This is a genomic window from Mesorhizobium sp. WSM4820, from assembly GCF_055811075.1.
The window spans coordinates 166460-220015 of sequence record NZ_JBVVQN010000010.1 but is presented as its reverse complement, the minus strand read 5'-3'; the positions used below and the strand labels follow the sequence as shown (position 1 = coordinate 220015).

58 protein-coding genes and 3 pseudogenes (2 of these 61 only partly in view) are annotated in these 53556 nt (G+C 63.9%); 25 read left to right on the top strand and 36 right to left on the bottom strand.

Annotated features, from left to right (window positions below; genetic code table 11):
* From AC0L2R_RS18240 to AC0L2R_RS18220, 5 genes are all read right to left on the bottom strand, one after another.
* Positions 1 to 160, bottom strand: partial view of a DUF982 domain-containing protein gene (locus tag AC0L2R_RS18240; protein WP_473510641.1) — the 5' portion only. Its footprint begins 158 nt before the window's first position; 160 of the gene's 318 nt are visible here — the first part of the coding sequence; the start codon lies at positions 158 to 160; its stop codon lies beyond the left edge, outside the window.
* A 62-nt stretch (positions 161 to 222) separates the two neighbouring features.
* On the bottom strand, positions 223 to 438 hold the full coding sequence (locus tag AC0L2R_RS18235) for a hypothetical protein (protein ID WP_473510639.1): 216 nt from the start codon (positions 436 to 438) through the stop codon (positions 223 to 225).
* Between the two features lie 101 nt (positions 439 to 539).
* Complete coding sequence (groL, locus tag AC0L2R_RS18230) at positions 540 to 2168, bottom strand: chaperonin GroEL (protein WP_473492907.1); 1629 nt, start codon at positions 2166 to 2168, stop codon at positions 540 to 542.
* 58 nt (positions 2169 to 2226) lie between these two features.
* A complete protein-coding gene (locus AC0L2R_RS18225; protein WP_473510638.1) occupies positions 2227 to 2544 on the bottom strand; it encodes a co-chaperone GroES in 318 nt (105 codons plus the stop codon).
* A gap of 153 nt (positions 2545 to 2697) precedes the next feature.
* Positions 2698 to 2922: a hypothetical protein gene (locus tag AC0L2R_RS18220; RefSeq protein ID WP_473492906.1), complete on the bottom strand. Its 225-nt coding sequence runs from the start codon at positions 2920 to 2922 to the stop codon at positions 2698 to 2700.
* Between AC0L2R_RS18220 and AC0L2R_RS18215 the strand changes: the two genes are divergently transcribed.
* Positions 2921 to 3208, top strand: coding sequence for an usg protein (locus AC0L2R_RS18215; protein WP_091598882.1), 288 nt, complete (start codon positions 2921 to 2923; stop codon positions 3206 to 3208). The genes AC0L2R_RS18220 and AC0L2R_RS18215 overlap by 2 nt on opposite strands.
* Before the next feature lie 139 nt (positions 3209 to 3347).
* Here AC0L2R_RS18215 and AC0L2R_RS18210 read toward each other — a convergent pair whose 3' ends face one another.
* Together AC0L2R_RS18210 and AC0L2R_RS18205 are read right to left on the bottom strand one after the other, a co-directional pair.
* Positions 3348 to 3596 (bottom strand): DUF982 domain-containing protein, encoded by a 249-nt coding sequence (locus AC0L2R_RS18210; protein ID WP_473510636.1) that lies wholly within the window; start codon positions 3594 to 3596, stop codon positions 3348 to 3350.
* A gap of 130 nt (positions 3597 to 3726) precedes the next feature.
* Positions 3727 to 3945 (bottom strand): hypothetical protein, encoded by a 219-nt coding sequence (locus AC0L2R_RS18205; RefSeq protein ID WP_023799042.1) that lies wholly within the window; start codon positions 3943 to 3945, stop codon positions 3727 to 3729.
* Positions 3946 to 4176: 231 nt separating this feature from the next.
* On the opposite strand from AC0L2R_RS18205, the gene AC0L2R_RS18200 reads away from it, so the two are divergent.
* On the top strand, positions 4177 to 4641 hold the full coding sequence (locus AC0L2R_RS18200; protein WP_473510635.1) for an Hsp20 family protein: 465 nt from the start codon (positions 4177 to 4179) through the stop codon (positions 4639 to 4641).
* 58 nt (positions 4642 to 4699) lie between these two features.
* Entirely contained in the window at positions 4700 to 5236 is a 537-nt protein-coding gene (locus AC0L2R_RS18195; protein WP_473510633.1) for an Hsp20/alpha crystallin family protein, read from the top strand.
* A gap of 312 nt (positions 5237 to 5548) precedes the next feature.
* Here AC0L2R_RS18195 and AC0L2R_RS18190 read toward each other — a convergent pair whose 3' ends face one another.
* The 6 genes from AC0L2R_RS18190 to AC0L2R_RS18165 are packed head-to-tail and all read right to left on the bottom strand — an operon-like array spanning position 5549 to position 12019.
* The gene (locus AC0L2R_RS18190; RefSeq protein ID WP_473510631.1) at positions 5549 to 6439 is read right to left on the bottom strand and encodes a ribokinase; all 891 of its coding nucleotides are present in this window, start codon (positions 6437 to 6439) and stop codon (positions 5549 to 5551) included.
* A 33-nt stretch (positions 6440 to 6472) separates the two neighbouring features.
* Positions 6473 to 7351 carry a MurR/RpiR family transcriptional regulator gene (locus AC0L2R_RS18185; protein WP_473510629.1) on the bottom strand — a complete coding sequence of 293 codons (879 nt, stop codon included), beginning with the start codon at positions 7349 to 7351 and terminating at the stop codon, positions 6473 to 6475.
* A complete protein-coding gene (locus AC0L2R_RS18180; protein ID WP_473510628.1) occupies positions 7348 to 8325 on the bottom strand; it encodes an ABC transporter permease in 978 nt (325 codons plus the stop codon). Before AC0L2R_RS18180 ends, AC0L2R_RS18185 begins: the two co-directional genes overlap by 4 nt.
* Positions 8322 to 9875, bottom strand: a complete 1554-nt coding sequence (locus AC0L2R_RS18175; protein WP_473510626.1) for a sugar ABC transporter ATP-binding protein — start codon at positions 9873 to 9875, stop codon at positions 8322 to 8324. Before AC0L2R_RS18175 ends, AC0L2R_RS18180 begins: the two co-directional genes overlap by 4 nt.
* Before the next feature lie 56 nt (positions 9876 to 9931).
* Positions 9932 to 10990, bottom strand: coding sequence for a sugar ABC transporter substrate-binding protein (locus tag AC0L2R_RS18170; protein WP_473510624.1), 1059 nt, complete (start codon positions 10988 to 10990; stop codon positions 9932 to 9934).
* A gap of 39 nt (positions 10991 to 11029) precedes the next feature.
* Positions 11030 to 12019 (bottom strand): sugar phosphate isomerase/epimerase family protein, encoded by a 990-nt coding sequence (locus AC0L2R_RS18165; protein ID WP_473510623.1) that lies wholly within the window; start codon positions 12017 to 12019, stop codon positions 11030 to 11032.
* A gap of 269 nt (positions 12020 to 12288) precedes the next feature.
* Here AC0L2R_RS18165 and AC0L2R_RS18160 point away from each other — a divergent pair, with 269 nt between their 5' ends.
* From AC0L2R_RS18160 to AC0L2R_RS18130, 7 genes and pseudogenes are all read left to right on the top strand, one after another.
* Complete coding sequence (locus AC0L2R_RS18160) at positions 12289 to 13407, top strand: nucleotidyltransferase family protein (protein ID WP_473492895.1); 1119 nt, start codon at positions 12289 to 12291, stop codon at positions 13405 to 13407.
* Positions 13408 to 13535: 128 nt separating this feature from the next.
* Positions 13536 to 14138 carry a CDP-alcohol phosphatidyltransferase family protein gene (locus AC0L2R_RS18155; protein ID WP_473510622.1) on the top strand — a complete coding sequence of 201 codons (603 nt, stop codon included), beginning with the start codon at positions 13536 to 13538 and terminating at the stop codon, positions 14136 to 14138.
* A 30-nt stretch (positions 14139 to 14168) separates the two neighbouring features.
* On the top strand, positions 14169 to 15950 hold the full coding sequence (locus AC0L2R_RS18150) for a bifunctional alpha/beta hydrolase/class I SAM-dependent methyltransferase (RefSeq protein ID WP_473510620.1): 1782 nt from the start codon (positions 14169 to 14171) through the stop codon (positions 15948 to 15950).
* Positions 15951 to 15952: 2 nt separating this feature from the next.
* A complete protein-coding gene (locus AC0L2R_RS18145; protein ID WP_473510618.1) occupies positions 15953 to 17287 on the top strand; it encodes a phosphatase PAP2/dual specificity phosphatase family protein in 1335 nt (444 codons plus the stop codon).
* Positions 17284 to 17712: a hypothetical protein gene (locus AC0L2R_RS18140; protein ID WP_287322061.1), complete on the top strand. Its 429-nt coding sequence runs from the start codon at positions 17284 to 17286 to the stop codon at positions 17710 to 17712. The genes AC0L2R_RS18145 and AC0L2R_RS18140 overlap by 4 nt, the downstream gene beginning before the upstream one ends.
* Before the next feature lie 8 nt (positions 17713 to 17720).
* Positions 17721 to 18380 (top strand): annotated as a pseudogene (locus AC0L2R_RS18135) (lysophospholipid acyltransferase family protein); the annotation flags it as partial.
* Positions 18381 to 18539: 159 nt separating this feature from the next.
* Complete coding sequence (locus AC0L2R_RS18130; protein ID WP_473510616.1) at positions 18540 to 19469, top strand: phosphatidate cytidylyltransferase; 930 nt, start codon at positions 18540 to 18542, stop codon at positions 19467 to 19469.
* A gap of 257 nt (positions 19470 to 19726) precedes the next feature.
* On the opposite strand, the gene AC0L2R_RS18125 is transcribed toward AC0L2R_RS18130, so the two are convergent.
* Both AC0L2R_RS18125 and AC0L2R_RS18120 read right to left on the bottom strand, forming a co-directional pair.
* Entirely contained in the window at positions 19727 to 21736 is a 2010-nt protein-coding gene (locus tag AC0L2R_RS18125) for an AI-2E family transporter (RefSeq protein WP_473510614.1), read from the bottom strand.
* Positions 21737 to 21946: 210 nt separating this feature from the next.
* On the bottom strand, positions 21947 to 22876 hold the full coding sequence (locus tag AC0L2R_RS18120; RefSeq protein ID WP_473510612.1) for a hypothetical protein: 930 nt from the start codon (positions 22874 to 22876) through the stop codon (positions 21947 to 21949).
* Between the two features lie 289 nt (positions 22877 to 23165).
* Between AC0L2R_RS18120 and AC0L2R_RS18115 the strand changes: the two genes are divergently transcribed.
* The 5 genes from AC0L2R_RS18115 to AC0L2R_RS18095 all read left to right on the top strand — a co-directional run bounded on the left by AC0L2R_RS18115 (position 23166) and on the right by AC0L2R_RS18095 (position 27496).
* Positions 23166 to 23429 carry a hypothetical protein gene (locus AC0L2R_RS18115; protein ID WP_023799059.1) on the top strand — a complete coding sequence of 88 codons (264 nt, stop codon included), beginning with the start codon at positions 23166 to 23168 and terminating at the stop codon, positions 23427 to 23429.
* A 249-nt stretch (positions 23430 to 23678) separates the two neighbouring features.
* The gene (locus tag AC0L2R_RS18110; protein WP_128170714.1) at positions 23679 to 23906 is read left to right on the top strand and encodes a hypothetical protein; all 228 of its coding nucleotides are present in this window, start codon (positions 23679 to 23681) and stop codon (positions 23904 to 23906) included.
* A gap of 356 nt (positions 23907 to 24262) precedes the next feature.
* Positions 24263 to 24484, top strand: a complete 222-nt coding sequence (locus AC0L2R_RS18105) for an alkylphosphonate utilization protein (protein WP_023799061.1) — start codon at positions 24263 to 24265, stop codon at positions 24482 to 24484.
* A 138-nt stretch (positions 24485 to 24622) separates the two neighbouring features.
* Complete coding sequence (locus tag AC0L2R_RS18100) at positions 24623 to 24985, top strand: SPW repeat protein (protein ID WP_473510610.1); 363 nt, start codon at positions 24623 to 24625, stop codon at positions 24983 to 24985.
* A 543-nt stretch (positions 24986 to 25528) separates the two neighbouring features.
* A complete protein-coding gene (locus tag AC0L2R_RS18095) occupies positions 25529 to 27496 on the top strand; it encodes an acyltransferase family protein (RefSeq protein ID WP_473510608.1) in 1968 nt (655 codons plus the stop codon).
* 90 nt (positions 27497 to 27586) lie between these two features.
* Here AC0L2R_RS18095 and AC0L2R_RS18090 read toward each other — a convergent pair whose 3' ends face one another.
* Genes AC0L2R_RS18090 through msuE form a run of 5 tightly spaced genes read right to left on the bottom strand, consistent with a single transcriptional unit; the run spans position 27587 to position 32263 of the window.
* The gene (locus tag AC0L2R_RS18090) at positions 27587 to 28348 is read right to left on the bottom strand and encodes an ABC transporter ATP-binding protein (protein ID WP_473510607.1); all 762 of its coding nucleotides are present in this window, start codon (positions 28346 to 28348) and stop codon (positions 27587 to 27589) included.
* Between the two features lie 13 nt (positions 28349 to 28361).
* Positions 28362 to 29360, bottom strand: coding sequence for an ABC transporter substrate-binding protein (locus tag AC0L2R_RS18085; RefSeq protein ID WP_473510605.1), 999 nt, complete (start codon positions 29358 to 29360; stop codon positions 28362 to 28364).
* A gap of 57 nt (positions 29361 to 29417) precedes the next feature.
* On the bottom strand, positions 29418 to 30266 hold the full coding sequence (locus AC0L2R_RS18080; RefSeq protein ID WP_473510604.1) for an ABC transporter permease: 849 nt from the start codon (positions 30264 to 30266) through the stop codon (positions 29418 to 29420).
* A gap of 26 nt (positions 30267 to 30292) precedes the next feature.
* Positions 30293 to 31657 (bottom strand): LLM class flavin-dependent oxidoreductase, encoded by a 1365-nt coding sequence (locus AC0L2R_RS18075; protein WP_473510602.1) that lies wholly within the window; start codon positions 31655 to 31657, stop codon positions 30293 to 30295.
* A gap of 54 nt (positions 31658 to 31711) precedes the next feature.
* The gene (gene msuE, locus AC0L2R_RS18070) at positions 31712 to 32263 is read right to left on the bottom strand and encodes an FMN reductase (RefSeq protein ID WP_128246992.1); all 552 of its coding nucleotides are present in this window, start codon (positions 32261 to 32263) and stop codon (positions 31712 to 31714) included.
* Between the two features lie 234 nt (positions 32264 to 32497).
* On the opposite strand from msuE, the gene AC0L2R_RS18065 reads away from it, so the two are divergent.
* Entirely contained in the window at positions 32498 to 33118 is a 621-nt protein-coding gene (locus AC0L2R_RS18065) for a DUF922 domain-containing Zn-dependent protease (protein ID WP_473510601.1), read from the top strand.
* A 116-nt stretch (positions 33119 to 33234) separates the two neighbouring features.
* Positions 33235 to 33557 (top strand): annotated as a pseudogene (locus AC0L2R_RS18060) (endonuclease domain-containing protein).
* 3 nt (positions 33558 to 33560) lie between these two features.
* Here AC0L2R_RS18060 and epmA read toward each other — a convergent pair.
* Positions 33561 to 34604 (bottom strand): EF-P lysine aminoacylase EpmA, encoded by a 1044-nt coding sequence (gene epmA, locus AC0L2R_RS18055; protein WP_473510599.1) that lies wholly within the window; start codon positions 34602 to 34604, stop codon positions 33561 to 33563.
* A 129-nt stretch (positions 34605 to 34733) separates the two neighbouring features.
* Between epmA and efp the strand changes: the two genes are divergently transcribed.
* A complete protein-coding gene (gene efp / locus AC0L2R_RS18050; RefSeq protein WP_473510598.1) occupies positions 34734 to 35300 on the top strand; it encodes an elongation factor P in 567 nt (188 codons plus the stop codon).
* 286 nt (positions 35301 to 35586) lie between these two features.
* Here the strand turns inward: efp and AC0L2R_RS18045 are convergent, their stop codons facing one another.
* From AC0L2R_RS18045 to AC0L2R_RS18030, 4 genes are all read right to left on the bottom strand, one after another.
* Positions 35587 to 35859, bottom strand: a complete 273-nt coding sequence (locus tag AC0L2R_RS18045; RefSeq protein WP_473510597.1) for a DUF2285 domain-containing protein — start codon at positions 35857 to 35859, stop codon at positions 35587 to 35589.
* A gap of 118 nt (positions 35860 to 35977) precedes the next feature.
* A complete protein-coding gene (locus AC0L2R_RS18040; RefSeq protein WP_473510595.1) occupies positions 35978 to 36148 on the bottom strand; it encodes a hypothetical protein in 171 nt (56 codons plus the stop codon).
* Between the two features lie 196 nt (positions 36149 to 36344).
* The gene (locus tag AC0L2R_RS18035) at positions 36345 to 36827 is read right to left on the bottom strand and encodes a DUF6456 domain-containing protein (protein ID WP_473510594.1); all 483 of its coding nucleotides are present in this window, start codon (positions 36825 to 36827) and stop codon (positions 36345 to 36347) included.
* 111 nt (positions 36828 to 36938) lie between these two features.
* On the bottom strand, positions 36939 to 37331 hold the full coding sequence (locus AC0L2R_RS18030) for a hypothetical protein (RefSeq protein ID WP_473510593.1): 393 nt from the start codon (positions 37329 to 37331) through the stop codon (positions 36939 to 36941).
* 460 nt (positions 37332 to 37791) lie between these two features.
* On the opposite strand from AC0L2R_RS18030, the gene AC0L2R_RS18025 reads away from it, so the two are divergent.
* The gene (locus AC0L2R_RS18025) at positions 37792 to 38487 is read left to right on the top strand and encodes an XRE family transcriptional regulator (protein WP_023799071.1); all 696 of its coding nucleotides are present in this window, start codon (positions 37792 to 37794) and stop codon (positions 38485 to 38487) included.
* Positions 38488 to 38759: 272 nt separating this feature from the next.
* On the opposite strand, the pseudogene AC0L2R_RS18020 reads toward AC0L2R_RS18025, so the two are convergent.
* A pseudogene (locus tag AC0L2R_RS18020) lies at positions 38760 to 39875 on the bottom strand (IS481 family transposase); the annotation flags it as partial.
* 177 nt (positions 39876 to 40052) lie between these two features.
* Complete coding sequence (locus tag AC0L2R_RS18015) at positions 40053 to 40355, bottom strand: hypothetical protein (RefSeq protein WP_023799072.1); 303 nt, start codon at positions 40353 to 40355, stop codon at positions 40053 to 40055.
* Positions 40356 to 40548: 193 nt separating this feature from the next.
* Here AC0L2R_RS18015 and AC0L2R_RS18010 point away from each other — a divergent pair, with 193 nt between their 5' ends.
* A complete protein-coding gene (locus AC0L2R_RS18010; RefSeq protein ID WP_473510592.1) occupies positions 40549 to 40917 on the top strand; it encodes a hypothetical protein in 369 nt (122 codons plus the stop codon).
* A gap of 31 nt (positions 40918 to 40948) precedes the next feature.
* Here the strand turns inward: AC0L2R_RS18010 and AC0L2R_RS18005 are convergent, their stop codons facing one another.
* Complete coding sequence (locus AC0L2R_RS18005; RefSeq protein ID WP_473510591.1) at positions 40949 to 41476, bottom strand: hypothetical protein; 528 nt, start codon at positions 41474 to 41476, stop codon at positions 40949 to 40951.
* A 206-nt stretch (positions 41477 to 41682) separates the two neighbouring features.
* Between AC0L2R_RS18005 and AC0L2R_RS18000 the strand changes: the two genes are divergently transcribed.
* Both AC0L2R_RS18000 and dinB read left to right on the top strand, forming a co-directional pair.
* Positions 41683 to 42141: a GNAT family N-acetyltransferase gene (locus AC0L2R_RS18000; protein ID WP_091598943.1), complete on the top strand. Its 459-nt coding sequence runs from the start codon at positions 41683 to 41685 to the stop codon at positions 42139 to 42141.
* A 320-nt stretch (positions 42142 to 42461) separates the two neighbouring features.
* Positions 42462 to 43703, top strand: coding sequence for a DNA polymerase IV (dinB, locus tag AC0L2R_RS17995; RefSeq protein ID WP_473510589.1), 1242 nt, complete (start codon positions 42462 to 42464; stop codon positions 43701 to 43703).
* Between the two features lie 131 nt (positions 43704 to 43834).
* Here dinB and AC0L2R_RS17990 read toward each other — a convergent pair whose 3' ends face one another.
* The 3 genes from AC0L2R_RS17990 to AC0L2R_RS17980 all read right to left on the bottom strand — a co-directional run bounded on the left by AC0L2R_RS17990 (position 43835) and on the right by AC0L2R_RS17980 (position 46985).
* Positions 43835 to 45352 carry an FAD-dependent oxidoreductase gene (locus AC0L2R_RS17990; RefSeq protein ID WP_473510587.1) on the bottom strand — a complete coding sequence of 506 codons (1518 nt, stop codon included), beginning with the start codon at positions 45350 to 45352 and terminating at the stop codon, positions 43835 to 43837.
* 92 nt (positions 45353 to 45444) lie between these two features.
* Positions 45445 to 46344 (bottom strand): DUF2182 domain-containing protein, encoded by a 900-nt coding sequence (locus AC0L2R_RS17985; RefSeq protein WP_473510586.1) that lies wholly within the window; start codon positions 46342 to 46344, stop codon positions 45445 to 45447.
* Between the two features lie 8 nt (positions 46345 to 46352).
* Positions 46353 to 46985, bottom strand: a complete 633-nt coding sequence (locus tag AC0L2R_RS17980; RefSeq protein ID WP_473510584.1) for a DUF1326 domain-containing protein — start codon at positions 46983 to 46985, stop codon at positions 46353 to 46355.
* A 254-nt stretch (positions 46986 to 47239) separates the two neighbouring features.
* Here AC0L2R_RS17980 and AC0L2R_RS17975 point away from each other — a divergent pair, with 254 nt between their 5' ends.
* Entirely contained in the window at positions 47240 to 48397 is a 1158-nt protein-coding gene (locus AC0L2R_RS17975; RefSeq protein ID WP_473510583.1) for a sulfite oxidase, read from the top strand.
* Between the two features lie 56 nt (positions 48398 to 48453).
* Here the strand turns inward: AC0L2R_RS17975 and AC0L2R_RS17970 are convergent, their stop codons facing one another.
* A complete protein-coding gene (locus tag AC0L2R_RS17970) occupies positions 48454 to 49566 on the bottom strand; it encodes a DUF1330 domain-containing protein (RefSeq protein ID WP_473510582.1) in 1113 nt (370 codons plus the stop codon).
* A 76-nt stretch (positions 49567 to 49642) separates the two neighbouring features.
* On the opposite strand from AC0L2R_RS17970, the gene AC0L2R_RS17965 reads away from it, so the two are divergent.
* Positions 49643 to 50740: an AraC family transcriptional regulator gene (locus AC0L2R_RS17965; protein WP_473510580.1), complete on the top strand. Its 1098-nt coding sequence runs from the start codon at positions 49643 to 49645 to the stop codon at positions 50738 to 50740.
* Between the two features lie 26 nt (positions 50741 to 50766).
* Here the strand turns inward: AC0L2R_RS17965 and AC0L2R_RS17960 are convergent, their stop codons facing one another.
* Together AC0L2R_RS17960 and AC0L2R_RS17955 are read right to left on the bottom strand one after the other, a co-directional pair.
* Complete coding sequence (locus AC0L2R_RS17960) at positions 50767 to 51657, bottom strand: sigma-70 family RNA polymerase sigma factor (protein ID WP_473510578.1); 891 nt, start codon at positions 51655 to 51657, stop codon at positions 50767 to 50769.
* Positions 51658 to 51667: 10 nt separating this feature from the next.
* The gene (locus AC0L2R_RS17955) at positions 51668 to 51979 is read right to left on the bottom strand and encodes a hypothetical protein (protein WP_023799082.1); all 312 of its coding nucleotides are present in this window, start codon (positions 51977 to 51979) and stop codon (positions 51668 to 51670) included.
* A gap of 148 nt (positions 51980 to 52127) precedes the next feature.
* Here AC0L2R_RS17955 and AC0L2R_RS17950 point away from each other — a divergent pair, with 148 nt between their 5' ends.
* Positions 52128 to 52493, top strand: coding sequence for a VOC family protein (locus AC0L2R_RS17950; RefSeq protein WP_473510576.1), 366 nt, complete (start codon positions 52128 to 52130; stop codon positions 52491 to 52493).
* Between the two features lie 25 nt (positions 52494 to 52518).
* Here AC0L2R_RS17950 and AC0L2R_RS17945 read toward each other — a convergent pair whose 3' ends face one another.
* Positions 52519 to 52857 carry a VOC family protein gene (locus tag AC0L2R_RS17945; RefSeq protein ID WP_473510575.1) on the bottom strand — a complete coding sequence of 113 codons (339 nt, stop codon included), beginning with the start codon at positions 52855 to 52857 and terminating at the stop codon, positions 52519 to 52521.
* A gap of 246 nt (positions 52858 to 53103) precedes the next feature.
* Positions 53104 to 53556 carry the 3' portion of a cation:proton antiporter domain-containing protein gene (locus AC0L2R_RS17940; RefSeq protein WP_473510573.1) on the bottom strand. The gene runs 1317 nt beyond the window's last position, so the window shows 453 of its 1770 coding nt (coding positions 1318–1770); its start codon lies off the right edge, out of view — the gene reads right to left on this strand; the stop codon is at positions 53104 to 53106.

Below are 53556 nucleotides of genomic sequence, written 5' to 3'. Positions count from 1 at the left end.
CCGCCCGGCAGGCTTTGGCGGCGATGTCGTGCGCGGCCGTCCGGCTCGCCCGCGGCCAGTCGGCAAGCAGCGCATAGGCCTCAGCCGCGCTTTCTATCCTGGTCGGCGTGCCGAGGCCGGTCAGGATGGTGACCGGTTTTTCAAAAGAAGAACGGTCCATGACACTCTCCTTTCCGGTTCAACTGTCTCCAACAGGCGCAGGCATGCGCGCCCGCGCGGCCATCATTTACGCTCCTCCTGGCCGGCCCCGACGCGTTGGGCCGACAGGAACATCAGCGTATAGGCCGCCTTGCGGCGATCCCAGCCGGCCTGCTCGGCCATGTCCAGCAAGCCGTCGACCAAGGGCGCCAGCGCCGCCCTGCAATCGGTTTCATAGTTGAAATCATTCTTCGGGCGGGTCGGCGCCGCGATCTTTCCAAAACTTTCCAACATATCCATGGCAACACCTGCTCCGCATTGGTCCGGACCGGCAAGACCGTGCCCGCTTTGGCGGACACGGTCCATCTGCCGTTCAGAAGCCTCGCTTTGGAGGCCTGACCTTAGTAGTCCATGCCACCGCCGGGCATTGCCGGTGCGGCAGCTTCCTTCTTCGGCTTCTCGGCCACCATCGCCTCGGTGGTCACCAGCAGGCCGGCGACCGACGCGGCGTCCTGGAGAGCGGCGCGCACCACCTTGGCCGGGTCGATCACGCCCTGGGCGTAGAGATCGCCGAACTCGTTGGTCTGGGCGTTCCAGCCATAGCCGAATTCGGTCTTCTCGCGCAGCTTGCCGACGATGATCGAACCTTCCGCACCAGCATTCTCGGCGATCTGGCGCACCGGCTGCTCGATGGCCCGACGCACGATCTCGACGCCGGTCCTCTGGTCGGGATTGTCGACGGCGACATTGTCGAGCGCCTTCGCTGCCCTGAGCAGCGCCACGCCGCCGCCGGGCAGTATGCCTTCCTCGACCGCAGCGCGGGTGGCGTGCATGGCGTCGTCGACGCGGTCCTTGCGCTCCTTGACCTCGACCTCGGTCGAGCCGCCGACGCGGATGACGGCGACGCCGCCGGCGAGCTTGGCCAGCCGCTCCTGCAGCTTCTCGCGGTCATAGTCGGAGGTGGTCTCCTCGATCTGCGCCTTGATCTGGCTGATGCGTGCCTGGATCTCGTCCTTGCGGCCGGCACCGTCGACGATCGTGGTGTTCTCCTTCTCGATCAGCACCTTCTTGGCGCGGCCGAGCATCTCCAGCGTGACGTTTTCGAGCTTGATGCCGAGATCCTCGCTGATGGCCGTGCCGCCGGTCAGGATGGCAATGTCTTCCAGCATCGCCTTGCGGCGGTCACCAAAACCCGGCGCCTTGACGGCGGCGACCTTCAGTCCACCGCGCAGCTTGTTGACGACCAAGGTCGCCAGCGCCTCGCCTTCGACATCCTCGGCGATGATCAGCAGCGGCTTGCTCGATTGCACTGCGGCTTCGAGCACCGGCAGCATGGCCTGCAGGTTGGACAGCTTCTTCTCGTGGATCAGCACATAGGGCTCTTCGAGCTCGACGCGCATCTTGTCCTGGTTGGTGATGAAATAAGGCGAGAGATAGCCGCGATCGAATTGCATGCCCTCGACCACTTCGAGCTCGGTCTCGGCGGTCTTGGCCTCCTCGACCGTGATGACGCCCTCATTGCCGACCTTTTCCATCGCTTCGGCGAGGAAGCGGCCGATCTCGGCATCGCCATTGGCCGAGATGGCGCCGACCTGGGCGATCTCGTCGTTCCTTGTCACCTTGCGGGCATTGGCCTTGAGTTCGGCGACGATGGCGTCGACCGCCTTGTCGATGCCGCGCTTCAGGTCCATCGGGTTCATGCCGGCGGCAACCGCCTTGGCGCCTTCCTGGACGATCGACTGCGCCAGAACGGTGGCGGTCGTCGTGCCGTCGCCGGCGACGTCGCTGGTCTTCGAGGCGACCTCGCGCACCATCTGCGCACCCATGTTCTCGAACTTGTCCTCAAGTTCGATTTCCTTGGCGACGGTAACGCCGTCCTTGGTGATGCGCGGGGCGCCGAACGACTTGTCGAGGATGACATTGCGGCCCTTTGGACCGAGCGTCACCTTCACCGCGTCGGCGAGGATGTTGACACCGCGCAACATCTTCTCGCGGGCTTCGGTATGGAATTTCACATCCTTGGCAGCCATTGGATAACTCCTTCAAATAGGCAGCTTTTCGTTGACTGATGGCTTGTTCAGGCCCCGCTCAGGCGGCCTGCTTTTTTATCTGGTCGGTCATTTCAATCACGCCCAGCACATCGCTTTCCTTCATGATGAGCAGGTCCTCGCCGTTGAGCTTGATCTCGGTGCCCGACCATTTGCCGAACAGGATGCGATCGCCGACCTTGACGTCGAGCGGCTGCAACTGTCCGCTATCGTCGCGCGCGCCGGGGCCGGCGGCGATGACCTCGCCTTCCTGCGGCTTTTCCTTGGCTGTGTCAGGAATGATGATGCCGCCAGCGGTCTTCTCGTCGACCTCGATGCGGCGGACCAGGATACGGTCATGCAATGGACGGAACGCCATGTCGTTCTCCTCATGGGACAAACAGATTTTCTTGGACCTCCCTTCGCAGCCGACCAGTGGGTCGGTGCGACGGTGCGCGACCCCTGCTCAGGCATCACGCGCCTATCGAATTAGTCTGCCTATCCAGCCTTTCAAGAGGACGCCGAAAAAATTTTAGCACTCGCCGTTGTCGAGTGCCAACGCACCGTAATAACGCACTGTAATAATGGCGCTATTCCAGGATTTGAAACGACGGATGCGACTTGAAACCGGGGCGCAACCTTCCGACATCGTCGTCGATCCCGGCACCGTCTGCCGGCGGCCGGAACCGATGAGGAAGCGGAGGCGTTTTTGCATGCGGAGGATGGACGCCTGATCGTTCGGAAAGGAGACGGCCATGGTCGGCAATGAGTTCCAGGTCAGCAACGAATTCCGGCTCCAGATGCAGGGTTTTGGCCTGACGACGGCAGAGATCCATTATCGTCTTCCCGACTATCGGGACCTGCTGCAGCTCTTCATCTGGCAGCAATACGACATCGCCCCGGATTTCCCGACGCTGAAGCATTTCCTCGAATTTTGGGAACGTGAGATCGAGGGCCCGCTGCATTCTGTGCGCGTCGCCCATCATCGTCTGATCCAGCCCTCCGAATGGCGGGCGGTGGACGGCGTCATTACGCTGCAGTGAAATAGAGAAAAGGTGGCGCTTTTCATGAAAGGCGCCGCCTCTGCAGCACAGCGCGTCCGCCCCGGCTTCAGCTTCCCCGGCTTGAGGTTCCCCCGGCTTCAGGATCATTGGCGTTCAGGTGGATTGATGTTCAGGTGGATTAACGTCCCGTGACCAGCAGTCCGGCGGTGCGTGCCGCCTTGACGAAGGCGGTGCGCGCCTCGCGGGCGGTGCGCCAACCGTCGAGCGCGTCGCGGCAGGCGCGATAGGCTGCGCGCCAGTTGCGGCCGCACGCCCGGTCCGGCCATTGCTGCATGCATTCGATGGCTTCCCAGCTGCTGGCGACCTTGCGCTCTCCGACGGATTGGAGCTTGAGCGTGATCGGCTCGGAAAATGGGACGTCGTTCATCACTTCCTCCTTTTCTTTTTGAGAATAACCAGGAAGGCGGCCCGATCGGCGCCCGACTGACGAGATGGTTCGTATGGCTGCACGCTTCAAGACCTCCCCCGTCTCCCAGTCTGCTTGCCGAAACCCGGCGCTATATGTCGTCGTCCGGCGGTTCGAGAAGCCCGATCAGCGTCGCCACCCTTGCCGACGGCAGCGGGCGGCCCTCGTTGACCAGCGCCTCATCGGCGCCGACCCAGGCAAAGGCCTCGCGCAACTCTTCGATCGTCGCGCCGGTCGAGGCGATGTCGGCGATCACGGCGTCGTCGACCGGGCCCAGCACCGAAATGATGTCGTCGCGTGTCATGGTCATGATGTCCTCCATGCGGCGTGCCGGCGCGACCCTCAAACGACGGTTGAAACCGGCATTACCAGTACAATCCGGCAACAAAAATTGTGGCAGCGGGACAGAATCTGGGTCTTGATTTCGGCCTGACAATAACCAAATGAAAATTGCCGGTTGCCGAATGGGACTGGCAGAACCCAGGGAGCGCCAAGCTCTTTGGCGCCCCTCGTACTATGTTGCTCCACGGAGGATGTAGCTATGAGAACCGCATTCGACTTTTCCCCGCTCTATCGGTCGAGCATCGGTTTCGACCGCATCTTCAACCTGCTGGAAAACGCGCCTCAGGCAGTCGAAACCTGGCCTCCCTATGACATCGAGCGAAGCGACGAGAACACCTATCGGGTGAGGATCGCCGTCGCCGGCTTTTCCGAGAACGATCTCGACATCAGCCACGAGCCGAACCTTCTCATCGTCTCGGGCGAGCGCAAGGAACAGGACGAGGTGGAATATCTCCATCGCGGCCTTCCGGTGCGACCGTTCACACGGCGCTTCGAGCTTGCCGATCACATGACGGTCACCGGCGCCTCGCTCAATAACGGCGTGCTGACGATCGACCTCGTGCGCCAAGTGCCCGAAGAGATGAAGCCGCGTCGCATCACGATCGCCAAGCAAGACGGCGCGCCGAAGGCCGGGCAGGTCGAGAAGCCGAAGCAGGCCGCCTGAGCGAAGTCGATCTCTGGCGTTCGCCTTTGACACAACCAGTCGAGAAAGGAGAACAGCAATGGCTATTCGTGATCTCATTCCCTGGGGCCGGGAGAACAGTCCGGTTCCCAGCTTCTATCGTGACGAGGACCGCGACCCGTTCATGGCGTTGCATCGCGAGATGAACCGACTGATCGACGACGCCTTCCGCGGCTTCGAAACGCGCATGCCGATGCTCAGCGGATTTTCGTCGGCGCGCGGCAGCTGGCCGAGCGTCGAAATCGCCGACGGCGAGAAGGAGATCCGCGTGACCGCGGAAATTCCCGGCATGGACGAAAAGGACGTCGACGTGATGCTCGACGACGGCGTGCTGACACTGCGTGGCGAGAAGCGCTCCGAGACCGAAGACAAGGACAGGCAGTTCTCCGAGCGGTTCTACGGCCGCTTCGAGCGCCGCATCCCGCTCGGCTACGAGGTCGAGGAGGACAAGGTGAACGCCGCCTTCCATAACGGCGTGCTCACCGTGACGCTGCCCAAGACGGAGCGCGCACGGACGAAAGCCAAGCGCATCGCCATCAGTGGCAGTGCCGCCGGCCCCGGCAAGAGCAAGCACTGACGACATCGGCAGCCGGACGCGCCAGCCGCGCCCGGCTGCGCATATCCGCGCTCCCAAAGGCGCGGGCTTCATTTGTTTGGCCGATGCGCCTGACGGCGCGAAGGCCGCATAGTGAGTATCTACGGAGCATTGAGTAGCAGCGTCGCTACCGTGGCGTTCCTGGCGCACAGGCTACGGAGCCCGTCATCCCATGGGGGTGGCGGGCTTTCGTATCAATTGTCGGCTTTACCGGCCTGTCGGAGCCGAGCGAAAAGTCCTCCCCATCCGCTTCTCGTCACCTGTCACGATCGCGGGCGGAGGCAGCCACCCGTCTCAGATCGCCTCGCGCTGCCGTTCCGGCGTGGCGACCAGCAAGGCCGCGGCGGCGTTGGCGGCAGCAAGTGCGGCCTCGACCCGATGCCCGCGGGCAAGGCCTGCCGCGAACGCGCCGACGAACTCGTCGCCGGCGCCATGGGTGCTGACCACCTTCACCGGAAGGGCGGCCCGCTCGAACGCCTGGCCGTCGCGGCCGCAATAGGCAACGCCCTCCCCGCCGGCCGTGACGATCGCCGCCGGGTAGAAATCGATCAGCATGCGTGCCGCCTCGGCAGCACCCTCGAGCGTATCGACGACCGCAACGCCGGCCAAAAATTCCGCCTCGATGGCGTTGACGATGACGATATCGGTGAGTGCGATCAATTCGCCGGACAGTTTTCGCGCGGGGGCGGCGTTGAGCACGACGCGGCCGCCATGCGCCTTCACCGCCCGCGCTGCAGCAATGTTGGCGGCTTCCGGCACCTCGTTCTGCAGCAGCAGCACCGCCGTTTGCGCAACCATCTCGGTCGCGGCCACGATGTCGTTCTCGCCCAAGGTGAGATTGCTGCCCGAGACGATCACCGCGCCATAATCGCCGCCGGCGTCGAAGATCGCCACGCTCATGCCCGAGCCGGCGCCAGGTGCGACCCGCACGAAGCGGCTGTCGACGCCGCGGCGCGCGAGATTGCCGACAACCGCGCGGCCGAAATCGTCATCGCCGACGGCGCCGATCATTGCCGAGCGCACGCCGGCCCGCGCCGCCGAGACCGCCTGGTTGCCGCCCTTGCCGCCGCATTTCGGCTGCCAGGCATGGCCGGTTACGGTTTCGCCCTTGCGCGGGCGGTCAGGCGCTTCGACCATGATGTCGTAATGCAGGCTGCCGAACACGGTGACCAGCGGAGCCGTCATGTGCCCCGATCTTTCATGAGCCGCCCCAATCTTTCATGAACCGCCCTTTTCCCGGCGTTTCGACATCACCGCCGACATCGTGCGGCCGAGATTGCGCTCCGCCGCCTGGTAGTCGCGCTGTGCCACCGCGACGAACAGCGCGTCGAGAATGTTGAGCTGGGCGATGCGCGCCGCCGCGTTCTCGCCCATCAATGGCGAGCCCTGCGCGGTCGAGCACAGCACGATGTCGGCGACGGCGGCCAGCGGCGAGTTGTCGTAATTGGTGATCGCCAGCGTCCGCGCACCGCTCTTGCGGGCGAGATGGATGGCATCGATGACGGCGCTGGTGTTGCCGGAATGCGAGAAGCCGACCGCGATGTCGTCGGCGCCGAGCAGCGAGGCCGACATCAGCATCATGTGCGAATCGTCGTAGACGGATGCGCGGATGCCGATGCGCAGGAATTTGTGCGAGACGTCGCGCGCGATCTGCGCCGAACCGCCGACGCCATAGAAATCGCGGTTCCTGGCGCGGTACAAAAGATCGGCGGCGCGGTCGAAATCGTCCATGTCGAGGATCGCCAGCGTTTCCTCCAGCGCCTGGATCGAAGTGCGGAACACTTTTTGGACGATCTCGGCCGAGCTGTCGTCGACCGACAGTTCCTGGTGCATTTCGGCGGTCGGCAGGCGGCTGTATTCATAAACCGCGGTGCGGAAGTCGCGATAGCCGGAAAAGCCCAGTTTCTTGGCGATCTTCACCACCATCGCCTCCGACACGCCGGCTTCTTCGGCGATCTGCTTGAGCGGAATGGTCTCGTCGAAGCCGCGCCGTCCGAATACGGTTTCCACCACCTTCGCCTCGAGCGGTGTCAAATGCGGCATCATCATGCGGATCCGCGGTCCTACTGCTTTCAGATCCAGGCTGGTCAAGGTCATCCACGTCCCCTCGTCACGCGATCGATGAGCATCGCGGCGAGGATTATAAGGCCAGTTGCCAAGAGCTGATAGAAGGACTGGACATTCATCAGCGTCAGGCCGTTGCGCATGGCGCCGAGGATGACGGCGCCCAGGATGGTGCCGACGACGCTGCCCTTGCCGCCCATCAGCGAGGCGCCGCCGATGGCCGCCGCGGCAATGGCATCGAGCTCCCAGAGGTTGCCGAGAATGGGTTCGGCGGCACCCAGCCGGCCGATCAGGATCTGCGCGGCAAGGGCCGCCAGCAGGCCCGAGATCATGTAGGCGGCGATCTTGGTGCGAGCGATCGGCACGCCGGCTATGTAGGCCGCCTCCTCATTGCCGCCGACGGCGAGCAGATATTCGCCGAAAGGCGTCTTCTTGAGGATGATCCAGGCGATCAGCGCGACCACGGCCACGATGATGACCGCCAGTGGCAATCCGAACAGCGAGCCGTTGAAGATGGCGCGGAAGCCGGCTGGCAGGCCGAGCACCGGATTGCCGCCGGTATAGATCAGCGCCAGCGCCCGGTAGGTGCTGAGCGTTCCCAGTGTGACGATGAAAGGCTGCAGCCCGACATAGGCGACCAGCACGCCATTGAGCAGGCCGCAGACGAGGCCGATGGCGAAGCCGGCGGCGATGGCCAGCGGGAACGGCACGCCGGCAACCAGCATCGAGGCCGAGATGACGGCCGAAAGGGCTGCCGTCGGCCCGACCGACAGATCGATGCCGCCCGAGATGATCACCAGCGTCATGCCCAACGCCAGGCAGGCGTTGATGCTCGACTGCTGCAGGATGTTGATCAAATTGCGCTCGGCAAAGAAGCCCGGGACCAGCGCGCCGAAGACGGCGAGGATCACCACCAGGCCGATCAGCGTGCCGGCGTCGCGCAACGAAAACCGGTGCAGGAATTCAGCCCGTCGGCGCGCTGCTGTGTGTTCGGTTACATCAGTCATCCGCTCGTCCTGTCCGTTATGCCTTGCCGGCCCGATGGCCTTGCGCCTTGCCGGCCTTGCGTCTCCGATTGGGGTATGGCGTGCGCCGCGATCGCCTGTTCGCTGAGATCAGCCCGGTCGAGCTCGGCGGCGACCGTGCCATCGCGCATGACCAGCACGCGGTCGGCGAGCCGGATCACCTCGGGAAGCTCGGACGACACGACGACGACCGAATGGCCTTCGGCGGCAAGCTCCTCGATCAAATGGTAGATCTCCGCCTTGGCGCCGATATCGATGCCGCGCGTCGGCTCATCGAACAAAAGGATGCGCGTTCCCGCCGCCAGCCAGCGGCCGATGATCGCCTTCTGCTGGTTGCCGCCGCTGAACAGCCGGATCGGCCGGTCGAGCAGGAACGGGCGCAAATTGACCCGCTTCATCTTCTCGGCCGCGACCCGTTTCAGCCTGGTGTGATCGATGACGCCGCGCGGTGCGAACACGCCCATCGAGGCCAGCGCCATATTGCTGGAGATCGACCGCAACGGCACGATGCCTTCGCGCTTGCGCTCCTCCGGCACCAGGCCGATGCCGGCGGCGATGGCGTCGCGCGGATTGGCGAGTTTTATGGCCTTGCCGTCGATCTCGACCCTGCCCGACGAGGCGCGGTCGGCGCCGGCCAGCAGCCGCAGCAGTTCGGTGCGGCCCGAGCCGACCAGGCCGGCAATGCCCAGCACCTCGCCGCGGTGCAGGTCGAACGAGACGTTACGGACTTTTGTCGCCGAGGCGAGGCCACGCACGCTCAGCCTGACCTCGCTCGAGATGTGCGAACGGTGCTGTTCCTGGGCAAGCTCGCGGCCGACCATCATCGAAACGACGGCTTTTTCCGACATTTGCGCCAGATCGACGGATCCGACCACGACGCCGTCGCGAATGATTGTGGCGCGCTGGCAGATGCCGAACACCTCGTCCAGCTTGTGCGAGACATAGACGACCGCGACGCCGTCGCGCGCCAGCCCGGCAATGACTTCGGCCAGCCGCTCGAACTCGCTCGGCGTCAGGCTCGATGTCGGCTCGTCCATCGCCACGACGCGTGCCCGATCGAGCAGCGCCCGGGCGATCTCGACGATCTGCCGCTGCGCGACCTTCAGGCTGCCGAGCGGGACTGCCGGATCGATGGTCGGATCGAGGGCGGCAAGGGCTTCCGCAGCGCGGCGCTCCTGCTCGCGCCGGGCGACGAAGATGCCGCCGCGCGTCAGCGGATGACCGAGGAACATGTTCTGGGCGACGCTGAGATGCGGCACCTGCTGCAATTCCTGATGGATCATGGCGACGCCCGCGGCGCGCGCCGCGACCGGATTGTTCAGCGTCACCGGTCTGCCGTCGATCAGCACGCTTCCGGCGGTCGGCCTGTAGACCCCCGACAGGATGCGCAGCAGCGTCGATTTGCCGGCGCCGTTCTCACCGAGCAGGCCATGGATTTCGCCGGCGCCGACGGAAAAGGACACATCGCTCAGCGCTCGCACCGCCGGAAACACCTTGGAAATGCGCTCGAATTGCAGCCGCGGGACAGACATTGGTTCTATTCTCCAGGCAAAGGGCGCCAGCCCGGCCGGCACCCGCAGTCCTGCCCTTAATTGCCCGCCGCCGCGTCCTCGAGCAGCGCCTTGCGCACGGCGTCGCCAGCGCCGGAATAGCGGTCGGCATTGTCCTTGGTGATAAGCGCCTGCGGCGTGGCGACAACGCGCGGCAGCTTCTGCCCGGCCACCAGCCGGAGCGCCGATTCCAGCGCCACCTCGCCGGTCAGCACCGGGAAGCTGTCGACGGTGCCGGTCAGCTCGCCGGCGCGGATCGAGGCATAGGCGTCGGAGATGCCGTCGGTGCCGAAGACGGCGACCTTGTCCTGCAGGCCGGCGGCCTTGACCGCCTCGACGATGCCCAGTGCCATGCCGTCATTGTTGGCATAGAAGCCGATCAGGTCGGGGTGCTGCTGCAGGATGTTGCTGGCAGCGTCGTAGGAGGTCTGGCGATCCCAATTGCCGGGCACGCTGGCGACGACCTCGAACTTGCCGGTCTCGGTGATCGTGGCCTTGAAGCCATCCGTGCGCTGGACTGCGGCATAGACGCCGGCCTGGCCTTCGACGATGGCGACCTTGCCGCCATCCGGCCGGTTCTTGATGAACCATTTGGCGACGCGCACGCCATTGTCGCGCTGGACATTGCCGACATAGTGCTCGGCCTGCGGGATGACCGCGTCATTGACATTGACCACCGGCACGTTGGCGGCCTTGGCCTGTTCCATGATTGGCTGCAGGTTGGAGTCGGTCTGCGGTGAGACGAGCAGCACGTTGTAGCCTTGCGTGACCAGGCCTTCGGCGATTGTCAGCTGGCCGAGCTGGTCGCCCTCGCTCTGCGCCGCCTGGTAGACGACCGGCACGCCGACGCGATCGCCCAACGACTTGTAGCCCTCACCCAGCGAGCGCCAGTATTCGTTGGTCAGCGTCTTGGAGACGGCGCCCGCCCTGGTGCCGTCGGGCAGCTTGGGCAACGCGCCGAACTTGGCCTCGAGTTGCGACCAGTCGATGCGGTCCTTTTCGGTGTCGGAATTGAGCGGCGCGAGGTCGGTGGAATAGGCGGAGCCGATGGACAGCGCCATCAACGCAGCGGTGGCGGTGGCAAGCAGAAATTTCATGGTCTTTCCTCCCTTGTTGAACGATTTTGAGGCCGAGCCTCAGTTCTCCGGCCCGAGCATGGCTTCCTGGATGATGGCTTGCGACGCGACCGCGTCCTGGCGGTCGATGGCGGTGGACAGGCGATTGTCCTTCTCCAGCCGCTCGACGACGCGCAGCATGCGCTTGACGGTGGCGATGTTGACTTCGCATTCGTGGATCGGATCGAGCCCGGTCATGTCGGGAAATGTGTCGAAGTAGATGGCGCCGGCGTAGCCGTCGCGGCGGATCTGCCTAAGCAGCTCGATCGTCTGCAGCGTATGCACCGCTCCGACCATCAGGCCGTCGTCGCGCTTGGCGTAGCCGTCGTTGAGATGCACGCCCAGGAGCTTGCTGTGGCGCGCCACAAGTGCTGCGGCAAAGGCCGGCTGCTCGTCGGCATAGAGCACATGGGCGAAATCGAGCGTCACGCCGAGATTGGGCAGGCCGATCTCGCGGATCGCCAGCAATGTCGTCGCCGCGTCGGGCATCAGGCTGTAGGAACGCGGCTCGTTGGGCTTGTACTCCAGGCTGATCAGGCAGTCGGGATCATGCGCTGACACTTCACGAATACCATCAATTTCGTGTTGCCATAGCGTCGCGTAAACGGCCTGGAAAGCATAGTCGAAGCCATCCTGGCCGAGCCACAGCGTCATCAGATTGGCGCCGGCCTCACGCGCGGCGTCGATGCCGGCCTTGGTCAGGTCGATGGCTTCGCGGCGAACTGCCGGATCCGGATTGGTGAAGGCGCCGAGCTTGAAGGCCGGATTGGAGTAGTAGCGCATGGCGAAACCATTGATGGAAAGCCCGAGATCGCCGAGCTTTCGCGCCATTTCCGCAGGTTTTTCCTCGACATGATCGGGAAAGTTGAGGTCAAGGTCGGTCAGCCCCGCAACTTTCGCCGCACGCGCCGCCATCTGCAGCATGGACGGCTTGCCGACAAGATCCGGCCATTCGGCCTGCGGCCGCGAGGCAAAAGAATTGAGGCGTGTGGCGAAACGATTGACTGTCATGGACGACCTTTCTTGGACATAACTTCACATACTATAGTTTATTTGTAAAGTCGAATGTGCCGTTTGATTCAAGACTGGGCGACGGTACAGCGTACATAGAGAGGAGCAGGCGGCCACGAAGAGACGAACTGCTGACGCACGATTTGATCCGCGTTCATGATGCTTTAAGCGCAGTTGTTACCGTTTTCGCAAAAACGGTAACAACTCAATGATGGCCGTGGCAGCGAAGTTGTGTTATTACCCTTTTCGCAAAAACGGTAACAACGCCCATGCAGCAAATACCCCACACATACCAGACGCTCTATTCCGAGTTGGCGCAGCGGTCGCTGGACGCCGCGTTTTCGACGGAATTCAACATCGGCGGCCGCTTTGTCACAGCCGAGGTGAAAGGCCGCCGCTACTGGTATCTCGACCTACCTAGCCCTGACGGCGGCAAAACACGCAGATATGTCGGCCCCGTCGACGATCCTGAAATCACCAGGAGGGTCGAAAACTTCAAAGACCTGAAAGCCGACATCAAAGAGCGGCGAAAACTGGTTTCGACACTCGTTCGCGAAGCCTACCTGCCACGGCCGGAAAGGAAGACCGGCGACATTGTCCAGGCACTCGCCGAAGCTGGCTTCTTCAGACTTCGTGGCGTCCTGGTCGGTACCGTCGCTTACCAATGCTATCCAGCCGTCCTTGGCGTTCGCCTACCTAGCACGTCAATGGTCACCGGCGATGCCGATTTTGCGCAGTTTCATTCGATCTCGACGGCCGTCGATGACAAAATGCCACCCGTGCTCGATACGCTGAGGCAAGTCGACCCGACATTCCGAGAGATTCCGCACCAGGCTGATGGCCGCTTCACGACGCAATACTCGTCTCGCTCCGGATACAGGGTCGAATTCCTGACTCCGAACACCGGTTCGGCCGACTACGAGGGTCATCCTACAACCATGCCCGCGCTTGGTGGCGCGTCGGCGCAGCCCCTGCGCTTTCTCGATTTCCTGATATACGAACCGATCCGGGCCGTTCTCCTGCACGGCGCCGGCGTGCCGGTGAACGTGCCTTCGCCCGAACGGTACGCGATCCATAAGCTCATCATCGCCAGCCGCCGCCGGACGGACAACGACGGCACCGCCAAGAGCCGCAAGGACAAGATGCAGGCTGCAACCATCATGGAAGCCATGATCGAACAACGGCAGTCGGAAGATCTGGCCGATGCTTTCATGGAGGCATATGGCCGCGGTGCAGCCTGGAAGGAAGCCATACGCCAGACACTGTCCCAGATTGACCACGGCACGCGCGAAACCGTCCTGCCAGCGCTGGCCCGCGCTATTCGAAAGCTGGAAAGAGATCCTAGCGAATTCCACCTTGAAGACGTGGCGGCCGCACCGAAGCCGTAGGGCCTGCGCATAAAGGTTCCGGGCGGGCGCTGCTGATCGTAACCCTGTACAACCGCTGGCCGCCCTTGCGTCTTGCGCGCCAATTGATCATCCTCGCCGCAGTTGCACCGCGGCCGGGGGGTTCGCACATGCCGACGCTTTATGCGCTGAAACCGGCCTTCCAGGCCAGGCTGCGGCCGCTCGCCGACCGGCTGGCCGCGGCCGGCGTCACCGCCAACCAGATCACGCTGCTGGCTGCCGCCCTGTCGGTTGCCACCGGCGTTGTGGTCGCGGCCCTTGCCGGCCATCGCGCGGTCTTGCTGCTGATGCCGGTGGTGCTGTTTGCGCGCATGGCGCTCAACGCCATCGACGGCATGCTTGCGCGCGAACATGGCCAGGCCTCAAAACTCGGCATGTATCTCAACGAACTCTGCGACGCCGTCTCCGACCTGGCGCTGATCCTGGCCTTTGCCGCTCTGTTCCCTGCCTGGGGGGTCGTCGCCTTTGCCGTCACAGCAATGCTTGTGGAGTTCGCCGGCGTGCTCGGCATCGCGGCAGGCACCGGGCGCAATTATGCCGGGCCGTTCGGCAAGAGCGATCGGGCGCTGGCGCTCGGCATCGTCGCCGTCCTCGTCGCCTGCGGCCTATGGGTGAACGCGATCACGCCGTTCGTGTTTCCGGCAATGGCTACACTCTCGCTGGTGACCGCCATCAACCGGATACGCAGCGGCCTTAACGGGAGCGGCGACTGAAATTCCGGTCGCATCCGCCTGGGGAAAAACATGCTTCACGAACCGACGATTGCTGCTTCCGCAGTTGAGCAGCGGGTGGCGCAGGAGCGCAGCTTCCGCAGCCATGACGGCACCGAGATCTTCTACCGCTACTGGCCGGCGGTCGGGCAACCCGCCAGGAGCGCGATTGTGCTGTTCCACCGCGGCCACGAGCATGGCGGCCGCATGGCGCATCTGGTCGACGAACTCGATATGCCCGGCCATGCCTTCTACGCCTGGGACGCGCGCGGCAATGGCCGCTCGGCCGGCGAGCGCGGCTATGCGCCGTCTTTTGCAGCACTTGTGCGCGACATCGATTGTTTGGTGCGTGAGATCGGCAGAGACGGTTTTTCCCAGCGCGACATCGCGCTGATCGCGCAATCATTCGGCGCGGTCCTCGCCGCCGCCTGGGTGCATGATTATGCACCGCAGATTCGCGCGCTGGTGCTGGCCTCGCCGGCCTTCTCGGTCAAGCTCTACGTGCCCTTCGCCAAGCAAGGCATTGCGCTGTGGCAGAAGATCAAGGGCCGCTTCTTCGTCAATTCCTACGTCAGGGCCAAGTTCCTGACGCATGACCCCGAGCGCATCGCCTCCTTCGAGGCCGATCCGCTGATCACGCGGCCGATCGCTTCCAACATCCTGGTCGAGCTCTACGACCACGCCGCCCGCATCGTCTCGGATGCCCGCGCCATCACCGTGCCGACGCAATTGCTGATCTCCGGCAGCGACTGGATTGTGCGGCATGGACCGCAGCACGAATTCTTCGTCAATCTCGCCAGCCCGGCCAAGCAGCGGCATGTGCTGCCGGGTTTCTTCCACGACACGCTGGGCGAACGCGACCGCCGCAAGGCGCTCGACCTGATCAAGCCGTTCCTCGAAAGCCACTTCTCGACGTCGCAGATGCCGGTCGACCTGACCGCGGCCGACCGCGCCGGCTACACACGCGACGAGGCCGACCGGCTGGCCTCGCCGCTCGCTTTGCTGTCACCGAAAGGCCTCTACTGGGCAATGAGCCGCGCCTCGATCCGTATCGGCGCCTGGCTGTCGTCAGGCATGAAGACCGGGATAGCCACCGGCTTCGATTCCGGCTCGACCCTCGACTATGTCTACGAGAACCAGGCGCGGGGCGCCGGTCCGCTCGGCCGCATGATCGATCGCACCTTTCTCGACGCCATCGGCTGGCGCGGCATCCGCCAGCGCAAGCTGCATCTCGAAGAACTGATCGGCAGCGCCACCGGGACGCTGAAGGCCGCCGGCCGCACGGTCCATATCGTCGATATCGCTGCCGGCCACGGCCGCTACGTGCTCGATGCCGTCGCCAAATGCGCCGAGCCGCCGGCCAGCGTGCGGTTGCAGGATTTTTCCGAGCTCAACGTTTCGCTCGGCTGCAAGCTGATCGCCGAGCGGCACCTGCCGACCAATGTCTCGTTCCACCAGGCCGACGCCTTCGACGCTGAGATGCTTGCCGGGCTCGAGCCGGCGCCGGACCTGGCCATCGTCTCCGGGCTTTACGAATTGTTTGCCGACAACGCCATGATCATCCGCTCGCTCGACGGACTGGCCAGGGCGATGCAGCCCGGCGGCCTGCTCGTCTACACCAACCAGCCCTGGCATCCGCAGCTCGAAATGATCGCGCGCAGCCTGACCTCGCATCGCGGCGGCCAAGCCTGGGTGATGCGCCGGCGCACGCAAGGCGAGATGGACCAGCTGGTGGCGGCGGCCGGCTTCGAGAAGCTCGACCAGCGCATCGACCAGTGGGGCATCTTCACCGTATCGGTCGCGCGGCGCGTCTGAGCATGGTCTTGCCTGTCCTTGGTCTTGCCCCTGCCCCTTCCGCCACTGGGCGCGAGCCGTACGCCGCAATCGTGCTGCGCGCGGCGCTGTGGCTCGCATTCCTGGCGCCGTTCTTCTATGCGAGCTACGGCTTCGCCAACTGGCTGGCGTCGCAGCGCGACGATGTCGGCAGCATCGTCTTCACCTGGGAGCGCGACATCCCGTTCATCGCCTGGACGATCGTGCCCTACTGGTCGATCAACCTGTTCTACGGTCTGTCGCTGCTGCTCAACCATACCAGGCGCGGCGTCGATCGGCTTGCCTTCCGCTATCTCACGGCGCAGATCGTCGCCGTCGCCTGTTTCATCCTGTTCCCGCTGACGGCGACCTTTGTGCGGCCGCAGACATCGGGCCTGCCAGGCTTCATGTTCGCGGTGCTCGGCGGCTTCGACAAGCCGTTCAACCAGGCGCCGTCGCTGCACATCGCGCTGCTGGTCATGATCTGGGATCATTGGCGCTATCGGCTGAAAAGCATGGCCGGCGTCGTCTGGCATGCCTGGTGTTTGCTGATCGGCGCCTCGGTGCTGACGACGTGGCAGCACCATGTCATCGATATCCCGACCGGCGCTTTGCTCGGCTTTTTCGCCTTGTGGCTGTTTCCGCGCCACGGCGAATTGCCGTTCGCCGGCTTCCGGCTGACCGCTGACGCCGGCGCGCGGCGGCTGGCGCTGTTCTACGCGCTCGTCGCAGCGCTGGCGCTGGCCGGCGCCGCTGCCGGCGCCTTCGTTTCGGCGCTGTGGCTGATCCTGCTATGGCCGGCGCTGGCGCTGGCAATCGTTGCCTTCGCCTATGCCGGAGCCGGCGCCAAAGTGTTCCAGAAAACGGCCGACGGCAGCGTCTCGCTGGCCAGCCGTGTTTTGCTGCTGCCCCACCGGCTTGGCGCCAGGATCAATGCATGGATATGGACGCGCAAGCTGCCGCCGCATGTCGCCATTGCCGATGGTGTCTTCCTCGGCCGCTTTCCCACCGTCGCCGAGGCTGGCGCCTTCGGCACGGTGATCGACCTTGCCGGCGAGTTGGAGCGGCCGCGCGGCGTCGCCTGCCGCTGGACGGCTGTCGCCATGGTCGATCTTTTGCCGCCCTCGCCCGAGGCGCAGGCGCAAGCGGTGGCGGCAATCGAGGACGCGCGCAGCTACGGCACGGTGCTTGTCTGCTGCGCGCTCGGCTTCCAGCGCAGCGCCGGCGCCGTCGCCGCCTGGCTGGTTGCCACCGGCCGCGCCGACACGCTGGCGCAAGCGCGAACCAAGCTCGCCGCATCGGGCCGGCCGGTGCATCTTCACGTAGACCAGCCGGCATGAGTGCCCATCGAGACAAGGCCGAAGCGTTCGCCGCCGGGCTGATGACGCAGGCGGTGTGGCCGCTGTTTTTTGTGCTGGCCGCGTTGGCGGCCGCGCCGGTCATTGCCGTGGCGGCGCAGCCGCAGGCGACCACGCTGGCGGCAGCGGCCTGGCTGGTTGCGGCAGCGAGCGGCGTGGTCACTCTCGCCGTCTCGGCCCTGCTTGTCTTCGACGCGTTGCTGTTCTGGCTGATGGCGAGCCACATCAGCGAGGCCGCCGGCGGTGCCTCGGTCGACGACGTGCTGGCGCGCATGCGCGTCAAACCGGCCGCAGCCGGCATCCGCTCGCTCGACCGCCGCATCGCGGGCACGCAGCGCCTGCTGATGAAGCAGCGCATCGCGCTCGGCCTGTTCGTCGCGGCGTCGCTCGTCGCCTTGTCTTTCTGAGCCCGACGATGAGCAAGCTCGGCACAAGGAGCTTCACCCTGCTGCAGACCGTGACCTCGGTCGGCCTGTCGGCGCTGGCCTGGGCGGTGACCGGCGTGCGGCCGATCTGGAACGGCAGCCAGCCGTCGAACCGGCAGCGCATCTACTTCGCCAATCATGCCAGCCACGGCGATTTCATCCTGCTGTCGGCCTGCCTCAGCGAGAAGCAGCGCGCCCGCACCCATGCGGTGGCAGCCGCCGACTATTGGGGAAAATCGCGGCTGCGCCGGTTCATCGCGCAGGACATGCTGTCCTCGGTGCTCATCCACCGGCAGTGGACCGATGAGGCGCAGCATCCGATCTCGATCATGCGGTCGGTACTCGACGAGGGTCATTCGCTGATCATCTTCCCCGAGGGCACGCGCAACATGACCGACCAGCCGCTGCTGCCGTTCCGCTCCGGCCTCTACAATCTGTCGATGGCGCGGCCCGACGTCGAACTCATCCCGTGCTGGATCGAGAACATGTCGCGGGTGCTGCCCAAGGGCGAGTTCGTGCCGGTGCCGCTGCTCTGCCGCGTCGTCTTCGGCGCGCCGATCGCCATTGCGCCCGGCGAGGAACGCCGCGCCTTTCTCGAGCGCGCCCGCCAAACACTGCTGGCGCTGAACCCCCGCCCGCCAACGCATGATGCGGAAAAGTGGAATCCGGTTTTCCGAAAAACATCATGCGACCAAAACAGCGTCGAGCCCAAACAGCGTAGAGCCCAAAGAGCTGGAGATCGTGCCGGATCCGGTATCCGGCACGACCCCAGCCACGACGCTCCAAGAGACGACTAGAACAACATGCCAATGCACGAGACCCTTATCATGGTTGTCGGCCTAACTGCGGTGTTGACCACGGCAAGCCTGGTCGCCGGCATCCTGTCGTGGCGCGCGCCGAAGCCGCTGTCCTCGACGCTGGTCAATCTCAACCAGCGCATCAACGCCTGGTGGATGATGGCGGTGGCGATCACCGTTGCCTTCTTCTTTGGCCGCGCCGGCATGACCATCCTGTTCGCGCTGATCTCGTTTGCCGCGTTGCGCGAATTCGTGACGCTGACGCACAGCCGCCGCAGCGACCATTGGGTGCTGCTCGGCATGTTCGGCATCATCATCCCGTTCCAGTACTGGCTGGTGTGGACTGCCTGGTACGGGCTGTTCACCATCTTCATCCCGGTCTACTGTTTCCTGCTGATGCCGGCGATCACCGCGCTGCACGGCGACACCGAGCGGTTTCTCGAGCGCATCTCGGCGCAGCAATGGGCGGTCATGATCTCGGTCTACTGCGTCAGCCACGTGCCGGCGCTGCTGACGCTCGACGTGCCCGGCTTCGAAGGCCGCAACTTGTTGCTGGTCGCTTTCCTGATCATCACCGTGCAAGGCAGCGACGTGCTGCAATACATCTTCGGCAAGCTGTTCGGCAGGCACCTGATGTCGCCGAAGGTTTCGCCGTCGAAGACCTGGGAAGGGCTGGTCGGCGGGCTGGCGACGTCGAGCCTGCTTGGCGCGCTGCTGTCGTTTCTGACGCCGTTTTCGCCGCTCCAGGCGGCGGGTGTCGCCCTCATCGCCTGCCTGATGGGCTTCCTCGGCGGGCTGGTCGCCTCCGCCATCAAGCGCGACCAGGGGGTGAAGGACTGGGGCCATCTGATCGAGGGCCATGGCGGCATGATGGACCGCGCCGACAGCCTGGTCTTCGCCGCCCCGGTTTTCTTTCACACGGTGCGTTATTTCTGGACGTGAGAGCGAGCTACGACCTCAGAGGCTGTTTCGAAAGTCGCTCCGGCGAGTCATATGGAAGTGGTTTCGAGAACCGGAGCGCAGCGGACATTAGAGCGCCGCGCGTCCATTGGACGCGCAAAGGACGCTCTAACACTTTGGTTGGCGCATGATCCTTTCCGGAAACCGCAGGTTTCCGGGGTCATGCGCTGGTCCGTGAGCACCGGAAGCGCAGAAAACGCCATCAGATGGCCGCCGGAGTAGAGTTTCCAAACAGTCTCTCACTTTGCAGCGGCAAGCGGCGCCTTCCTGGCCGGGCGCGGCCGGCGGCGCATGCGGCGCTTGGCAGCGACCTTCAGCGCCACCGGCGGATCGCTCGACAATGCGCCCAGAACGGCTTCGACCATGCCAAACGCCACAAAATCGGCATTGATGTCATTGGCCAATTCGACGGCTGCCTCCTTGTCGTCGCCGTCCTTCGACCAGAACACGATGCCTACCCGCAGCGCCGATCTGGCACGTTTCAGCCGACGAACAAGGAAACGGGCGTGCTTGACGGAGTCACGGTTCAGGAATCCGACCACAACGGTGTCGACCGCGTCGAGCTCGAGCCGGCGAATGCCAGTCGGATCCATATCGGCAAAGCTCGCCTTCGAGACCGTTGCCCCCTGGACTTCGAGCACCTGCGCCAGCATGGCGGCGGCGGCATCGTCGAGTTCGCCGCGGCCGCCGGGACACAGCACCGACATCTCCGTGCCGTCCGGCAGCTCAGTGTCGTCCTCGCCCTCCGCTTGGGCCTGCTTGTCCCTGTCCTTGTCCTTGTACTTGTCCGCCGTGGCAGGCTCGACTGTGGCCGGATCATCGTCCTCCTCTGCTTCCTCCCGTGCGCTGTCGTCGAGGTTCGCCACCAGCATCTGCGCGCTGGCCGCCACCCGCCGTCTTTGCTCATCGCCCATGACGCCGCGCACGCGATCCTGCTCGCCGAGCAGCAGTGCGGGAATGGCGACCTTGTCATAGAATTCGAACAGATATTTTTCCTCCAGCATCTCCTCGGCGTGATCCGTGGCTTCCTCTGGATCGCCGGCCAGCAGCCGTTGGTAGAGCCGGGCGTGGGGTTCGAGCACCGGTTCGTTGCCGAACAGGACGTCGAGGAATTCGAACTGCGGCACGTGCCTGCCGAGCACGACAAGGCAGACCGTGAGCGGCGTCGACAGGACCAGGCCCAGCGGACCCCAGAGCCAGGTCCAGAAGATCGCCGCGACGATGATGGCCAATGGTGACAGCCCCGTTCGTGAACCGTAGAGCCACGGTTCGACGACGTTGCCGGTGATCATTTCCATGGCCACGAACAGCCCGGCGGTCCACAGCACGAGCGACCAGCCGGGCGCCACGGCAAGCGCCAGGAACAGCGGCAGCAGTGCACCAATGATCGGGCCGATATAGGGAACAAAGCGCAGCGCCAGCGCCAGCAACCCCCACAGCAGTGCATTGGGTATGCCGAGAACCCAAAGCCCTGCTGTAACCGGTATGGCATAGACGATATTCACGACCAATTGCATGAGCAGATATCGGCCGACCCGCTTGCCCGCTTCCTGGAGCGCCTCGGTGGTCCGATGAAGATCACCATAGCCGACGAGGCGTATGAAACGATCGCGCAGGTCCTCGCGCTCGAGCAGCATGAATATGACGACGACGACGATCAGGCCGGCCGATGCCAGCGGGCTGATCAGCGGGCCGATCAGGTTCTGCAGAACCTGAAGCGGCCTTTCGCGTGCGATGATCTCGACAGGCACCGGCTCGCGCCGTGGCTGATCCGCGGCGGGCGGCGAGGTTTCCTGCCTGTCGAGTTCCTGGCCAACGCGTTCGATCGCCTCGCTCAGCCTGGCGATGACGCCGCCGCCGACGCCGGTCTCCTTCAGGGATCGGACTTTGGTCAGGATATTCGACTGGTAAAGCGGGATGTTCTGCGCCAGTTCGCTGACCTGCGTGGCGACAATGAAGGAGAACAGCGCAAGCACCGTGAATGCGCCCAGCACACTGGCGATGACCGCAGGAAGACGGGGAATGCCGACCCGTTTGAGTGCCGAAACCAAGGGTGCAAGCGCAAAGGTCAGCAGCAGTGCGATTGCGATCGGCAGGAAAACCTCGCGCCCGAAATACAGGGCCGCAACCGCCGCCACGACGGTCGCGACGGTGGGCAGCGACATCCGCGGCAGGGCCATGGCAGCGGAAACAACGCCCACCAGCCCGGGCTCCGACGGATGCATGCCGTTTCGCCGATTGGCCGCCACTTGATGCCTCCACCCCGCCATGGCCATGATCAGGCATATTGAGCCGGCATGCAACGTCCCCACCTTCGTGCCAGCGAGCCCGACCACTCCAGCGACAAGGGTCTTCCCCTCAGCCCGGTGCCGGACGGCCCGATGCCAGACGGCCCGGTATCAGGCGACCCGGTGTCAGGCGACCCGGTGTCAGGCGGCCCGGTGTCAGGCGGCCCGGTTTCAGACGGAATGGCTCAGCCAATGACGGTCGAACACGTCGACGATGGCACGGAACTCGGCCGGTGGGATCTGGCTGGCGCCGCCGTCGCTGTCTCCGACGAGGAATTGCGCCAGCTGCCGGTCAACCGCTTCCGTCTGCTCGACGGACAGGCCAAGCGATGCCAGATCGGCGGCGATCGATCCGTCGGGCGGCAGATACCCGCCCCAACCCTGGGGCGCCGGATTGCGCAAGCGGACCATCAGGATCCGGGTCAGCGACGGCTGCGGCTCCGGGCCGATGATGGTGGTGCCGCACAAATAGCCGCCTAGCACGCTTCCCGGCCGCGAGTGCGGAAACAGGCACAAGAAGAATTGCGCCTCGCCGCTGGCTTCCTTCAGATGCGCATAAAGCCCGCGTTTTGCCGACGTCATCTGCCCACCGAGCAGCAGCTGCCCGGTCGGCAAGGCCTCGCGATAGGCGGCGGTCAGGCCGTGCGCCCCCGGCCCGGCCTCAATCGACAGGCTGCCCCTGATCAGCTGGCCGCGATAATAGGGCGACAAGGCGCGCGAATAACAGGCGTAGGTTCCGACAAGGGCCAATCCAGGGCTTCGCTCTTCATGCCCGGCAGCGGTCTCGAAATGCGCACCGGCGCGGCGCTCCAGTTCGGCCCTGTCGATGCCGTGGCGGGCACAGATCGCCGCGGTAAAACCTTGCAGGTCGCTCTCGGCGATCCAGGCGCCGGTCTGCTCCAGCTTGAGCAGCTTCGTCCAGTCGTCGTAGACGCTGAGCTCGCGTGGCTGGGCGCGCCCCTGCAGCCATTTGTCGGCGCGGCCGAGATCGAACGCCGTCTTCGGGTTGACGCCCCGGAACGCCGCCGCAAGGTCCTTGCGGGTGACGGTTCCCAGCACGGCCGCAGTCAGCCGCAATTTTTGCGCGATATGCTGTGCCACCCTACCCGCCCCTTTATGCCACTGCGAGGATAGCACGCGCAGGCTATACTTTTCCACAAGCTAATATTCCAGAAATTCCGGAGAATTCCACGCCCCTCCACGCGCCTGCGCTTTTCGCCCCGCCGGGCGGCGCTAAGGTCGCGCAGGGCAGGGGCAAGTTATGAAACTCACGCTATTTAGGCCTGAATACCAACACCCTTCCTCAGTCATTTGAACGACGGCGAAGCCGAGCTCTCGGCACCGGCACAAACCAGCGTAGATGCCGCCTCAACAAGGAAGGAATAATTCGATGTCCTGGATTGCCTCCCCCAAAATCCCTTTCACCGCGGTTGCGGCTGGATCCGCTGCACTGCTGCTGCTGACCTTCGGGCCGGATGGACCGTCGCGTGCCGCTGCCGGCTCGCGCGCGGCAGCGACATATGGCAAGGCGGCTCCTGCGGCGCCGGTCATCGATCCGACGCGCATCGAAGTCGACGGCGGCGCGCACGTGATACGCTTTTTCATCGACGGCAAGCAGGTCGCCCTGCTCGACTCAAACGGCTTCAGGGATTGATCTTAACACCAGCGTTGGCCGCGACATTGAGCGGCCAAGCGCAACTGGATGTCTGGGTTCTGTCGCGGCCGCTCCAAGCTTCGGCCTGATGCGGCTGCAAGCCTACACGTGCCGGCACCTGCTCACATTGTACTTTTCCACAAGCTAATATTCCAGAAATTCCGGAGAATTCCACGTCCTTCCACACAGCGGCCGTGTTCGGGCCGGCGGCCGCGGTTAACCTTACGTTAACCATGGAGGGACCTCGTCATGAAACTTGCCCTGTCTGCTCTTCTCGCGGTGCTCGCACTTTCGCAAGCCGTGGAGGCCAAGACGAAAGCCGTTGCCACCGATGCCAAAGCGTCCTCAGCCGAGAAAAACCGGCCGCCGCTCGACAACAAGTCCACCAGCGGGATCACGTCGTCTGATGCGACGGCGGCGCCAGCCGACAACAATGGATCCAGTCTGTATCCGCCGGCGATCTATTTCAATTTCTAGAGTCCCTCCATCCGTTGTGGGGCTCAATCTTTAACCGGCCGTACGCCGCTTGCGGTGTCCGCGATCGACGGGTCCGCATTTCGACAGGTCACCTGTTCGACAAGTCACTTGTTCGACAGGCCACCTGATCGACAGGCTTAGGCGGCGGCGCGCCAGGCTGTGATCCTCCACCTTCCGGTGAAATCGGCTTCAACCACGAGGCATCGCCGACTTCGACGGGCGATACGGCCTCCTGACATGAGCAACAAGGATGCCCTGCCCGCTTCACGCGCCAGCGATGGCACAGTTGCCACCACGCTTGACCTTGCCGCCATCCGCCGGATAGTCCGCTATCCCCTTCGATGAAAGACCCTGATATGACAGACGCGATCGCAAGAGACAGCAACGGCGCCCAGTTGAACGAGGGCGATTCCGTCACCCTGATCAAGGATTTGAAGGTCAAGGGCACGTCGGAGACGATCAAGCGCGGCACACTGGTGAAGAACATCCGCCTCACCGCCAATCCCGGCGAGATCGAGTGCAGCACCAAGCAGGTCAAGGGCCTGGTGCTGAAGACCGAGTTCCTGAAAAAGGCGTGATCGCGCCCGGCACTCAGTGCATAACCGGCCGCCCCGGAACCACTCCTTGAAAGCCGCCGAAAGTGCGATATATCAATGACTAAGCGTGCGTTGCACGCGACGTAGTGCTTTGGTCAAGCTTCATCTGTGGAGGTTGTCATGGCAAACAATCTGATGGAAGGAAAGAAGCCTCAGGATTGGATCAACCTGATCCTAGCGGCATGCCTGTTCATCTCACCCTGGGTTGTCGGCTTCGCTGCTGAAACCACTGCTGCCTGGAACGCTTGGATTGCCGCGATCTTGCTCGGCGCCCTGGCTCTCGCGGCGCTTTCAGTATTCGCCGAATGGGAAGAGTGGGTGAACCTTGTCGTCGGGCTCTGGCTGATCGCCTCGCCCTGGCTGCTCGGCTTCGTGGCAAACGCCAACGCAATGGCGACCCACGTTGTCCTCGGCTTGCTGGTGGTTGCGGCATCGGCCTGGGCAGTCTGGGACTCCCGTCATCATCCGCCAGCGCATGCGTGATCGGTGACGACTGATGCATGTCGCCCAAAAGCATGCCCTCGGGCCTGACCGAGGGCGCGCAGCGGTTTTGGGGTAACGACAGGCACAGAAACAAAGACCTGAAGCGCGTCGATTTCCTTTCGAACGCGAGGCGCTTTAAGGGGAGGAGTCTGGCGCGCGAGCTGCGGGCTCCTTCTAAAGCCTGAGACCGGGTCCGCTAGAGTATTTTTGCAGCCAGGCAGAATCGCTTCACGTTGCAGAAATGCGGCTAAAACGAACAGACAGAGCAGGCGCCAGTCAAATTCGCACGCCTCCCGCCCGCCGTATTCCCGGCCAAATTGTCTTTTTGTACTCCAAAATCCCGCCGCCCAAAATCCGCCGCCGCGGATGCGGATGGCAGCGCTGGCACGGCGTTCGCTGAGGACGCGCCGACGAGCATGCCGCACTGCACCCGGCAAACTTCCACTTATGTTGCACTGCGTTAGATTTGTTGCATTGCAATATCAATGCATTGCGTCGAGTCTTCGCACGGGTGGCTTTTCAACGACTTCGCGAGGTTTTGCCGTGTCAGCATCGTTTCGGCCTGATATCGAAGGGCTGCGTGCGTTGGCGGTGTCCGGCGTCGTCGCGTTCCATTTTGGTCTGTCGGACCTGCCCGGCGGCTTCACTGGCGTCGACATCTTCTTCGTCATCTCCGGCTACCTGATCACCGGCCAGTTGCTGCGGGAAATCGCCGAGGACGGCAGGCTGGACCTGTGGCGGTTCTATGCTAGGCGCGCCCGGCGCCTGCTGCCGGCCTCGCTGTTCGTTATCTTCGCCACGCTGGTCGCCGGCTACTTCATCCTGTCGCCGGACGAACAGTCGCTCTATTCGAAAGGCGCCATGTTCGCCTCGGCCTATGCGATCAATTTCTGGCTGATACGCTGGTCGTTCGACTATTTCGCCCCCGACGCGGCGAACAACCCCTTCATCCACTTCTGGTCGCTCTCGGTCGAGGAGCAGTTCTATTTCGTATGGCCGGGGCTGCTTCTGCTGGCGGCATGGCTGCGCCCGGGCAAGCGCACGGCGATCCTGGTGATCGGCCTCACCGGCGCGGTGTCGTTCGCCGTCTGCGCCTGGCTCACCACCGTGGCGCAGCCCTGGGCCTTCTATTTCTCGCCGCTCAGGGCCTGGGAGTTCGCCGCCGGCGGCCTGGCGACAATGGTGCCGGCACAATTCTGGCGAGAGCGCCCGCAACTGGGCGCAGCACTGGCATGGCTTGGCCTGGCGCTGATCGCCGTTGCCTATCTGACCTTCAGCGAGCAGGATACCCCCTTCCCCGGCTTCGCGGCGGTGGTGCCGGTGGCCGGCACCGTGCTGCTTTTGCTCAGCGGCTCCGGCAATGTCCAAAGAGGGCCGAGCGCCATGCTGGCGCTGCCGCCCCTGCAATGGGTGGGGAAACTTTCCTACTCGCTCTATCTCTGGCACTGGCCGGTCATCGTCTATGCGACGATGATGGTGCCCGACCTGTCCTGGCCGGGGCGGCTTGCCTGCGCGGCATTGACGCTGGCGCTGTCGCTCTTCACCTATAATTTCATCGAAAACCCGATCCGTCGCAATGGCTGGCTGATGGCGAACGCGGCGCGCGCGCTAATCCCCGCCGCAATGCTGACCGGCGCCGGCGTCGTGGCGACTTACGCCAATGCGCGCCTTGCCGTGGACGGCCTCGACCCCTCGCAACGCATCATTGCCGAAACTGCCGCGCAGCCCTCCACCGCGCGCGCCAAGGTAGGCTGCGTTGTCGACTACGAGACCGTGACGCCGAAGGCCTGCGAGTTCGGCGCCAAGAATGCCGAGCGCTCGATCGCGCTGTTCGGCGATTCGCATGCCGATCACTGGTCGACGCCGCTGATCGAGGCGGCGAAGAGAAACGACTACAAGGTCGTCACCTGGCTCAAAGCCGCCTGCCGGGCGTCGCGGCTGACGGTCTGGAGCTCGAAGCTGAAGCGCGACTACACCGAGTGCGATCAATGGCGCGAGCAATCGATCAAGGAGATCATCGCCCTGCGCCCGAGCCTGGTGGTGATTTCGGAGATCTCGCTGACCAGTTCGCGCAAACTGTCGCCCGACGCCCGGCAATCCGAAAGCCTCGATCAGGACTGGCAGGGCGGCCTGCGCGCAACGCTGGAGGCGTTCAGCCAGGCCGGGCTGAAAGTCGCCTTCATCCGCGATGTGCCGTTCAACACCCTTTTTGTCGACACCTGCGTGGCCCGCGCGCTGTGGCGTGGACAGACGCCATCGGTATGTGACGCGCCGCGAACCGACGCCGCCAACGACGCCATGGCCGCGGTGGAGCGTGACATCGTGCGCGCCGTCCCCAACGCGACCTACATCGACATGACCGACCGGTTCTGCGACGCCAAGATCTGCCATGTCTTCATCGACGGCAAGCTGGCCTATCGCGACCGTCACCACATGGCGACGCCCTTTGCGCAAACGCTGGAGCCGACGGTCGAGCGCGCGCTGTTCTCGACCGGGGCGGCCGGGAAGTAAGGCGCGCAAGACGCGCCTTTCACCAGCGTCTCGGTGCCCCCGGTCTCAGTGCTCGCAGTCTCAGTGCCCCCGGTCTCAGTGCCCCCAGTCTCAGTGCAAGCCAAACTCGCGCAGCAGTTCTTCGCGGTAGCGCACGAACCGGCTCTCGCTGCGATCGCGGGGGCGCGGCAGTTCAACCTCGACCAGCCGTGCTGTGCCGCCCTTCTCCCTGGGCAGGATCAGCACCCTGTCGGCAAGATAGATCGCTTCTTCCAGATCATGGGTGACCATGACCATGGTGACGTTCTCCTCGCTCCAGATGCGCGCCAGTTCCTCCTGCATGCCGATCTTGGTCATGGCGTCGAGCGCGCCTAGCGGCTCGTCGAGCAGCAGGATTTCAGGTTGCACGGTCAAGGCCCGGGCAATGCCGACGCGCTGTGCCATGCCGCCCGAAAGCTGCCTGGGATAGGCATCGCTGAATTCGGCCAGGCCGACGAGCGCGGTATAGAAGCGGGCCTTGTCCTCGGCCTCCGCCTTGGGCACGCCCCGCACTTCGAGGCCAAAAGCGACGTTGCCGAGCACCGTCAGCCAGGGCAGCAGGCGCGGTTCCTGGAAGATGACCGCGCGCTCGGCGCCGACGCCATGGACCGGCCTGCCGTCGATCGCGACACCGCCGCTGTCGGCAGCCTCAAGACCGGCAAGGATGCGCAGCAGCGTGGTCTTGCCCGATCCGCTGGCGCCGACGATGACGAGACATTCGCCGGAGCGGATATCGAGGTTGAGCGCCCTCAGCACGGCAAGCGGGCGAACGCCGAGGGTGAAGGATTTGCAGAGGTCGCGTATCGTGACCTCGCCGCCGCTTGTGCTGGCCATGGCCGTCTCCCGATCAATTGGTTTTCGTTTCGCCGCGCCCGTAAAGAATATCCGCGGCTTTCAGCCTGCCCTTGGGCAGCCGGCCGTCGCGCTCGAGCACGCCGACCCAGAAGTCTATGTCGCGGTCGTCAGCCTTCGTCCCTTCGCGCAGGCCGAAGCCGGTCCAGTAGCGCGCCAGCTCGCCATTTTCGCCGCGTTTATCGAAAATCTCCGCAAGCACCTTGCGCGCCTCGTTCGGGTTCTGGCGCGACCAGTCGGCGGCGCGGGTCGACTGTTCGACGAAATTGCGGGCGCCGTCCGGATGCGCCGCGATGAAGTCGCGGCGCAGGACAATGAAGCCGCCGGCCAGTTCGCCCAGCACGTCGGTGTCGTTGAACACGCCGCGCACACCGCCCTTGTCGACCAGCGCGCCGGCAAACGTCGCCTGCCAGTAGCCCAGTGCCGCGATATCGACCTGGTGTGACCGCAAGGTCTGTTCAAGCTGCGGCCCGGGCACGACGACGAGGTTGGCGGCATCAGGCGGCAGGCCGACGCCGTGCAGCGCCTCGCGGACGGTATAGTCGAGATGGGCGCCGAGCGTGTTGACCGCAATGGTCTTGCCGGCGATGTCGGCAATCGATTTGATCGGGCTGTCTTCCAGCACGTAGAAGACGCTGCGCACTTGGCCGTTGATGCCGTTGCTTGGATAGGCAGCGACGAAGTCGTTGCCGCCGGAGATCGAATTGATCACCGCAGCGGTTGCGGCCGAGCCGAGATCGACGCTGCCGGAGGCGAGCGCGAACAGCGATTCCGGGCCGCCGCTGGAGTAGCCGACATTCTCAAGCTTGACGCCGACGTCCTTGAAATAGCCGAGCGCGTCCGCCAGCTCATGCGGCGAGATGCTGCCACGGCTGGCGAGGTAGCGCAACGTGACCGGCGCGGCTTGCGCAACGGCGAAGCGAGGCAGGCCGGTGGCGATGATGCCGGCGGCAAAGGGAGCGCCAGCAAGCAGGAAACGGCGAGTGATTGGCATGGTCCGGACTTTCGTGTTGGAGGATGGGGCCTGTTCGAGAGGATGGTTGAAAGCTGGTCAGTCGATGGGATTGCTCCAGCGGCAGAGCCGCCGCTGCAGGCGGACCAGCGCCTGGTTGGCGATCAGGCCGAGGCCGGCAAGAATGACGATCGCTGCAAACATCAGCGGGATCTGGAAGTTGTACTGCGCGTTCATCACCTGGAAGCCGATGCCCTTGTTGGCGCCGATCATTTCGGATGCGATCAGCAGCAAGAGCGCCGTGGTCGCACTCAGCCTCAAGCCGACGAAGATCGAAGGGACGGCCCCCGGAAGCACGACCCGGCGAAACGCGGTGAGCCGCGTGGCGCCATAGACCCGGGCCATCTCGAGCAGTTTCGGATCCACTTGCTTGACGCCGCTGATGGTGTTGAGCAGCAGCGGAAACAGCGTCGCCCAGAAGATGACGAAGACCTTTGATGCCTCCCCCAGCCCGAGCAGCAGGATGAACACCGGATAGAGCGCAAGCGCCGAGGTCTGCCGGAAAACCTGCAGGATCGGGTCAAGCGCGGTTTCGACGGCGCGCACCTGGCCCATGAACAGACCAAGCGGGATGGCAACCGCCACCGCCGCCGCGAAGGCGAGGCCGGCGCGCTGCAGGCTGATGGCGATGTCGCCAAGCAAGGTGCCGCCGGCCAGACCATTCCACAGTGCGGAGACGATGGTGTCGACCGGCGGCAGCACCGCGGCGTTGACCCATCCCGCGCTGCTCGACACCTGCCAGATCGCGAGGAAGCCGATCAGGATGCCGTAGCGGGACAGGAAGCGGATGACAGTGCGGTTGGCCAGGCGCGGGAAATTGGCGCCAAGGCCAGTTCTGCCGTCATGTGCATCGATCGTCACCCGCTGCTCGATGTGTTGCAAACTCATCGTCTTACCCTTTGCTTCAAGAGAATCTATTCGGCGGCCAGCACCTTGGAGCGGGCGGCGGTCCAGGGGTTTTCCGGCCGCCTGAGGCCGAGATTCTCGCGCAGCGTCCTGCCTTCGTAGGCGGTGCGGAACAGGCCGCGACGCTGCAGCTCGGGGATCACCAGCTCGACGAAATCGTCGAGCGCGCCGGGCAGCCACGGCGGCAGGATGTTGAAGCCGTCGGCGGCGTCGTTGCCGAACCATTCCTCCAGCTGATCGGCGACCTGCGCCGCGCTGCCGATCACGGTGTAGTGGCCGCGGGCCGTCGCCACCCACTGGTAGAGCTCGCGGATGGTGAAGTTGTGCTCGTCGGCAATCTGGCGGATCAGCGCCTGGCGGCTCTTCATGCCTTCGGTTTCCCGGCTCGGCGGCAACGGTCCGTCGAGCGGGTAACCCCGGATGTCGAGCGTCTGGCCGACCAGCCCATTGAGCAGGGCCACGCCATCCTCGGGCAGGATCAGCTCGTTCAGCTGCTGGTACTTGGCGCGGGCTTCCTCTTCGGTGCGGCCGACGAAGGGGGCTACGCCCGGCATGATCAGCACCTGCCGGGGATCGCGGCCGACTGCCGCCACGCGCGCCTTGATATCGCGGTAGAATTCTTGCGCCGAGGCCAGGTTCTGATGGGCGGTGAAGATGACCTCAGCCGACTGGGCGGCGAGCTTGCGTCCGTCCTCCGACTGCCCGGCCTGCACCACCACCGGGTGGCCCTGAACCGGGCGCGGCACATTGAGCGGGCCTTTGACGCTGAAATGCCGGCCCTTGTGGTCGATGTCGTGAAGCTTGTCCTTGTCGTAGAAGCGCCCCGACTTCTTGTCGCGGATGAAGGCATCGTCTTCCCAGCTGTCCCACAGCGCCTTGACCGTCTCGACATGTTCATGCGCGCGGGCATAACGCTCGGCGTGGGCAGGCTGCGTCTCGCGATTGAAATTGCGCGCGGTCTCGTCACCCGCCGAGGTCACGACATTCCAGCCGGCCCGGCCGTTCGACAGCAGGTCGAGCGAGGCGAACTTGCGGGCGAGCGTATAGGGCTCCTCATAGGTGGTGGAGGCGGTGGCGATGAAGGCCAGATGCGTGGTGAGCGGCGCCAATGCGGCAAACAGCGTCACCGGCTCGAACCCGGCGACCTTGGCATTGCCGCCTTCGCGGGCGCCGAGGCCGACGGTCAGATTGTCGGCGAGGAAATAGGCGTCGAACAGGCCGCGCTCGGCGGTCAGCGCGAGCTGCCTGTGGAACTCGAAATTCGTCGCGCCGTCGGCCGGCGCGTCAGGATGGCGCCAGGCTGCGATATGCTGTCCGCCACCGGGCAGGAAAGCACCAAGCTTGATCTGCCTCGACTTGCTGGGTCTGGTCATTGCGGGCTCCTTCTGAGCTGTGCGGGAAGCGAATTGAGGGCACGGGGCCGGTATTCAGGCGGCAAGACCGACGCTGCGTGGCACCGCACGGCATGCTTCGGCGACCGCTTGGCTGGCGCGAGCATGGATGGCTTCGGACACCAGCACGCCGTTGGCGAAGTCCTTGTCGGAGGCGTAGATCGCGGTCGGCAGGGTCAAAGCCTCGAAGAAGCCGAACAGCGGCCGCAGCTGATGTTCGACCACCAGCGAATGACGATCGCCGCCGCCGGTTGCAGCAAGGATCACCGGCTTTCCCCGCAGGGATGACGGGTCGAGCAGGTCGAAGAAATGCTTGAAAAGCCCGGTGTAGCTGCCTTTGAAAGTCGGCGAGCCAACCACCAGGACGTCGGCGCCCAGCAATCGCTCGACGATGTTCCTGGCCGATGGATCCAGATCGCCAATGCGCCTGGCCAGCGGAAAGGACCGACCGAGATCCTCGATGTCGAAAACGGTCGAGGCTGCACCGGTGCTGCTCGCCACCTCCGCAACGATGTGGCTGATGAACGCCTTGGTCTTCGACGGACGGGTCAGGTTGCCCGACAGCCCCACCACCAGATTTTTCGACATTTGGGCTCCTCGCAAAACGCCTGTGTGCGTTAACTATACTAAGTTTATAGAGTTTAGTGAGAAAGAAGATTTCAAAACGAACCCGCCAAGCGGATTGTGTTTGCGGCACATCGCCGTTGATTGGTTCTTTCGACGCGAAATGCGAACGGCGAGTTTGGCAACGGCGCCTTGACCGCAGTCCGGCCATGCGTTGATGATCTCAGCACACCAAAGGCATCGCCCCGGAGGATTCGCATGAAAACAGCCGTTCTGAAGTATCTGCTCCTGGCCTGTTTGCTGGCATCGCCGGGGCAGGCGCAGATGGGGGCGCAGTCGAAGTCGCAGTGGAAGCCGGTCGAGAAGGTCGAAACCTACGCCATTTCAGGGCAGACCGGGCCGGAACTCCATGCCTCGATGGGCGAGCAGGGGCCAACCATCGGCAAAAGCAAGCGCCGCGTCATGGCATACACCGATTACAAGCTGACCTGGGTCAGAAACTACCAGCCGCAAGGCGATGCCTGCGTGCTAATGTCGGCACGGCCGAAGCTCATCATCACCTACATCTTGCCCAAGCCATCCGGGTCGCTACCGGACGCCGTTCAAAAAAGCTGGGAGGTTTTTGCTGCTGGCCTTGCCGCCCATGAAAAGGTGCATGGCGAGATGTATACGGACATGGCGCGCAAGATCGAGGCGGCCACCATCGGCTTGTCCGTCCCCGACGATCCCGGCTGCAAAAAGATCAGGACCGAAATGGCCAGGCGGCTTGCCGAACTCTCCCAGGCTCGGCAGAAGGCAAGCCGCGATTTCGACCGGGTAGAATTCGCCCCGCGCGGCAATCTGCAGCAGCTCATCGTTAATTTGCTGATGGGGCGGTAGGGGGATGGAAACCGCAGCAAGGCTGGCGAAGGTGTTGATGACGGCCAATCTCCCCCGCAGGGGGGGAGATCGGCCGTCATCCATGACGTCGCTAATCTCCAAAGCGAGGGTGTCTGATGGGTCACGATCTCGTTCCGCCGCATCAGCGCAAGAACGCAAAATCGATGCGTCGTGTGATGACCGACGCCGAGTTGAAACTATGGAACGAGCTTCGCGCCCATCGATTGATGGGGCTGAGCTTTCGCCGGCAAGTGCCAATCGGACCCTACATTGTTGACTTTGCCTGTCCGACACACACGCGCAGCGCGATGCAGCACGCAGCGCTTATTTGAAGAGCAGCGGCTGGACCATCCTGCGCTTCTGGAACGACGACGTCATTCGCGATATCGACAATGTCTGCCAGCACATAATCATCGAGGCCGATGCGGACAGGCGCTGACTTTCACCCCGCCACCGGCGTCCACATCACATCCTCGACCCTGCCCGCCCCCGTCGCCAGCATCACCAGCCGGTCGAAGCCGAGTGCGGCGCCGCTTGCCTGCGGCATGATGGCCAGTGCGGCGAGGAAATCCTCGTCGATCGGATAGCGTTCGCCGTAGATGCGCTGCTTCTCGTCCATTTCGAGGATGAAGCGCCGGCGCTGCTCGTCGGCGTCGGTCAGTTCGCCGAACGCATTGGCCAGCTCGACGCCGCAGCAATAGAGTTCGAAGCGCTCGGCGGTCCTCGGGTCATCGGCGCCCGGCCGGGCAAGGGCTGCCTCCGAAATCGGATAGCCGTAAAGAATCGTGGCGCGCCCCTGCCCCAGCGCCGGCTCGATCTTTTCCACCATCACCCGGCTGAACAGATCGGCCCAATTGTCGTCGGGCGCGGTGCGCAAGCCCGCCTGGACCAGAGCCGCGTGCAGCGCCTCGCGATCGGTGCTGCCGTCGGCGGCGACCGTGGCCATCAGATCGATGCCGGCATAGCGGATAAAAGCCTCGGCGACGCTCAACCGTTCCGGCTCGGCGAACGGATCGGCCTCGCGGCCGCGAAAGGCGAAGCGTTTCGTGCCGGCGCGCTCGGCGGCCAGCGCAACAAGCCTGGCGCAATCCTGCATCAGGCTGTCGTAGGTGTCATCGGCCCGGTACCATTCGAGCATGGTGAAGGACGGATGGTGCAATGGGCCGCGCTCGCGGTTGCGATAGACCGCACTCAGGCTGAAGATGCGTTTCTCGCTGGCGGCGAGCAGCTTCTTGCAGGCGAATTCCGGCGAGGTGTGCAAATAGAGCGGCTGGTGCTGCCCATCCGGGCCGATCGCCTCGGTGGCGAAGGCCGACAGATGCGCCTCGTTACCGGGCGAGACCTGCAGCGCCGCGGTCTCGACTTCGACGAAGTCGCGGCGGGCAAACCAGTCGCGCACGGCCGCGGTGATGGCGTTGCGCAGGATCAACCGCGGCCGCCGGTCGGCGTGAACATCGGGCGTCCACCAGGGCGAGGCGGCGGTCATGACGACAGGATTTGCATCGAGGACTGGCGATTGCCGCCAAGATGCGCTAGGCCGCACCGAACGGCTCCCGCAGCCGATTTGCGCCATTCGGCGCTCCCAGGCCAGTCAACGCTGTTAGGAATAAAGCCCGTGAAGGTCATCGCCAGTTCCCTACGCAAAGGCAATGTCGTCGAAAAGGACGGCAAGCTCTATGTGATCCTCTTTGCCGAAAACATCCATCCGGGCAAGGGCACGCCGGTGACCCAGCTCGATATGCGCCGCATCTCCGACGGGGTGAAAGTCTCGGAGCGCTACCGCACCACCGAGCAGGTCGAGCGGGCCTATGTCGAGGAGCGCGAGCATACCTTCCTCTACCACGACGCCGAAGGCTATCATTTCATGAATCCGGAAAGCTATGACCAGGTCGCGGTGCCGGAAAGCGTGGTCGGCGAGATGGCGCCCTATTTCAAGGAAGGCATGGCGGTGCAGATTTCGCAGTACAACGGCATCGCCATCTCGCTGGTGCTGCCGCAGCGCGCCACCTTCGAGGTGGTCGAGACCGAGCCGGTGACCAAGGGCCAGACGGCATCCTCGTCCTACAAGCCGGCGACGCTGTCCAACGGCGTGCGGACGCTGGTTCCGCCGCACATCACCGCCGGCACCCGCGTGGTGGTGATGACGGCTGATGGCGCCTATGTGGAGCGCGCCAAGGACTGAGAGGCAGGATCATTTTTGTCGTCGCTGAAGGTGTCGCGCGCGATGAATGCCAAGGCGCAACTCGCGCCGGTGGCGCGATGCGTACCGTCTCCTTTACTGAAACGGTGCAGACTCAGCCAAGGATAAAACCCGCCACCAGAACCGTAAGGATCATCGACAGCGGGACGGCAAGCAGGCAGCAGGCCTCCAACGTGTTGATTTGCCAAGGGTTCATCGGGCGCTTCCCAGTTGGTTTCCTATCTAAACGGGCAGACCGTGATGGCAGTTCCACGAAAAATCTCCACCGTCATTCCATGCCGTCTGTCGTGCCGATCGTCTCTTTGCCGGCCATCCAGCGGGCACGCGCCAGATGCGTCGCCCAAGCCCGGAATGCCCGTTCCGGCTCCTGCACCGGATCAATATGCAGGACGGTGCGGGCGACCTCGCGCCAATCTGCCCCGTCCGCCGAAGCATCGAGCAGCCGGATGTAAGTCAGCATGCAGTGCTCATCATACGCGGTCAGCACCGAAGACGTCGGCGCCGTATCTGCGAAATGAGCGTTTAGCGGCATCTTTGGCATCGTGATCTACCAGCAATGGCGCAGCGTAACAGTCCGTCGGGAAACCCGCGCCCTTCAATTGGAGGACGCTGGCCGATCCAGGTTTGCTGCGCGCCCCGAAAATCAGGATGCGGCTTAGCTACTTTCGCTTCTGGGGCTTTAGATGAGGCCATAGCACTGCGGCGGCAAACAAAAGCGCAAAGACAAGCGAGACATTAAAAATCGGATGGGTGCTGAACACAGCCGCCGTTGCCGCAACAATGCCGACGATCACTAAGATTACCCCCAAAACAACGCCCATGAAACGCATTGCCAACCCTCACATCTCTTGGTCAGGTAGGCAGCCTCTGATGGCATGACAAGTTCGTAGCGCCCGCCCCGTTTGCCCCTTCACCGCGGCCGCCGCATCAGCATCATGCCGTAATGCACCGCCAGCAAGTCCAGCCCGATTTTGAGCAGTTTCGACAGCACATCCCGCGGCTCGCCGGTCTGTTCGGCCAGGCTTTTTACCGTTTCGCCGGCGCAGCAGACTTTTGCACCACGACCGACACCTCCCAATGCGCAAGCGCCCTGGTGGCGTCGGCATAGGCGCGGCCGGCGGACAGGATACGGTCGGCAACGCCGCCGCCGATGCGTCCGCCGTCGACGCGCTCGGTCAGCGCCATCGGCTTGACGCCGTCCTGTGCCGAGACGCGAAAATCCTCGCGGTAGCGCATGCCCGCCTCGCGCTGCTGGCGCGACAGCGAGGTGATGCCGGTCAGCGGGTCGACGTTGCGCACCCGCACAATGCCGCCGGTCGCGGTGTGGCCGCTATTGGACACCTCATAGACGCGCCTCGCCTCCAGCGTGCCGGTCGCCAGCCGCTTGCGGCCAAAGGCATCGTCCTTCAGCGCGAAATCATGACCGACCTGCTTACGGATGCGCACCTGCTCGGCCTCATCAGTGGGTAATTTGGGCGGCTTGGCCTTTTGGGCGGTCTTCTTGCTCATCTGTTGGCTCCTCGTTTCATTGCTGCCTTCGCAGAACCTGGGCTCCTCCGCGCAGCGGGGGCGAGGAACCGGGCCGCCGTGCTTGGCGAGAAGACTCTCGACCGATGCCGCTCACGCTGCGTCCGCGAGAGCCGTACGGCGATGGTCGCAGAACAGCGCCGCGTGATAGGCGCAGTAGCTTTTCAGCGGCCGCGTGCGCAAGCCGCAGCACAGCATCGTCAGTGCCGGCCGGCTGCCGGGCGCGTCGTTTTCGGGATTTTGCTCGAGCGTCAGGTCGAGCGGTGCGCGGCAGCGGTTGAACAGGCAGTCGATGAAGCGCATGGCCGCGACATGCGGCTGGCGCCCGACGGCGGCAGCGGGGCGCGGCGACGGCAGCTTGAGGGCCTCGCCGTCAGGCCCTTGGATCTCGCGCACCAACGGGCGCTGCGGCAGCCAGACCGGCGGCGCCAGCCTGGCCGGCGTGCGGGCGATGCTTTGCAATTTTGTGTCGGTATAGGCGGGCATGATGTTCTTCCATCGAGGTCGAAAGGGTTGCGTAGATGCCGAAGCTGCCCTCTCTCCCCGTTCACGGGGAGAGGATGCCGGCAGGCAGGTGAGGGGCGGCGCGGCGTCGCCGATTACCTCTCCCAGGGGAAACCGCCCTGCCCGTGCGCCGCTCGAAGACGATGACCGTGCCGTCCTCGGTGCGGATGCACGAAAGGTCCGCATTGCACGCGCCGAAATTCGGGGCCGGAGCCGTGAGGAGACGGCTCCGGCCGTTCCGGTCGCCGCCGCTGACGGCAGGGCGACCGGATCCGAGGCGCGAGCCTCGGGCTTCATCCCGGCCGGGGAGGAGGACAGCCGGGACGGATGGGAAAGCGAGATGGAGCGTAGCTTGTGCATGGCTATATATAAGCATAACTCAAAAAATTACGCCAGCTATTCTTTCATGGACGAAACCGATTCTTATGTTTCAGATGGCGCCATGGCGAAAACCTCATTGTCGATCAAGGTCGGGGCGGCGATCCGCAAGGCGCGCAAGCAGCGCGGCCTGGTGATGCGCCATATTGCCGAGCACAACGACACCGACGTCGCCGCTGTCGGCAATTGGGAAACCGGCCGCAACCTGCCGAAAACCGAGAACCTTTTGAAGACCGCCGCCTTCCTGCGCGTCGACCCGGTGGCGCTCGGCAAGGGCGAGGTCGTCTTCCTCGACGACGCCGACAATGTCGCCGACGCCGAGATCGTCACCGACGCCGCCCCCCTGCCCGCCGGCCCGATGGACATCGAGCTTCTGGGTGCCGCGGTCGGCGGGGACGACGGTGACTTCACCTTCAACGGCGAGGTCGCCGGCTATGTCCAGCGCCCGCCCGGCATCGCCCATCTGCGCAAGGTGTTCGCGCTGCACGTGCTCTCCGACTCGATGGTGCCGCGCTACGAGCCCGGTGAGATGCTCTATTGCGGCGGCCGCGACGCCGTGCCCGGCGACCACGTGGTGATCGAGATGTTTCCCGAGGAAAACGAGCGCAACGGCAAGGCCTTCATCAAAAAGCTGGTCAAGCGGACCGCCGCCGAGCTGGTCGTCGAGCAGTACAATCCGCCGAAGTCGCTGACCTTCAACCGCTACGCGATAAAACACGTCTGGCGCGTCATCCCGCTCAAGGAACTGCTGGGTTACTAGGGCGGCGGCGGCGGAGCGCTCCTTCTCCCCGCAACGGCATCGCCGGCAGGGGCAATAGGGACTCTTGTGAAGAGGACCCCCACCCTAACCCTCCCCACAAGGGGGAGGGAATACTGCCGCGCCTTTACTTCCCTTAGCGCCGAGTCAGGCAATCTGCCGAGGTCAGCGCCAACGGAGTCTCCCTCCCCCTTGTGGGTGTTTGGACTGGGGACATCGCGGACAGGTGTGCGAGGACATCGCGAACAGTTTTGCCATCCTATTGCAAGGGCATTGAGGTCGATGGTCTCTATTTTCTGATGTCTGAACCAGGCGTCGAAGACGCCGTCGGCAGCGGTTGGGCGAAAGGCGACGGACTTTCCGGCGAAGGCCCTGCACAGGCGCACGCTGTGGCCGAGAATGGAGACGAAGCCATGCTGCTGAACGCGGCGGATGAGATCGTCCTTGGCATAGTCGAACGGCTCGACGACGGTTTCGCGATACTGGCGCTGCGAGACGCGGTAGCGGTCGAGCGGCACGGCGCCGCCAAGCGCGTCGTGCGGACGCTCGGTGTTGTAGACGTGACGCCAGCGATCGAAGGCGTCCTGGGCCTTGGGGAGATCGGCAAAGGGCGGTCCCTGCAGCGCTTCGGCTTTGAGCGAGCGATGGAAGCGCTCGTCCTTGCCGAGCGTCTGCGGGTGGCAAGGCCTGGAATGGCTGACGGCGACGCCGGCCTCGATCAGCCAGACGGTGAGCAGCGTGAAATTGTTGCGGCCGCCGTCGCCCCACGGCGGGCCGTTGTCGGTGGCGATACGCCACGGCAGGCCGTAGCGGCGGAAGGCGGCGATCAGCCGGGCCTTCACGGTTGCGGTGGTCTGATCGGCGCAGGCCGACAGCGCGATCGAGAAGCGCGAATGGTCGTCGAGCACGGTGAGCGGATGCAGCCGGCCGCCACGCAAGGCGACGTGGCCCTTGAAGTCCATCTGCCACAGATCGTTGGGAGCTTCGTGCTCGAAGCGGATGAAGGGCTGGGCCCCGCCGCCCAGCGCGCCCAGCTCGATGCCGTTGCGGCGCAGGATGCCGGTCACCGTCGAGGCCGCGGGCGTGCCGATGCCGTCGCGGGCGATGACGCGCGCGATCTTGCGTCCACCCCAAGCCGGATGCGCCGCACGCACCGAAAGCGCAGCCGCTTCCACCTCCGGCGCGCACTGCGCCGGGCTCGATCGCGGCCGCCGCGACTGCTCGGCCAGTCCTGCCTCGCCCTCGCTCCGATAGCGCAAAAGCAGCTTGTGGCCGCACGTCCGTCCGATGCCGAAGCGCCGACACAACGCGCTCACATTCGCCCCCTCCGCCGAGGCCAGCCTCACGAACTCCAACTTCTGCTTCATCGCACTTCTGTCCTTGAATGGCATCCCGAACCCCCTCGCGCACAATGCGCAAAACTGTTCGCGATGTCCTCGCACACCTGTTCGCGATGTCTCCGGTCCAAACAGTGGGGAGGGGCTAGGGGTGGGGGGTACATCGTAGAGCGAAAGCCTCGAAGCCTCGGCTTCCCATGCGATAACCCTGCCGGTCAAGGATCGCCGCCATCAAGCCCGCCTGGATCGCTCCAGCGGAACCTCGCGCTCGCCAAGCATCCGCGCCTCGGCGCGGCGCTGCTGCCGCTCGTCGATGAACGCCGCCTGGATCGAGACCGCCGCGCCCGGCAGGCCATCGGCGCGACAGGCCGAGCAGCGAAGCCGCCCCGACAGCGCCGCCAGCGGCGTCTGCGCGGTCACCCCGAAACGCCTCAGCTCGGCCGGCTTCCACCATCTGTTTCGACCGCAATCGATACACTCGACCGCGATCGAGACGACCTCGGCGATCGTTGCTTCCTTGCCCGGCAATGCCATCGTCCCTGATGCCTCAGTTCCTGTTTTGTTCACAACATTAGGGGTTTTTCCCGAAGAGTCGAGTCGGTTCCGCTCAAGCCATGCAAAAGTTTAACTTGTGCGATTTTTTGAGTTATGCTTATATGCGATATCCCAGATGAATCGGCGACGGGACCGGGTCTCCGTCGCGCCGCCGCCAGCCAAGGAGACGAAGATGGACGCCCTCTCCGCCCAGTTCGCCCGCGATTGCGGCTATACCAGCGACAGCCCGGCGATGCTCGCCGCCTTCGCCGCTATCCGCCGCGACGGCATAGGCCGGGCGCGCCTCGGCCATGGCCAGCGCAAGGCGCTGGTCGACCGGCTGAAGCTCGGCGAGGCCTTGTTCCTGGCGGCGATCGGCCCGGCGCAATCGGCTGAAGAGGCGCTCGAGGACGCCGCCCGCTTCATTGCCTGTTATCGCAACATGCCGCGTTGGCGCCAGGAAAGGCGCGGCGCCGATCTCGCCCGCGCCAGGCAGCAGCTTCTGCTGGCGCGCTTCTTCCGCCGCTACGGCCACCGCCTCTGGGCACGGCAGGCGGCGTAGGCTGGAAGTCGGCGAAACCTGCGAATGACAGCTACGGTGCGGATCGCGTTGGCGGAATATATTGGCTATCCGGCACCGGCAGCCGCCCGTCCGTGTTGACCGCCGCAGCCCACATCCGGAAATCGACAACGGCCCTGCAATCTATATTGGCCTGGCCGAAATAAGGAGCCCCATACGAGCATCCCGCACCCGCTATTCTGGTAATGAATTCAGGCGCGCTGCCGACTGGGCCGAAGGCAACGCCATCGACGTCGAGAATGGTTTTGTAGCCTTGCCACAGCCGGGCCGTCGCCTCCTTCGTACGAAAGACCAGCCAGTTCTCACCGTCGGAAAACCTGAAAGTAATTGTCCCATCGGAGAATTTCGTCCGCGTGACCTCACCAGTGCAACCGAGCTTCTCATTGCGGGCGACAAGGCGCTTGCACTCACCTTCGACCGTCCAGGTGCCGGCCTGCCCGTCTTTTGGTTTCAACGATGCACCGGCTGCCGCCGTTGCAGGCATCCCCACTAAAATGGCCGCTGTTAGCACGACGCTGGCGATGACGGATCGATTGACCAAGGCAACCCCATTTGGCGAATGCGTGCAGTCTTCTATGCCTCTTCTTCTTAAGAATCTCGCTCAGAAGCCGTTAGATTTGAAGCGTCGTGTCCGAGAACAGACAGTCTTGCGCAAAGCTCGCCGTCCTCGAGATGGTCATGCGCAAGGACGCCGCCGCTCAACCCGCACTTGCCGTCACCAAGCCCGCGCCGTATGTCTCCCACTCGATGAGCGAGATCAAATTCCGTCGCGCGCAAGCGCCCGACCTGCCGGCGATCGTCGCGCTGCTTGCCGACGATGCGCTTGGCGCTGGTCGCGAAGACGCGTCGACGCCGCTCGCGCCGTCCTATCTCGATGCCTTCAGCGCGATCGATGCCGATCCCAACCAGCTGCTGGCCGTGGCTGTCGAAGCCGGGCAAGTGATTGGAACCCTGCAGCTCAGCTTCATTCCGGGTATATCCAGGAGAGGTGCCTGGCGCGGCCAGATCGAAGGCGTTCGCGTCGCGCGGCAATGGCGCTCTCGCGGCGTCGGCAAGCAGATGATCGAATGGGCGGTTGAAGAATGCCGCTCGCACAACTGCAGCTTCGTTCAGCTCACGACCGACAAGAGCCGACAGAAGGCGCACGCTTTCTACGAGGGCCTCGGTTTCACCGCCAGCCATCTCGGCTACAAGATGGGGTTGTAGGTCGCGGCACCTGCCGTCAGGCCAATCGTTTGAAGTCGGCGCCGCCCCTCGTCCGCCTGCCGGGCTCTCAAAGATTCCGGGGTAGGTGTCGCCGGCGAAGCTGCCGATCTCCCCTGCAAGGGGACAGCAGCCGCTTCAGTTTTCGCCAACCACCAACGCTGGAAAGGTAAGCGGATTGGGCAGCGCAAACCTGAAGCGATTGCCCTCCACCTGCCCCCACGCGCCTTGACAATCCGCCCAATTTGTTCTCTTTATGTTCCATACAAAACCCCACCCTCAGGACAATGCGGCGTTCGAACCGCCGCGGGCGGACGGGCCGGATGGAAGCCAACATCCTCCACGCTGATCTGGACGCTTTCTATGCCTCGGTCGAACAGTTGCTCGACCCCGCCCTGCGCGGCAAGCCGATCGCCGTCGGCGGCGGCGTCGTCTTGGCCGCGTCCTACGAGGCCAAGGCTTTTGGCGTGCGCGGCGGCATGCCGGGGCGGCGCGCGCGTGAACTCTGCCCCGGGCTGATTTTCGTCGGCGGCCATTTCAAGGATTATCAGCGGCTCGGCGATGCGGCTATTCAAGTGCTCGGCGATTTCACCCCGGTGGTCGAGCGGATTTCCATCGATGAGGCCTTTGCCGACGTCGCTGGCTGCACCCATCTGTTCGGCCCGCCGGCCGAGATCGCGACAACCATCCGCCGCCGCGTGCGGGCGGAGCTCGGGCTACCGATCTCGGTCGGCGTGGCCCGCACCAAGCACCTGGCCAAGATCGCCTCGCAGGTGGCCAAGCCCGACGGGCTGGTAGTGGTCGATCCGCGCCACGAGCTGGAGTTTCTTCACGATCTGCCGGTCGAGCTGATGTGGGGCGTCGGTCCGGTCACCAGGGAGCGGCTGGCCGGCATTGGTGTGCGCACCATCGGCGAACTGGCGAAGACCAATGGTGGGTCGCTGGAGCGTCTGCTCGGCCCGGCGGCAGGTGAAAAACTCAACGCGCTGGCCTGGAACCGCGATCCGCGAAAACTCGAGACGCAGCGCCGGGCACGATCGGCCGGCGCGCAATCGGCGCTCGGCAGGAAACCGGCCGAGGCAAAAATCTTCGTGCCCACCCTGCTGCATCTGGCCGACAGGGTCGCCACCAGGCTGCGGGCGAAATCCCGGCCCGGCCGCACGGTGACGGTCCGCGTTCGCTTTGCCGATCTGCGCTCGGTGACGCGTTCGATCACGCTCGACCAGCCGATTTCGGCAACCGCGATGCTGGCCGAGATCGCCGAGGCGCTGGTGCGCAAGGTGCTTGTCGACCATCCGCACGAAAAGACCATTTCGCTGCTGGCGATCGCCGTCTCGCATCTGGAGAAGCAGCCGGCCCTGCAGCTGGAACTGCCGCTCGGCCTCGACGACGACCGCCTCCGCCCCGGCACCAGGAAGGGTGCGGCGCGCTGGACCGCCGACCGCGCCATCGACAAGATCCGCGACCGCTTCGGCTGGGAGGCGGTCGGCTATGCCTCGGTCGCGCTCGGACTGTCGCGGTCGGTCCCCGACGCGTTTCGCGAGCTGGCCGAGAAGGAATTGTAAGTAAGGGAAGGCAGTAGGCAGTAGGGGAGTAGGGGAATGGCCGCTGGAATGGCTTCCTCACCACTGCCCACTGCCCACTGCCCACTGCCCACTGCCCACTGCCTACTGCCTACTGCCTACTGCCTGCTGCCCTACTCGCTTCCCAGCGGCGCCACCGCCGGTCCGTTCAAGGCCGTGCCATCGATTGCAAAATGCGAGCCGTGGCAGGGGCAATCCCAGCAGCGCTCGAGCGAGTTCCAGTGGACATGGCAGCCGATATGCGTGCATGCGGCCGAGCGCTTGTAGAGCGTGCCGTCATCATCGCGAAATGCGGCGATTTTTGTGAGCCCTTCGCGGACGATGGCACCTTCTCCCGATCGCAGCTTGTCGACGGAATCGACTTCGCCGGGCGCGATATATTCGGCAAAACTCTTGATCGCTGTCGCATTCTCCGACAGGTAATCGCCGATCGCGCCTGCCGTCTTGCGCGACGGCTCGTAGAGTTCGCGCCAGGGACTTTCCTCCTTCAGAATCAGGTCTGAAATCAACAGGCCGGCGACAACGCCATGGGTAATGCCCTGGCCGGAATCCCCGGTCGCCACAAAGACGCGGCTGTCGCCAGGATTGCGGCCGATGAACCCCGCATAATCGACGGTCTCCATCACCTGCCCGGACCACCGGTTGATTTCCACGCCGACATCGGGCACCAGCCTTTTGGTCCAGGCCGTCAGGGCCGCGAAACGGTCACCGGCATCATCGGCCTGTCCTGTCTTGTGGTCTTCACCTCCGACGATCAGGAAGTCGGTCCGACCGTCGCCAGGCTGAAGCCGAACGTAGTGATAAGGGTCTTCAGTATCCCAATACAGCGCATCCGGTATGGTATCGCGCGCGATCTCGAACGACATCGCGTAGGTTCGATAGGGCGCTTGCTTGGTGTGAAGCGCGACCCGATCGTTGATCGGCGAGTTGGTGGCGACAACGGCCGATCTGGCAGACACGGTAAAGCCTGAAACCGTGGTTACACGCACGCCGCCATCAGTCTCCTCGACCTTTTCGACGATAGTATCAGCATAAAGCACGCCGCCGCGCGCGCGGATGGCCGCGGCCAGCCCGCGGAGATATTTGAGCGGGTGGAAGGTCGCCTGATTGGCGTATCGAAGGGCCTGCACATCCGAAAAGCCTGCAAATGGCACGCCCCTGGTCTTCTCGACCTCGACACCGATCTTCAGAGCGGCGTCCAGTTCGCGCGTGATATCGGATTCCTGGCTGCCGGAAGCCGGAAAGAGAAAGCCATCAAGGCGCCGGAAATCGCAAGCGATACGCTCGGTCTCCCGGATGGATTGGATATGGTCGATAGCGGCCGATTGGCTTTGGTAAAAAATCCGCGCCAGATCCTCGCCGCGCAATTTGGTCAGCTCCGAAAAATAGTCGTCGCAGACAGATGACAGGTGCGCAGTGGTGCGAGCCGTCATGCCGCTTCCGATCCGGCCGCGATCGAGGACAGCCACCTTTTGCCCGGCGACGGCCAGTTCGTAGGCGACCGACAGTCCGGCAATCCCAGACCCGACGACCACGACATCGACCTGTTCGCTTTTCCCGAGCGGCACCGCATCGGGCACGACTTCGGTCGCCGCCCAGAGCGATACAGTCCTTTCCTGGCTGACATTCATCGGCTGAACCTCCCATCCACGATATTCGGTAAACGGAAGCGAGGATTCAAAGTTCCTCGACGCCTTTGAATGCCGACAGAGGCAGCTTGGCATCAGACCAAAAGCGTTGCGCTGCCCCAGGCGATCAGGGCGATGCCAGCTGCCCGGCCAACCCACGGGCCGGCAGGAAACGCCTTTTCAACCATCACCAGAATGGCGAGCGCGGCAATCCACACCAGGTTCATGATGCCACCCACGAACAAAAGCGCCATCAGCATCCAGCAGCATCCGACACAAAACGCTCCGTGCAATGCGCCCAGACGCAGCGCGCCAAGGGCGTGGGGACGCCAGTGGCGGGCAAGGAACGCCGTCGGTGCCCGGCAATGCGACAGGCAGGCGTTCTTGAAGGGCGAGAGCTGATAGATCCCCGCGCCGATCAGGACGATGGCTGAAAGCCAGCGGCTTTGCGAACTCATCATCGTCGCCGAAACGAAGGCTTCGCGTTCGAGCAGCCAATGCAATGCGGTGGCCGCGACGGAGAACCCCAGCCAGACCAGGAGGTAGCCTGCCATGAACACGCCGGTCGGCGCGAGCTTGTCCTGGATCTGACCCTGTGCCAGCGCATGGCGATGCACGCGCGCATAGAGCAGGATGGTCGGCGCCGCACTCGGCGACATCATGGCGATCATCATGACCCACCACATGGCGATCATCAGCGCCCAGTTCGCGGCCCCCCAGGCCCGCGGCTCCGTCGCCATCGCGCTCATGCCCATGCCGGACATATCCATGCCAGACATGTCCATGCCGGGCATGTCAGAGGTCATATCGGATGTCATGTTCGGAGTTTGCAGGTGCGGGAATAACGCGAGCCTCGACATCTCCCACGCATTCATGCCGAGCCCTGCGCCGGCGGCGATGTAAAGCCAGGCCAGCAGGCACAGCGCCACCACGCCCGCAATCGTGATGACGCGGTCGCGTCTGAGCAGCCGTTCCAGTGGCGACCCGCCGTTCATGCGCCGCGTCAGGCCCGCACCACCCCGTGATTGTTGAGATGCAGCCGCGCGAACTGGCCGTAACTGTCCTTGGTGGTCACCTGAACCGGCCCGCTGGTTGTGCTCGAAGCGCTGCCGATCTCGGCGACCGCATATTCGAAGCCGTTCGGCAACACGATCTGGGCGCGCGAGTCCGCGCCCGTCACCTTGTTGCGGATCGGTTCGCCGACCGTTTCGATGTAGTCCTTGACGAAGATGCGGCCCCTTCGGCCGTCGACATCGAGGTCGAGATCGATCCTGGTGAAGACCGGCTCGTTCATTTTTGTCACGGTCGAGGCGTAGACGGCGAACATCGTCGCGAACGGGTCGGTGTCCTGGCCGGTCATGATGCGCAGCAGCGCGTTACGCTGCCGCTCGGTTGCCTTCTCGTCGACGAAAGCGATGGCTTCGCCGTTGCCCTCGTGGATCGCCCCGGGCCATTTGAAGATCGCGGCGATGCGCAGGCCGTCGAGAACGGTCTCGCCATGATGACCTTCATCGATCTGGATGCCGGCCACGGCATGGCAATGGCCCTTGTCGGGCAGCGCATTGAATTGACAGTTGCAGCCATATTCGCAGGTGCAATTGACAAGTTCGCGTCCCTTGATTTCCCAAGACGTCATACTGTCCTCCCTGATCTCGAAACATTAGACCATCATCATACACCTGGACTCTTCCCTCTCAAAGGCGCACCCTCAAAAAGGCGAAACCCAAGCGAGAGTTTCGTCCAAGGCTTCACATGTTTGAGATGCGCCGCTGATTGTTGACCTGTCCGGATAATCTCCGGGTGGGGCAAACGTTCATTGCGCTTATCCGTGTTCAGGCTGCGGCCTAAGGCACCTGCAGCCTGTTTCCGGATCAACTGGGAGGAAACAACATGCCTGATCTTCAACGCAGAGAACTTCTTGTTCAGGGAAGTGCTGCCCTCGCCGCAATTGCTGCTCTCTATACCTCGCGTCGGGCTTACGCTTTTCCAACACGGCCGAGCGAGGAGGTTGTTCGGTGGCTGGACCAGCCGACCGAAAATCCCGATCCGGTCGGCATCCAGAAGCAGCTTGTCTGGGAGGATCTGGATAGCTGGATAACGCCGAACGACAAGTTCTTCAGCATCTCGCATTTCAATCGACCAACGATCGACGAGAAGACATGGTCGATGGAGATCGGCGGCCTGGTCAAGAAGCCCTTGAAACTGACTCTCGCCGACATCAAGGCGCTGCCGCGCCAGGAGGTCGTTTTCACAGTAGAATGCTCGGGCAACCACGGTTTTCCGTTTTTCACCGGCGGCATCGGCAATGCCCGCTGGGCAGGGACGCCGCTCGCCCCGATCCTCGAGGAAGCCGGCGTTCTGGAAGATGGCATCGAGGTGGTCTTTTTCGGCACTGACACCGGCGAGGTCGCCATCCGCGACGTCAAGATGCAGCAGAACTTCGCGCGCAGCATGTCGCTTGCCGAAGCGACGAACCCAGACAATCTGCTCTGCTATGAAATGAACGGAGCCGCCTTGCCGGCGGCCAATGGTTTTCCGCTGCGGCTGATTGCTCCGGGCTGGTACGGCATCGCCAACGTCAAGTGGCTGGAGCGCATCGAGGTGCGCGACACCCGCTTCATGAGCCTTCTGATGGCCCGTGACTATGTCACCATCCGCGAGGAAGAGCGCAATAGCGAGACCGTGTGGACCGAGGACTCAGTCGGGCGAGCGCTGATCAAGTCCGCGCCCGCGAAGGTCACCCGCAAGGACTCGGACTACCGCATCATTGGAGCAGCCTGGGGGGCACCGATCGATCGGGTCGAAGTGCAAATCGATCAAGCGCCATGGGCACCGGCGACCATCGACCGCAGCGAGGAGGCCGAACACGCCTGGAAGATCTGGTCCCTGGATTGGCCAAATCCGTCGCCTGGAGAACACACGGTGACCTCGCGCGCGGTCAGCACCACGGGACAGGTTCAACCGGCAATGGACGATCCCTTGATTGCCAAGAAACACACATACTGGGAAAGCAATGGCCAGGTGACGCGCCGCGTGCGTGTCGTTTGATAAACTTTGCGGGAAGGTGAAGCAGGCAGCGCCTGATCGCAGACTGGTCGCCAGCGTCAGTCCTTGGATGCCGTGATGACGAGCGCCGGCATGTCGAAAGCGACGGCGCCGGCTGCTGTCACGTAAGGCATAAGTGCCCGCTCGGCCTCCTCCAGGAGCCGCTTGAACTGCTCGTTGTCCAAAAGCCCGCCCAACGTCCAGATGCAGGCTCTTTCAGTCGAGATCAGCGACTCGATCGAGGCAAAACGGACCGTTCCGCGGTGTCGCTTCACCTCGGCACGCTCTATGCCTGCCTTCGCGCAGAGCGAGCGCAGTAACTCCGCATCGCCGAGCACAAAGGGCGCGCGGAACGCGTTCGCAACGTCGGCTCCAAACAGCCGTTCAAGCATATCCGCCACTGCGGCGTAGCCGGGCGACTGGTCGAGCGGTCCGCAGACCGCGACGGCGAGCCGGCCGCCGGACTTAAGCACGCGCATCATTTCCCTCAGTCCGGCTGCTCGATCGTCGAAGAACATCAGGCCGAACTGGCTGACCGCGACGTCGAAGCTTTCATCCGGGAAAGGGATCTGCTCGGCGCGCCCTTCTCGCCAATCGATGCGAGTGCTTTTGCGGCGGGCAACGCAAAGCATATCGGGATTGGGATCAAGCCCGACCACCTTGCCCTCCGCGCCAACGCGGTCGAGGGCCGCGAGCGCCAGCACACCCGTACCGCAGGCAATGTCGATGACGCAGTCGCCCCTCCCTATTCGAGCCTCGGCGGCGACGATAGGCCCCCATTGTCGGAACAGCGCTGGAACGAACAGTGAGTCGTAGATTTCAGCCGGAGTTTTCGATGTCTTGCCCCGGCGGGTCTGGGCCGCCGCTTGCTCCAATCCCGGCGTTGCACCTTCAAGGAACACCGCGTTGGATCGGGTTCCGGCGACGCGTAGCGCCTTCAGCGGCTCGTATTCGGGCGATGAATACCAGCGCCGGGCATGCTCGCCGTCGGCAAATTCGACGATGACCGGATAGACCGGCTGCCAGTCTCCTTCGACAAGGTCGGATTTCCCTCCCAGCACCAGATAGCGCCCTCCATACTGTTCAACCGTTGCAAAGACCCCTGCCAGATACTGCTCGACCTTGGCCTGGTCGGTGATTTCACGCACGTCGAAGAAGCAATAGGTAGACATGGCCGACCTCCGTTGATCGCATGGACTCCACGGGATGCGCGGTGGATATACTGTTCGGCGCATAGTAGACTTTGCCATGGGCACGCTCCATGACCCAGCGTCTCAATCGCTTGCTGCAGCGTCCGTTCTGGCGCGATCGCCTGGGCGGCCACCGGAAGAGATCGTTGCCGACGCCGCACCTTCGGCCGCGCCGGACAAGGATGTGCTTTCGGATGTGCTGCGCGTGGTAAAGCTCACCGGCGCGCTTTTCTTCTGGGTCGATGCCTCTTCGCCCTGGAGCGTGGAAGTGCCGCGGGCGGGTTCATTTGCGCATCTTATCCTGCCGCGCGCCCAACATGTGATTTCCTACCACATCATCACCCAAGGATCGGGCTCGGTCAGCATCGGTGACGATCCGCCGATGGAGTTTGCCGAAGGCGACATACTTGTGATCCCGCATGAGGATTCGTACGCGATGTGCAGTGCGCCCGGAGTGCGATCAGGTTTGAGCCCGGAAGATTCGCTCGATTTCTTTCGCGCCATGGCGGCCGGACAACTGCCCTTCGTGATCAACGAAGGTGGCGACGGCCTCCTCCTGACCAGATATGTCTGCGGTTTCCTTGGCTGCGATGCACGGCCGTTCAATCCTCTGCTCGGGGCCCTGCCTCCGCTGATACGCATCCGGCGCGCGGCCGGCGCACCGAGCGATCTGCTCGACCGGCTGATCGAGCTAACGCTGGCAGAGGTGTCCGTTCAACGGCCAGGCGCTGAATGCATCCGCCTGCGCCTCAGCGAGCTGATGTTCGTTGAGGTCGTTCGCCGCCATCTTGAGGCACTGCCGCCGGAGCAGACCGGCTGGCTGGCCGGCTTGCGCGACCCCGCCGTCGGCCGGGCTGTTGCGCTTGTCCACGAGAATCCGGCGCGTGGCTGGACAATTGAAGAACTCGCACGCGAAACCGGCGTCTCGCGGTCCGTCCTCGCGGCCCGCTTCACGCGTCTCGTCGGCTGCCCACCGATGCAGTATCTCACGCGATGGCGCGTGCAACTGGCCGCACGACTGCTCACTGATGGGCTGGCCAAAGTCTCGGCGGTCGGGCGTGATGTCGGCTACGAGTCCGAAGCGGCCTTCAGCCGGAGCTTCAAGAAGCTCGCGGGCGTCTCGCCGGCTGGCTGGCGCGACGGCCGGCGCGGATAGCGGGCGGCCGGAGGCCGACCCTCCCCCTACCCCTCCATCGTGCTGATCTCGGCATCGATCAGGCACCAGGGCGCATAACGAAAATCGCGGATCTGGACGACCCGCTCCTCCCGCCATTCGACAAGCATGAAGCCGCGCACCGCGCCGTCCGGCTCCTGCGGGTTGCGGATCAGGATCGCCGGCCGGCCGTCGACAAAACCCAGCGACAGCGCCCAGTCGCTGATGCGCTCGTAATTGCCGAAATAGGTCGACACTTCAGCCTTGCCGCGCATGCGGAGCCGGCTGACCAATTCGAGCTGGACATCCTCGGCGATCAGCGCCCTGACCGCGTCGAAGTCGCGCGCGTTGAACAGATCGACATAGCGGCGCAGCCGCCGCTCGTCATCGGCGTCGAGCCTGGGCGCGACGACGTGCTCAGGCTGCGACGCCAGCAGGCGCAACTGCGCCCGCCCGCGATGCAGCGCCGCCTTGGTGGCGGCCAGCGTCGCGCCGGTCACCTCGCAGGTCTCATGCAGCGAAAGGCCGAGCACGTCGACCAGGATCACGGCGCTGCGCTGCGCCACCGAGAGCTGCATGAAGCTGCGCAGGCCGGCCGCCGCAGCGAGCCTTGCGTCGGCGCTGCCGGAAGGATCCTCGATCGTGGTCATGTCGGTCTCGGTCATGCGCGACCTTTCCCGATGGCGCCGGCGCAGATAGTCCTGCGCGGCATTATGGGCGATGCGAAACAGCCATTGCTCGGGCCGCTCGACGGCCATGCTGCCGTCGACCGCCTGCAGCGCCTTGACCAGCGTCTCCTGGACGATGTCTTCGCCGTCGATCACCGAGCCGGCCATGCGGGCGCAGTAGCGGTGCAGTTTTGGGCGGAACCCGGAGAGCATCGACTCCAGCGCCGGCCGATCGAATTTCGGTTGGATCATGGCGTCCATTCTATCCGGCCTTGCTCTCCTCAAGCACACGGTAGTTGCCGATGATTTTGGCAGGCGACCGCTTGACCGGCGTCGAGCGCCGTTCCGCATGGTTTTGCGTGAACGCCTCGAAGGCCGCAAGCCCGGTCAGCGCGGATGTGTCATTTCCCTCGCCGACGACATGGACGAACTCGCCGTCGTCGAGTTCGAGCACGAGATAGCGCACGCTCTGCGGCGCCGTTTCATCCAGCGTCTCGAACACTTTTGCCACCAGCGCGCGGTTCTCTTCCAGCCCGGTGTCTTTCACGCTGTAGCGAATGAGTTTGTAGCCCATGGTTCGTCTCCTGAATGGTTGGTCTGAGCAGAAGACGTTTCGCGTTCCCGAAAAGATTCTCGCACGCTATAAATTTTTTCGGCCGCCCGGATCGACTTCCACCGGCGGACGGCTAGGCAGCAGCCATCGAGGAGCAGGAGCGACGACCATGCACATCCAGTTTGCCGAACTGCCGGTATTCGACCAGGACCGCGCCAAGGCGTTCTACACCAGGCATTTCGCCTGCAAGGTGACGGCCGACGAGAAGATGGGCGATAGCGGCTGGCGCTGGATCGAGCTGAAATTTCCCGACGCCGTGACGAACCTGCATTTCGTGAGGCGCGCCGACGACACGCCAGGCGCGGAGCCGGTGCTGGTGCTGGTCGACAACGATGTCGAGGCGACGATCGCGGCGTTGAAGGCGGGCGGCGTCGAGATCATCACCGAACCGCAGGAGGCGCCCTGGCAGCCAGGCCGCACGGTGGCGGAATTTCGCGACAGCGAGGGCAACCGCATGGTGATCGGCAGCCAATGAGCGGGTGCAGCCGGAGAGCGGGCACTTAAGCAGCCCCGGCTTTGTGCGCCAAAGCATGCCTCGGCTGGTAAAGGCCAAGCGAGCCGCCACTGGGAAGCGAGACATGCGTGAGCAGGCCCCAGCCTTCATCGGTGACCGAAGTGCATTCAACATCGTGCGATTTCAGCTCTTGGACCGTAGCATTGATGTCTTCGCACATGAGATAGACTTCGTGGCTGTCGACTTCGGCGGCCGGGTGAACGGCAATCTCGGCCGGCGGCAATGCGAAGATCAACCAGCCTTCGCCAGCATCGACTGCTGGAAAACGTAGGACATTGCGAAAAAATGCGCGGTCTGCCTCGGCATCCGTGCTGTAGATGATCATGTGTGCGCCGGAAATCATGGCTCCTTATCTCCCTGAAAGTGATGCGAACAAACAAGCTATTGCCGTTGCAAACGACGTTTCCGCCGTCGACACAGCCGCTCGATATCGGCAAGCTTCAGTTGGATATAGATCGGCCGGCCGTGATTGCAGGTGCCGGAACCCGGCGTTGCTTCAAAGACCGACGCCTGCCAGACCTCACGCTATCAGCGGAAGAAGCTGGAGATGCTGTTGGCGCAGCTGCCGCCATTACCCGGCCATCGGCTTTGGGTCGACCTGGCGCGTGTTTTGGCTCTGGTCGGCGACCGGGGCGGCTGGGGCATCGATCCGGCTCAGAATGTGATCCGAGATGCCGCGCGCGATCTCCCGCTCGCCCATGATGATCAGGTCGGCGCCGAACTTCTTCAGGTAATCCACTTCGGCATCGGAATGCGCACGGGCGATGATCTCGAGCTTTGGATTGATGGCATGGGCTTGCTCGATGAGATTGCCGCTCTCGAACGGATTGGGAATGGCGCTGATCAACCACCGGGCTGAGGCAACGTTGGCCGCCTCAAGCAGGCCCGGCTGGGCGGCATTTCCCGCAATGACATCAACGCCGCGGGCGCGCAGCTGTTCTACTATCACTTGCCGTTCCTCGATCACCAGGTACGGCTGCCTTGCCTTTTGCAACGTCTCCGCGACCAGGCTTCCGACCCGTCC

Excerpts from the sequence above, each read along its gene's own strand:
- AC0L2R_RS18235 (WP_473510639.1), bottom strand. The coding sequence starts at position 438 with ATGGATATGTTGGAAAGTTTTGGAAAGATCGCGGCGCCGACCCGCCCG.
- groL (WP_473492907.1), bottom strand. The coding sequence starts at position 2,168 with ATGGCTGCCAAGGATGTGAAATTCCATACCGAAGCCCGCGAGAAGATG.
- AC0L2R_RS18225 (WP_473510638.1), bottom strand. The coding sequence starts at position 2,544 with ATGGCGTTCCGTCCATTGCATGACCGTATCCTGGTCCGCCGCATCGAG.
- AC0L2R_RS18215 (WP_091598882.1), top strand. The coding sequence starts at position 2,921 with ATGGTCGGCAATGAGTTCCAGGTCAGCAACGAATTCCGGCTCCAGATG.
- AC0L2R_RS18220 (WP_473492906.1), bottom strand. The coding sequence starts at position 2,922 with ATGGCCGTCTCCTTTCCGAACGATCAGGCGTCCATCCTCCGCATGCAA.
- AC0L2R_RS18210 (WP_473510636.1), bottom strand. The coding sequence starts at position 3,596 with ATGAACGACGTCCCATTTTCCGAGCCGATCACGCTCAAGCTCCAATCC.
- AC0L2R_RS18205 (WP_023799042.1), bottom strand. The coding sequence starts at position 3,945 with ATGACCATGACACGCGACGACATCATTTCGGTGCTGGGCCCGGTCGAC.
- AC0L2R_RS18200 (WP_473510635.1), top strand. The coding sequence starts at position 4,177 with ATGAGAACCGCATTCGACTTTTCCCCGCTCTATCGGTCGAGCATCGGT.
- AC0L2R_RS18195 (WP_473510633.1), top strand. The coding sequence starts at position 4,700 with ATGGCTATTCGTGATCTCATTCCCTGGGGCCGGGAGAACAGTCCGGTT.
- AC0L2R_RS18190 (WP_473510631.1), bottom strand. The coding sequence starts at position 6,439 with ATGACGGCTCCGCTGGTCACCGTGTTCGGCAGCCTGCATTACGACATC.
- AC0L2R_RS18185 (WP_473510629.1), bottom strand. The coding sequence starts at position 7,351 with ATGACCTTGACCAGCCTGGATCTGAAAGCAGTAGGACCGCGGATCCGC.
- AC0L2R_RS18180 (WP_473510628.1), bottom strand. The coding sequence starts at position 8,325 with ATGACTGATGTAACCGAACACACAGCAGCGCGCCGACGGGCTGAATTC.
- AC0L2R_RS18175 (WP_473510626.1), bottom strand. The coding sequence starts at position 9,875 with ATGTCTGTCCCGCGGCTGCAATTCGAGCGCATTTCCAAGGTGTTTCCG.
- AC0L2R_RS18170 (WP_473510624.1), bottom strand. The coding sequence starts at position 10,990 with ATGAAATTTCTGCTTGCCACCGCCACCGCTGCGTTGATGGCGCTGTCC.
- AC0L2R_RS18165 (WP_473510623.1), bottom strand. The coding sequence starts at position 12,019 with ATGACAGTCAATCGTTTCGCCACACGCCTCAATTCTTTTGCCTCGCGG.
- AC0L2R_RS18160 (WP_473492895.1), top strand. The coding sequence starts at position 12,289 with ATGCAGCAAATACCCCACACATACCAGACGCTCTATTCCGAGTTGGCG.
- AC0L2R_RS18155 (WP_473510622.1), top strand. The coding sequence starts at position 13,536 with ATGCCGACGCTTTATGCGCTGAAACCGGCCTTCCAGGCCAGGCTGCGG.
- AC0L2R_RS18150 (WP_473510620.1), top strand. The coding sequence starts at position 14,169 with ATGCTTCACGAACCGACGATTGCTGCTTCCGCAGTTGAGCAGCGGGTG.
- AC0L2R_RS18145 (WP_473510618.1), top strand. The coding sequence starts at position 15,953 with ATGGTCTTGCCTGTCCTTGGTCTTGCCCCTGCCCCTTCCGCCACTGGG.
- AC0L2R_RS18140 (WP_287322061.1), top strand. The coding sequence starts at position 17,284 with ATGAGTGCCCATCGAGACAAGGCCGAAGCGTTCGCCGCCGGGCTGATG.
- AC0L2R_RS18130 (WP_473510616.1), top strand. The coding sequence starts at position 18,540 with ATGCACGAGACCCTTATCATGGTTGTCGGCCTAACTGCGGTGTTGACC.
- AC0L2R_RS18115 (WP_023799059.1), top strand. The coding sequence starts at position 23,166 with ATGTCCTGGATTGCCTCCCCCAAAATCCCTTTCACCGCGGTTGCGGCT.
- AC0L2R_RS18110 (WP_128170714.1), top strand. The coding sequence starts at position 23,679 with ATGAAACTTGCCCTGTCTGCTCTTCTCGCGGTGCTCGCACTTTCGCAA.
- AC0L2R_RS18105 (WP_023799061.1), top strand. The coding sequence starts at position 24,263 with ATGACAGACGCGATCGCAAGAGACAGCAACGGCGCCCAGTTGAACGAG.
- AC0L2R_RS18100 (WP_473510610.1), top strand. The coding sequence starts at position 24,623 with ATGGCAAACAATCTGATGGAAGGAAAGAAGCCTCAGGATTGGATCAAC.
- AC0L2R_RS18090 (WP_473510607.1), bottom strand. The coding sequence starts at position 28,348 with ATGGCCAGCACAAGCGGCGGCGAGGTCACGATACGCGACCTCTGCAAA.
- AC0L2R_RS18085 (WP_473510605.1), bottom strand. The coding sequence starts at position 29,360 with ATGCCAATCACTCGCCGTTTCCTGCTTGCTGGCGCTCCCTTTGCCGCC.
- AC0L2R_RS18080 (WP_473510604.1), bottom strand. The coding sequence starts at position 30,266 with ATGAGTTTGCAACACATCGAGCAGCGGGTGACGATCGATGCACATGAC.
- AC0L2R_RS18075 (WP_473510602.1), bottom strand. The coding sequence starts at position 31,657 with ATGACCAGACCCAGCAAGTCGAGGCAGATCAAGCTTGGTGCTTTCCTG.
- msuE (WP_128246992.1), bottom strand. The coding sequence starts at position 32,263 with ATGTCGAAAAATCTGGTGGTGGGGCTGTCGGGCAACCTGACCCGTCCG.
- AC0L2R_RS18065 (WP_473510601.1), top strand. The coding sequence starts at position 32,498 with ATGAAAACAGCCGTTCTGAAGTATCTGCTCCTGGCCTGTTTGCTGGCA.
- epmA (WP_473510599.1), bottom strand. The coding sequence starts at position 34,604 with ATGACCGCCGCCTCGCCCTGGTGGACGCCCGATGTTCACGCCGACCGG.
- AC0L2R_RS18045 (WP_473510597.1), bottom strand. The coding sequence starts at position 35,859 with ATGCCAAAGATGCCGCTAAACGCTCATTTCGCAGATACGGCGCCGACG.
- AC0L2R_RS18040 (WP_473510595.1), bottom strand. The coding sequence starts at position 36,148 with ATGCGTTTCATGGGCGTTGTTTTGGGGGTAATCTTAGTGATCGTCGGC.
- AC0L2R_RS18035 (WP_473510594.1), bottom strand. The coding sequence starts at position 36,827 with ATGAGCAAGAAGACCGCCCAAAAGGCCAAGCCGCCCAAATTACCCACT.
- AC0L2R_RS18030 (WP_473510593.1), bottom strand. The coding sequence starts at position 37,331 with ATGCCCGCCTATACCGACACAAAATTGCAAAGCATCGCCCGCACGCCG.
- AC0L2R_RS18025 (WP_023799071.1), top strand. The coding sequence starts at position 37,792 with ATGGCGAAAACCTCATTGTCGATCAAGGTCGGGGCGGCGATCCGCAAG.
- AC0L2R_RS18015 (WP_023799072.1), bottom strand. The coding sequence starts at position 40,355 with ATGGCATTGCCGGGCAAGGAAGCAACGATCGCCGAGGTCGTCTCGATC.
- AC0L2R_RS18010 (WP_473510592.1), top strand. The coding sequence starts at position 40,549 with ATGGACGCCCTCTCCGCCCAGTTCGCCCGCGATTGCGGCTATACCAGC.
- AC0L2R_RS18000 (WP_091598943.1), top strand. The coding sequence starts at position 41,683 with ATGAGCGAGATCAAATTCCGTCGCGCGCAAGCGCCCGACCTGCCGGCG.
- dinB (WP_473510589.1), top strand. The coding sequence starts at position 42,462 with ATGGAAGCCAACATCCTCCACGCTGATCTGGACGCTTTCTATGCCTCG.
- AC0L2R_RS17990 (WP_473510587.1), bottom strand. The coding sequence starts at position 45,352 with ATGAATGTCAGCCAGGAAAGGACTGTATCGCTCTGGGCGGCGACCGAA.
- AC0L2R_RS17985 (WP_473510586.1), bottom strand. The coding sequence starts at position 46,344 with ATGAACGGCGGGTCGCCACTGGAACGGCTGCTCAGACGCGACCGCGTC.
- AC0L2R_RS17980 (WP_473510584.1), bottom strand. The coding sequence starts at position 46,985 with ATGACGTCTTGGGAAATCAAGGGACGCGAACTTGTCAATTGCACCTGC.
- AC0L2R_RS17975 (WP_473510583.1), top strand. The coding sequence starts at position 47,240 with ATGCCTGATCTTCAACGCAGAGAACTTCTTGTTCAGGGAAGTGCTGCC.
- AC0L2R_RS17970 (WP_473510582.1), bottom strand. The coding sequence starts at position 49,566 with ATGTCTACCTATTGCTTCTTCGACGTGCGTGAAATCACCGACCAGGCC.
- AC0L2R_RS17965 (WP_473510580.1), top strand. The coding sequence starts at position 49,643 with ATGGGCACGCTCCATGACCCAGCGTCTCAATCGCTTGCTGCAGCGTCC.
- AC0L2R_RS17960 (WP_473510578.1), bottom strand. The coding sequence starts at position 51,657 with ATGATCCAACCGAAATTCGATCGGCCGGCGCTGGAGTCGATGCTCTCC.
- AC0L2R_RS17955 (WP_023799082.1), bottom strand. The coding sequence starts at position 51,979 with ATGGGCTACAAACTCATTCGCTACAGCGTGAAAGACACCGGGCTGGAA.
- AC0L2R_RS17950 (WP_473510576.1), top strand. The coding sequence starts at position 52,128 with ATGCACATCCAGTTTGCCGAACTGCCGGTATTCGACCAGGACCGCGCC.
- AC0L2R_RS17945 (WP_473510575.1), bottom strand. The coding sequence starts at position 52,857 with ATGATCATCTACAGCACGGATGCCGAGGCAGACCGCGCATTTTTTCGC.